Here is a 57,671-nt window from a genome sequence, read left to right on the forward strand (position 1 = left end):
ATTCCTAAGCCAAAGGTTAATAACCACATCAATCCTTTATTATTAGCAATAAATCCGTTAGCAGATTTCTTACCAATAAAAGCAGCCATAGCACTAGATTTGGTATATATTTTTTTATCCCATTCCTTGTTTTTCGTGTGGTTCTCATTAGCATTGTCTAACGCTTTAGAGATTTTAGGAGATAAGGACTGCATCCCATTAAAGTCGCGACCAACGATATTTGATTTTATATCGTTTATAAAAACATCGCTTTCAATTTTTTGCTCTTTAATGATGGTATTAAAATTAGCTTCGTTTAAGTTGAAGGTGCCTAAAACCGGTAAAGCCGTGAAAAAGGCTAGTCCTATTAAGAAGATAACCAATCCTATATTTTTAATTGCTTTCATGTGTTTTTATATATTGTTTTTTTAACTGTCACATGCTGTTCGCAATTGATCATTCTCTTGGGTGATAATGCTTTTAACATGCTCGTTTCATATGCTTGTATAATTCGATAAAATTGAAAATGTTTTAATTAGGTCTTACTAAAAATGCGTTTCCAACTCTTTTTTTGTGATGTAAGATTGGTGTTAAATGTAGTGTTGTATTGTTTTAGAATGTCGCTTTCATAAACTTTATAAAATTCTGGATCAAAATTGGCGTCTTTCAAATAACTTATTACATGATTCATATCTCGTTTTTCAGTGAGCCACTTGTCAAAAATTTCGTGACGCATTCTAATTCCGAAAGTGTTTATTCCTAAAAATTCATTAGTGTCTTTATGGAAAGCAGCCGTAATGCAAATATCTTCTTTATGATGTTTCCAATGAAAATGAGTTTCATAATCTTTCGGTTTTGCAAATACCCAACCATAAGTTTGATATTCTATATCTAAAAATTTAGCGGAGTTAAACCAATGTCCAGGTTTGTATTCTATACGATTACTACAAATAGTTTGAGCTAAAGTCTCTCCCATCATTCGTCCTGTATACCAAACAGCTTCAATAGGTCTGCGGTTTCCAATGGCTTCATGTTGCTCAGCACAATCACCAATAGCAAACACATCTTTAATATTGGTTTCTAAAAAACGATTCACTTTTACACCACGTCCCAATTCTATTTTTGAAGATTTTAAGAAATCTATGTTTGGCGTTACACCTGCTGTTAATCCAACAACATTACAAGCGAGTTCTTCTCCAGTTTCTTCTAGGATAACAGATGTAACACGACCATTCTCATCACTTTTTATTTCTTTTAAATTAGTAGATAAACGTAAATCTATATGGTGATTTTTAATATGATTATTAATCATTTGGCTCTCCCCTTTGGGTAATACACCATTCCAAAAACTATCTTCTCGCACTAAAAAAGTAATAGGAATTTTTCTGGAATTCAGCATTTCTGCTAGTTCAATGCCAATTAAACCACCACCAACAATGACAGCACGATTACAAACTTTGTTATTTGGAGCCAAAACTTCCAGACGATCTAAATCCTGCTTGTGATACATTCCTATGACACCATCTAAATCTTGTCCTGGCCATCCAAATTTATTGGGTTTACTTCCAGTTGCGATGATGAGTTTGTCGTAATTGAGATGTCCACCATCAGCAAATTGTACTACTTTGTTATCTGTGTCAACCTCTTGAACATAGGCTTTGAGAAGTTCAATTCTATTCTTTTTCCAAAACCAATTTTCATAAGGTTGTGTGTGCTCAAATTTCATATGGCCCATATAAACATACATGATTGCTGTTCTTGAAAAGAAATAATCAGTTTCTGCAGATATGATTGTAATTTTCTTGTCGGAAAGTTTTCTAATGTGTCTTGCTAAGGTGACACCAGAAATTCCGTTTCCTATTATGACGATGTGTTCCATTTTGAATGCCCGAGAAGTCGGGTAACTATTGGTTGTTGTGACGGTTCAGTCGAAGGTTTTATTAAAACCTTAATAAACCTGTGGCATTTTGTTTAAATTTATAAATTAAATCTTTGGTATGAGAATAATTTTAGTTTTCTGCGTTTCGTTTTTGCTCAATGGCTGCGCAATGTCGAAAGCGCCTTCAGAAAAAATTAATGGAGTTAGCTTTGTTGCTGCTAGAGAAGCTATTGAAGATAGACATACAAATCCAGTGGTTAATGTTGGTGCTAATTATGCAGCGATTATGCCTTTTGGGTTTTTGAAAAATCTAGATCATCCCGAAATTATTCATAATACAGATAGACAATGGTTTGGTGAAACCAGATCAGGAGGTAAGCAATATATTGAGGAGTTGAGGAAAAAGAATATTAAAATAATGGTTAAACCTCAAATTTGGGTTTGGAATGGTGAGTTTACGGGTCTCATTACGATGACCAATGAGGAGAATTGGAAAGATTTAGAAAACTCTTATACTAGTTTTATTATGGAGTATGCTGAGTTAGCGCAAGAAACCAAAGCCGAAATTTTGTGTATTGGTACAGAATTAGAAAATTTCGTTAAGGCACGTCCAGACTACTGGCATGATTTAATCACTAAAATCAAAACTATTTACAAAGGAAAACTAACCTATGCTGCCAATTGGGATGAGTTTAAACGTACGCCATTTTGGGGAGCATTAGATTTTATTGGAGTTGATGCTTATTTCCCAGTGAGCAATAATCAAACACCAAGTGTTGCAGATTGTAAAGCTGGATGGCAAGCGCATAAAACGGTTATTAAATCGGTTTCTGAAAAATACGATAGGCCTGTTTTATTCACAGAATATGGTTATCGAAGCGTTGATTTTACAGGAAAAGAACCATGGGTAAGCTCTCGTAGTATGACGTCCTTAAATTTTGACGGACAATCAAACGCAACACAGGCTTTATTTGAAGAATTTTGGAATGAGGACTGGTTTGCAGGTGGATTTATATGGAAATGGTTTCATGCTCATGACAAAGTAGGAGGCGACAAAGACAATCAATTTACACCTCAAAATAAACCTGTTGAATTTGTGATTCAATCCTTTTATAAATCTAAATAGTACCCTACATTTGTATATAGAAAAAAGACTATGCGAACATTAGTTATTGGAGATATTCACGGTGGTTTAAGAGCACTCACGCAACTTATAGAAGTTTCTAAGGTGACCAAAGACGATAGACTAATTTTTGTTGGAGATTATGTAGATGGCTGGAGTGAATCTGCTCAAGTAATTCAATATTTAATAGAGTTATCCAAGACTAGTGACTGTGTTTTTATTAAAGGTAATCACGATGTTTGGTGTGCTGATTGGTTGCGAACAGGAGATGGTGATTCAGTTTGGCTAGCACATGGAGGAAAAGAAACTGTCGACAGTTATGATGGGTTTTCTGAAGCAGATAAGAAACAACATTTATATTTTTTTGAAGATATGCAACTCTATCATATTGATAATGATAACCGGTTGTTTCTTCATGCAGGATTTACCTCAGTGTATGGCGTGGAAAAAGAAATACATAAAGAGAATTTCTACTTTGACCGTACGCTTTGGGAAATGGCCTTGACCATGGATAAGCGTATTGACAAACAGTCTAAGTTGTATCCAAACCGACTCAAACATTACCATGAAATTTACATTGGTCATACACCAACAACCAATTTTAAACAAAGCCAGCCTATGAATGCGATTAATGTTTGGAATGTGGATACAGGAGCAGCTTTTAAAGGAAAATTATCTGCTATGGATTTAGAAACTAAGGAAATGTTTCAAAGTGATACCGTTTATACCTTGTATCCAGATGAATTAGGACGTAATAAGCAATAATCAACCAATATACTTGTTATAATAAGTACACAAATCATCTGCACTAGCTCCCAACCATTTCTTCACATAGATCATCCAAAAGTGGTATTGTAGTTTCCAAATGCCAAGTTTACGATAGAGTCTTGCTGAGGTTACTATTTTTTTATTGATGACCACAAATTCCTTTCTAGCATAGAGTTCGTTAATTAATATGTTATCCTCATAAATGGTGAAATTCTCATCAAAACCACCAATCTCATCAAAAAGGGCTCTTGTAATAAACTGACTCTGATCACCACCACGACAAGCTCTCCATGAAAATTGTGTAAGCCAACCCGCTAATCGCAACCACCAATGATTGCTGTCGAATTTTAAACGAAAACATCCAGCGTTGTTGCCTTTTTTTACTTCGGAAATAATTAATTTATCAAAATGTAAAGGCGGAAAAGAATCCGCATGCAAGAAGTAAAGAATGTCTCCAGAAGCTTCTTTTGCACCAAGATTCATTTGCTTCGCTCTACCTTTTGGAGATGAGAGTAGTTTAATCCTTAAACCTAAACGTTTAATAATCTCTTGTGATCCATCAATACTTTGGCCATCAACGACTATGATCTCTGAAATAGTCTCCAACGACGAATGGTCTATAACATGAAAAAGGAGATCTTCAATTGTTTTAGCTTCGTTTAAAATGGGAATAATAATGCTTATCATATTTTTATCTACGCAAAAATACGGTACCTAGTTTTGTTCATTTAAATTCCAGTTATAATCAATATAGTGAATTTTAGTGTCTGCTGAAATTTTAATAGTTGCATATCTATTGATATAATCGATTACAGAACCGTTCTCAGTGAAATCACTCTTATACCATTTAAAGATTTCTGAAATTTTTGGAGCGTTTGTAGTGAGTTTATTTTTATTAGAATTATTAATAAATTCTATGGTTGCTCGTTCCATAAGGTCTTGAACATTGTCTGCTGTATAAGCAGTATTCAATAATTTTGGACAAGAAAAAGATGCACAATTAATAGCAAAATGAATTCTTGGCTCATTCATTTTCCGAAGAATTCCATTTTCAATATCGGCTAAAGAATAATCTTTATCTCCTATCTTTAGTCTGTTTTTTATCCAAGGATTATTAATATCTTTTATCCTTTTTGTAGGATAATTATCTGCGATAAGTTTAATTGTGTTAGCATTGTAAACATTTATGAAATAAGCCAACTGCTCATTTATACTCCAACTTTCAGCAGGTATTTGTGAAGCCAAATAAGTGACATACGTATTTAATTTTTGAATATCGTTTTTAAAACCTTTATAATCAACATCACCATTGTCTGCAACATATTTTTTTAATAAAGCATCCCAAGTTGAATGATCTAAAAGTGGATTAATAGTCACATAATCTGTCTGTACATCATCTTGAATTTCAACGTCTAGTTCCATTTCGCCTTCTATGGATTCCGTGCTGTCTTCAACTTCAGTTTCTATGTCCTCTTCTACTTCAGTTTGTAATATTGTTTTGTCTTTAACTTCTTTTATAGGAAGTCCTTTTGCAGAAAAACAACTACATAAAAAAGCAGAAATCACAATTGCGATAAAATAATTTGAATACTTCATGTTTTAGTTTTAGGTATTATAAACACTTACGGTAAACCTTAGATTTTGGTTTTAAGCGGATATAATTCTTGGTGTAAAAAATCTTTTGGGAAGTGTTCATCACCTTTAAAACCAATCTCTATGTCTCGTCCATCATGAGGTACATAGTCTGTTTTAAAGATATAATCCCAAATACTTAATGTTAGTCCGTAATTCACACCAAAACTAACATGATTAGGGAGTTCTTTTGCATGATGCCATATATGCATCTTCGGATTATTGAAAATATATTTCAATTGTCCATAGTCCCAACCCAAATTTGCGTGGTTGAGATGACCAATGGCGATAGAAAAGAAATACACAATAGCAACATCTTGTGAGCTGTAATTAGCAATAATTGCAAGAGGAATATATCTAATAGAATTATAGACCACAGGTTCCATCCAATGATAGCGTAAATGGGCAGCAAATCCCATTTCTTTTACGCTGTGATGTACTTTATGGAAATTCCAAAGCCAAGGGACGCGGTGTAATAAGCGATGTGTATTCCATTGCACAAAATCATTAATTAGAAAGAAAATGAAAAGACCTAACCATTTCGGTAAATCTGTAGAGTCAAAGAGTTGAAAGCTAGATAATGAAAGCCCTATACCCTCTAATATATCATTTAAAAATTCTGAGACCGTGTTTGATAAAGCGATAAGTATAATTAAATTAAGAATAAAGAAATTGAAGAACATGTAAAAGGTGTCCAACCAAAAGTCTTTTCTGAACATACCTTGGTTTTTTCTCCATGGGAATAATGCTTCCAACAACCAAACAATAAGCGAAATTGCGATTAATCCATAAAAATAGTTATCCCAATTATTTTGAAGTAGAATTTCATTCTTCAAATAATTCCAATAACCAGAATAGGAGTTTTTTATGAGGTCTATATATTTTTCCATCTTTAGCTCCTATGAAAGTAGGAGTCTCGCTTAAATAAAGTGTATTTTTATTTTTAGTTAATGAGATTTATGCCTTTGCAGTAAAGACGATGAACCTAGCAGCATCCACCGCCATCATAATGAAAGGTTGATTCACTAAAATAGATATCATCTCTTCCCAAAGCTTGTAAAGCTCCAGCAGTTTTATCACATATAGCTAGCGGTTGATTTTTTAATAAAATATGTCCAGCCTTGTCATCAAAATAATCTTCATCTCCATAATATATGGCTGCTTTTCCAGTAAAAATGCAAGGACCATCTTCTGGCATTGGATCTTTAATTGCAGCAACTTCAATAGATTCAATATAAATCAATTCGTCTGTCGGATAATTTTTTGGATCTAAGATTCTATAGGGTTTTCTAGCACGAATTTCAATAGTACCAAAACCTGCATCTGTTAATGCTTTGACATATTGGTCAATAGGTAGACTTCCACTAAGACAAAGCGCTCTAAGACGATCATCATTTCGTAACGTATCGTTCATAGGTTGCTCACAAGTAGGATCACTCATTACTAAACGACCATGAGGCTTTAAAATACGATACATTTCATCAATAGCGAGTTTTAAATCTTCGGCTTTAAAGATGTTAAACAAACAATTTTGAGCAGCGACATCAATACTGTTGTCTTCAACAGGTAGGTTTAAAGCGTCTCCCTTTTTAAGTTCAACAAAATCACTTTTAAACCAATCATTTTGAGCTTCGGCTTCAATAAAGTTTTTGCGTGACGCTTCTAACATTTCATCAACAACATCTACGCCAATAACGCCTCCTTTTTCACGGTTGAAATATGAAAATTGTAATAATTCCATTCCTCCACCTACACCTACATAAAGCATTTTAGGGTTATTAGTTAAATCTCTAGCATGAACCGTACTGCCACAGCCGTAGTTCATTTCTTGCATGATCTTCGGGATTTTTAATCCAGGAAATTCCCAAATTGGATTGGTAGTACAACACAAGCCAACATCAGGTGTTAACGCAGCGTCTTTATATAAATCGTTTGTAGCATTTAAATAGCTCATAATTATAACATTTTTATTAATTCTATAAATAAAGTGATCATATCGGGTTCAGCTTTTCCAGCCATAGCAATAATCTCACTAATATCTACAGGTTTGAGATTATCTGGGTCGCATTCATCTGTTAAAACTGACACTGCAACTACTTTTAAATTCAAATGATTTGCAACTATAACTTCTGGAACGGTGCTCATTCCAACAGCATCTGCACCTATAAGTTTTAGCATTTTATACTCTGCTCTGGTTTCTAATTGCGGTCCAACGACACTCGCATAAACGCCTTCATGTAATTTTATATGATGCGCTTTTGCAACTGTTTTAAATTTAGCATTGATTTCAAGATCATAGGGAGCACTCATATCTGCAAAACGCTCACCTAATTCTCCAACACCTTTAAAGGCTAGGGGAGAGCCACCTTGGAGATTAATATGATCATCAATCAGCATTAGTTCACCTTTTTTAAAGTCCAAATTAATAGCTCCAGAGGCATTGGACACTAACAGGGTTGTGATGCCTAAATGTTTCATAACTCGAACTGGGTACGTCACGTCTTGTAAAGAATACCCTTCATAAACATGAAAGCGACCTTGCATCACAATTACCTTTTTACCAGCTAAATTTCCGTAAATTAATTTACCCTTATGAAATTCTACCGTTGCAGTAGGAAAGTTTGGGATCTGGTTATAGCTCACTTCTGCTATAATCTCAATCTCATTAGTTAATTGACCTAAACCTGTACCTAAAATAATACCGACTTCTGGATTATCAAAACCTTTAGATTGCAAATATTCAGTAGTTTCTTGTATAAATTTAATCATGCGTAGTATAAAATTGTTTGAGTTGGTTGTAATGTTTCATATCGTCAAAGGTGTCGATATCATTAAGTGGTTTAAGCAAAGATACGGCCTTGTTTTTTAAATCTGACATCGTATCTTCTCTAACCGTCTCGGTTCCCCAAGCTTTGTTTTTAAAAATAGCTGGATGTAGTTGTTTCATTCCTAATAGATAATAACCTCCATCTTCTGCAGGGCCTAAAACGACATCATTATCATCTAACTTTTGAATAGCCTCTTCAATAATTTGTTCGTCTAAATCTAATAAGTCACTGCCAATGATGATGACTTTTTTATAGTCTAAATTTAATAATTCATCAAATGCATTGTGCATGCGTTCTCCCAAATCATTCCCTTTTTGTAGTTTTTTACTGAAATGTGCCCCACTCCAAATATCATCGTTGTTGATGTTTTCAGAATAAAACACATAACGATCTGCCTTTACCTCTTTTGAAATATTTGCTGTATGCTGAAGTAAATATTTATAAATATCGAGAGCAGATTGATCACCTAAAGTTTTAGCTAAACGAGTTTTACATTTACCTAGTTCTGGATTTCTGGTAAATATGATTAATGCAGTTTTCAATTGTAATTACTTTTTTTAGTCTCGGGATAAACCTTTGTTCCTTTAGTTAACCATTTGCTCCAAGCTTTTGAAAAAGCATGAATGCTGTCGGTTTTTTTATCTTCTGAATTATAAACCTTAAAACCCTTGTTTCTCCATTCAAAAATACCACCATATAAGTTTTTGACGTTCGTATAGCCAGCTTTTTTAAGTCGGTTGGCAATCGTTTCAGATCTAATTCCTAATGAGCAATACACAACAATAGCTTGATTTCTATCTTGAAGGTGTTGTATCGTTTGTTCTAGATTGAAATGATCGTACCCAACAAAAATGGCATCTTTAATATGGCTTACAGCGTACTCAGATTGTTCTCTAGCATCTAAAATAATAGCTTCAGTTTTTGGCATGGCTAATTCTTGAACTGAAATATAAGGTACAGTATTGTGGTTGTATTGCTTTAATAAGTCGTCTAACGAGTCTTGTGCAGACATAGAAAACGACAGTATTCCGAAGAAGATAAATACTATTAATTTCATTGTTTTATAATTGAATTTTGACGCCTTGTAAATCACGCTCTACCTCTGCTAAAATCTCAGTATTATCCCAAATACCAGTCACTAGTGTTCGAGCATATTCTTGAGGTAATACTCCGTTATCCATCAAGTTACTTGTCAACTTATAATTATAGTCTAAGGTGTAATGTTTAAAGGTAAAGCTTTCTTGAGTATCGTCCAAAATAGCATACCATACACTTGGGTTTCCGTCATTTGCTGGCATCCCAATCACACCCGGGTTTAACCATAACTTGTTTTCATGTTTATGGTTAAATGGTAAACCACAATGTCCAGCAATAATGACATCACTATTTGTGACATCAAAATCAGGCTGTTTTGATTCCCAGGGACTCGATTTGTAGATAAAAGCAGAGGTATTAAAATAAGAACCATGCACTACAGTTACACGTTTTTCTGCGTAATTAAATGAGATGTGGTCAGGAAGTGTTTTCATAAAGGTTAAAGAACTCTTGGATAATTTACTTTGTGCAAATGGATACCACTGTTGCGAAAATCCATCACAGCGAGATCCTTTTTTAAAATCACAACCGCAGTCTTCAGCACCTTCACCCAACTGTATTTCTACATTACCAACAATGCTTTTTGCCTTCCAAAGTTTAAACAGTTGAACCGTCTCTTCAGGTTGCGCACAATAGCCAACTATATCTCCTGTGCAAATGCAATTTTCTGCGGAAATTTGTTCGCGTTCAGCAACGTGCTTCATAGCTTCTAAAGCTTGTAAATTGCTGTAAACACCACCAAAGAGTAGTATTCTTCCCTTTATGGTTCCTAAATCTTCTATTTTTTTATCCATAGCATTTTCCATACAACAGGAAATCTTATCTTTTAATTACGATAAACTTTGGGATGATATAAATTATAATACAACTTAAAATCCCCCAAACATTGACCCAAAGTAAATCGGCATATTTGCCTTCAGTAAACATTAAGGATTCAGGAAAAACCCCAAATACTAATACAACCCCAAAAACCAATCCACAAATAACACTCAAGTAAAAACTAATTCGTGGTACTTTCATATTCCAGAATACAAATACTGGAGTTAAACCAATGACCATAGTTCCCGAAATGGTTGTAGCCGATAAAATTTCAACATCTAAAAATACAGGAAGCGTTCCCAAAATAGCAATTATTGCCATTGATATACGACCAAAGGTTAAATCTTTCCCCATTTTTAAATCAACAGCCAATAACTTAGAAAACGATGAGAATGTCGAATCTAGCGTAGATGCAGCAGACGTTATCATAATAAAATTAATGACTAATAAAATGATCACACCAAAGGCTTTCCCTACTTCAACTGCCGCTTGACCTTTCATGCCTTGTGTTTGTGCATAAACGCCAATGACACTAAATAATATGATGCAAATTGCACCTAAAATACTAGCTAGTAAAAAGCTTCTTCGTGTTACTTTTGGAGAGGTTATAAATGCGCGATCTGTCAATACAGGATCATGAAACGGATAACTAAATGACTGTATAATCGCTGCAAAAAATAAGTTAAGCCCTAGTTCAAAACTCCATGTTCCAGAGGTTACAATGTCTGTTGTCGAGAAATCTTCCGTAGAAAAAATAGTGCCCAAAATTATCATCAACAATACCGAAAACAAGACCATTTGTATTACATCTGTAAATATAGAACTGCTCAATCCACCTTTTACGGCATAGGCTAAAGTCAATACCGTAAAAACTATTATAGCTAAATAATAAGGCTGACTTCCAGATTCTCCAAAATAACTACCAATAACCATCGTATTACTCCACACCTCGTTAAATAAACGAATAGCAATTAAAATAGAGAAAATAGCCATAGCACCTTTCCCAAATTTTGTGGTTAGGAATTCGTGAATACTTTTAAATCTACCTTTAGTTCGCATTTGGTAAATCAATATACCAGCAACCGCGAATGACAAATAATAACCAGCATAAGCAACACCGCCAACAATCCCATAATCAAGACCTAGATTTGCAGCATTTGTGATGCTTTTGGCAAAAATCCATGAGATAATTAAGCTCCCAGTCAATACCAAAGTATTTGGTGCTTTGCGGTTACTCACAGCTTTAAAAAACTGATCTCTAGTTTTTGCTAATGGGGACAAGAAAAACAGTATCAAACTTGATACGAGTATTAATGTCCATTGCCAGTGTATTGTTTCCATGTTCCTATCTAAATACCATCCTAACCTTCCCAAAGTGAAGGGACTCTTGCTCGATCGTGTTTCTTCGTGAGGTTTCGTTTCTCATTATTTATTATTCATCCAGTCTCTCACACGTTTCCCTTTCCTTTGCAAAGGGCTAGGGATAGGATTACTCATTCCACCAAACCTTCACATTAATACTATTATCATCGGTTGCTGCTGCTACAATTGTGTAATTCTCATTATTTAAAGCGTCTTCTTCTGCGGGATAAGGCATGCGAACAGGGATTAAATCATTATTAAAACTTGCCGAAATTGTCCCTAATTCAGGGAGTCCTGTTCTGCGATACTCTATCCAACCTTCATAGCCATTAATCACATTGGCAATCCATTTTTGAGTCACGATTTGTTGTACAGGTGTTGTTCCGGGTGCATTGAAAGCGGCGTTTCCTATTAAGTAATCTAGAGGTAACTCGGTATTCCAGTACTCGAAAGCCAGTGCAACGCCAGTGTCATATAAATTTTGAGCATCTGCTACAATCAGATTTCTTGCTGCCGCCTCTGCTAAGGCAAATTGAACTTCCCAAGCGGTTATGAAATTTGCATCAAGGCTTGAAGTGTCTTCTCTAAAAGAAGGTCCTGCTAACGAATAATCTGATAAGGTTACAGACGTTTCTGATGGATCAATACCGTTAATTAATCCATTAAATTCTCCAGTTGATGAATTTGAAAATGGTCTAAAGAAGGTTTCAATTCTTGTATCATTCAAGTCTGTTAGGATGTCATCCATTGTTTCAGACAATACAAAATTGTTGAAATCACCAACACGTAATTGTGCTAAACGAAAACTATTAGGATCTGTATTTGTAAAATTGAATATCGCGTTTTGAACATTTGATGTGATATAATTACCACCATCAAAAACAGTTTGTAATTCTGCGGAAACATCAACTTGTCCAGAAATGCGTAGCAAATGTTTAATTTTTAGGGAATTTGCAAAACGTACCCAAGCACTTAAATCGCCATTAAATAAAATATCTCCTTCCAATGGAATCACATCACTGTATGCCTCAATAGCGGCAATGCCCTTGTTTAGATTATCTAGAATTCCATTCTCATTTAAGTAAATATCTTCTTGTAAATCATAAGTAGGTGTGACAGTTCCGTTGACACCATTAAAGGCTTCAAAATAGGGAACGTCGCCAAATAAGTCTGTCAAACCAGCAGTCATATAAGCTTTTAGAATTAACGCTGGACCTTCATAAACTGAAAAGGTTTTAACGGTTCTCGACTGATTTAAAATAATCTCATTATCGCGAAGATTTGTGTAAAACACTGGCCAAGGATTTCCTCCTAATTGTGGTGATTTAAGTGCATGACGATCAAAGAGATTAAAATCTAAGGCGGTTCTATGTTGTGACAATAAATCACCAGCTACAAATCCTTCGTAACTCATGTTTTCTCCAAAATCATAAATCACTTGACGTAATAGTAAGCTTGGTTGTACAGCGCTTGGTGAATTTGGGTTAGTATTAATGTCTTCAAAGTCTTTAGTGCAACTCACTAGTGCTAGAAGACCTAAAAATATAAATAGGTGTTTTATGTTTTTCATCTTAATTAGTTTAGAAATTAAATCCGGCTTTAAATCCGATACTTCGTGTAGAAGCATAACTCATATCTTCAACACCACTTACAAAGCCATTGCCTTGCACTGCGAGTTGTTCTGGATCAAAATGCGGATTTTTAGTAATCACAAATAAGTTGTTTCCAATGAGTGATAAGCTTAAATCTGCACCTTCTTTTAATCCTAAAAAGCCACCTTTTAGTTTAAAATCGTAGCCAATAGAAAATTGTCGTAGCTTCAAAAAAGAGGCATCATACACATTGTTTTCTTCATGGTTCCTATCGTAAAATTGTCTGTAATAACTTTCTGCAGAGACAGAAACTGTATTTGGTTCACCTGTCGTTTGGTTGATGCCTTGAGCTGTGATGCCATCATCTGGTCTAAAAGTAGTTTCTGCTAATTGACCTCCAACATTCCCTAAAGCGCGAGTTCGGGATACGATTTCTCCACCTTGCCTCCAGTCAAATAAGAAACTCATAGTCCAATTTTTATAACTGAAGTTGTTATTCCATCCTAATGTAAAATCTGGATTATAATTCCCTATTTTTTGAAGGTTGTTGTCTGCTATAAATCGCCCGTTGTCGTCAATTATAAAATCACCATTATCATTTCTCAAATAGCCAGTTCCGTAAATGTCACCAATGCGTCCACCTTCTTCCACTTGAAACCAAACCGTTTGGTTCGCACTGTCATAAATCCTGCTGTATGCGAGAGTTAGTCTGCCATCTTCTTGCGGTAAATCTTTAATGGTTGCACGACTTGTTGCAAAATTAAAGAGCGTATTCCATCTAAAATTTTGATTTTTAATAGGTGTAGCGCCTAAAATGATTTCAATACCTTGCGAGTTTACTTCTCCACCATTGACGACTTGTTGATTGTATCCAGAAGACACAGCAATTGGTAAGGAGATGATTTGATCTCTGGTGGTTGCGTTATAATACGTCAAATCAAAAGTTAAACGGTCTTTGAAGAAACGTAAATCGGTACCAATCTCAAACGATGTGGTTTGTTCTGGTTTTAAGTTTGAATTCGGGATAAAGTTTTGATCACTAAATGTTGGCTGACCATTAAAAGGGGTTTGAGATACAAACGCTCCAGAAGTTTGATACGCTCCAGTATCATTTCCTACTTGAGCAACACTTGCTCTTAATTTGGCAAAAGAAAATACGTCTGGTAATTCAGTAACATTGGATACAATAAAACTTGTAGAAACCGAAGGATAAAAGAACGACGTACCATCAACAGAGAAGGGTGTTGCTAGAGCACTAGACCAATCATTACGTCCTGTTATATCTAAGAATAAATAGTCTTTATAACCAAATTTAGCAATTCCGTAAAGTGAGTTGATGCGTTTCCTACTTTCAAACTGAAATGCTTCAATTGGCGATGCGGCATTATTAAGATTGAAAATCCCAGGTTGTGCTAAGTTAACTGTTTGTAATTGTTTAGTTGATGCGTTTTGGGCGAGACGATTTCCGCCGAAAGAGACATCAAAAGAGAGATCACCAAACGGATTGTTATAGTTGACTAAAAAATCGGTATTGACTTCTCTAAAGGTGACATCATGTTCTGCATAACCACCATTTTGAAAACGATTGCTACTAAAGCTACGTCTTAATTGTCTGGTTTCACTACTGTAATCCATTCCAGATCTCAGCGAAATACTTAGATTATCTGTAATCTTATGGTGAACTCTAATATTTCCGAAGATACGATCACGCTCAAATGAGTTTCTGTTTTCATTTAAAATAAAAAACGGATTATCAAAAAAAGTATAGTTAAATGAATATTGTTGGACACCTTCCAAACCCGGTTGCCAATAATTCCTCAAACTATTAATATCTAGAGATCGTGGTCCCCAAGCGACGAGTGAATAATTCCCGTTTTCACTACCATAACCATTAGAAGGTCTATTGTCACTACTAGAATTTATATAGTTTATTGAAGTATTGATTTCTGTTTTATCACTTGGATTAAAATTTAATTTTGCAGCAACCGTTTGTCTGTCGAGATTAACTCCTGGAATAATGGCTTCGCTTCTTAGATCTGTGAACGATAAACGGTAATTTCCAGTTTCAAATCCGTTTGAGATTGACAAATTATTAATTGTGGTCACTCCCGTTTCGTAGAAATCTTTAAGATTATCTGGATTAGAATTGAAGGCTGTTGCAGTAATTGGAATCCCAGAGTATAAAGAGGTGTCACCACCACGAACAAAAATACCGTTTCCTAAATCTACAGGACTATCAAATTGCGGAATCAATAGTCCGGCATCCAATCGTGGTCCCCAAGAATAGGTGATGTTATCGCTAATTCCACCACCAAGACCATCAACATATTCAAATTGACCAGATTGACCTTGACCATATTGATTTTGAAAATCTGGTAAACGAAACGCAGAGTCGACAGTAAGTGATGTGTTAAAACTAACGCCTAAACCTTTTTTGTTACGACCATCTTTAGTTTTTATTACGATAACACCGTTTGAAGCGCGCGTTCCATAAAGTGCAGCAGCATTAGCTCCTTTTAAAACGGTTACCGATTCTATGTCATCTGGATTGACTTCCATGGCGCCATTACCAAAGTCAATTTCTTGAAAACCTGCAGCAGCTTCATTAGTAAAATTGAAAACCGTTTCATTATTTATTGGTGTACCATCCACAATAAATAAGGGATTATTATTAGAAAATGAGGATTCACCGCGAATTGTGATTTTCGATGAAGACCCTACACCTGTGGCACCTTGAGAGACGGTTACACCTGCTAATTTTCCTGCAATATTATCAAGGAAGTTCACTGTTTTGACTTCTGTAAGGGCTTTTTCATCTAAAGCTTGAACAGCGTAACCCAATTCTTTGGATTCACGTTCAAGGCCTAAAGCTGTAATGACTACTTCATCTAAAGAGGAGCTATCTTCTATCATTTTGATATCAATAATTGTGTTATCACCAACAATAGCTATTTGTAAGTCATAACCTAAATACGAGTATCTAATTTGATCTTCAGAGGAAGATACTTCGATTGCGTATTTTCCATTTTCATCAGAAATAGTTCCACTTCCAGAGGAAGAACTAATATTGACATAGGCTAATGGTTGACTGTCAATTTCACTTGTAATTGTTCCTGTAACTGTGATTTGTGCATAGCTAAAACTTGTTAGTAATAGCAGGATGCAAGCATAGATTTGCTTCATAAACTGCCCACAGAAGCGGGTATCTTTTTAATTGAATTTTAGATAATTCTATTAGGAGCTGGAGTCAATAGACTTAGTCACCAAAAGAATTTTGATTTTTTTTGTTAAAGATGATGCAACGCAGGAGAACCTTTATTAAAAAGAAGTGCTTGTATTGAAGTTTCAATAGAAGAGAAAAGAGAGTTTGTAATCTTTTTTTCTACTGAAATATAGGGTAGTAAAAGTTGTTTTATATGCCTTGGAATACCTCTGAAACTGTCAATTATAGTTTCTGTATCCGTAATCGTATCAATATCTGAAAGTATTTCAAGATATGACAATTTAATATGTTTAGAAATTACTAATCGTGAAATACTTCTACATAGTTTCGAAGTTTGCCAAGGTAATTTCAAGAAGGTTTCGCTATTAAAATAAGATTGTTTTAATCCCATTAAATAGAAACCACCATCCTTAGATGGTCCTAATACAATATCGTTTTGCTGTAAATAATGTACAGCTTTTAAAAGATGATTTGTTTTTAGGTGAGGTGTATCATTTCCAATGGTAATAACAGTTTCAAAGCCTTTATTGTAAACAGACTGAATGGCATTTGTGAAACGTTCACCAAAGGAATTTCCTGTTTGGTTTTTTTCTGAAGATAAAAAATAAGATAAGCCTGTTTTTTTTACGATGTTTAATGTATGCGAATTAAGGGCATCAAATAAAACCTGTGAAGATTGAAACGGTTTTTGTATCGCTTCAAATTCAGCAGAGTTTGCAAAAATTAATATGGCTGTATTGTTATTCATATAAATTCTCTGCGTAGGCAGAGATTTCATTTTTTATGTTATTACGTAAGTCTATTGTGCTGAATTTATTTCAGTATCAAATCTTGTGGGGACTATTCCAGTTTCTATTTATTTTTTGCCACAAATGAATTTATTATGCCACGACACCTTGACAGCTGCTTCCTGCGCCAGCAGTACAACCATAACAATGTTGTGAAATAACGATATTACGTCCTTCTAATTGTTCTTCGTTGAATTCTGAAATATGCTTAGATTTACTATTTACAGGTAGTTCTAACATTTGATTAAAATCACAATCAAATAAATAGCCATCCCAACTAATTGAGAGCGTATTTGTACACATTACGTTAGCAACAGCAGCTGGATTGTATGCTTCAACAAGTGAGTACATATAATCTTCATAATTTTCTGAAGCAATTAAATAATCCAGAAAACGTGCTATTGGTAAATTAGTAATAGCAAAAAGATTGTGAAATTCAATTCCAAAATCTTCCATTAACGCTTTTTTGAAATCTTTTTCCATTGCAGATTGATCTCCTGGTAAAAATGCTCCCGATGGGTTATAAACCAAGTCTAACCGCAAGTCGCTATCTGGCATTCCGTAACCAACAGCATTGAGTTCTTGTAGTGCTTTTATTGATTTATCGAAAACACCATCTCCACGTTGTTTGTCTGTTTTTCCTTTTGTCCAGTGTGGCATTGAGCTTACGACATGAACGTTATGTTTTTTGAAAAACTCTGGCAAATCATAATATTTTTTGTTGGCTCTAATAATCGTTAGGTTAGAACGTACAATAAAATCTTTGACTCCAACTTTGGATGCTTCTTCAACGAACCATCTAAAATCTGGATTCATTTCTGGCGCTCCCCCAGTTAAGTCTAAAGTATGTGCTCCAGAAGTTTTTATAACTTCCAAGCACTGTCTCATTGTATCACGTGTCATGATTTCTTTCCGGTCTGGACCAGCATCAACATGGCAATGATCACAAACTTGATTGCACATGTAACCAACATTGATTTGAAGAATTTCTAACTTTTTAGCTGTAAGTGGAAATTGACTCGTCTCAGAAATTTTAGTTTTGAATGTTGGTAATTCTCCGTTTTGAAAAATACCATTAGATAAAATGTCGAGCTGTTTGTTACTCTGAGCTAAATCGCTTCCTTTTTTTTGTAGGGATTGGGTCTTTAATTTCGTCATTTACTATTAACCGTCTAGTTTATTTACTTTATTCATCATTTGGACACCATGCACTAACGTTGCACCACTTTTTATAGCAGCACCAACATGAATGGCTTCCATCATTTCTTCTTTTGTCACACCGCGTTGTAAACCATCTTTTGTGTAAGCATCTATACAATAAGGACACTGCTCAGTATGTGCAACAGCTAAAGCAATTAAAGATTTTTCACGAGCTGTAAGTGCACCTTCCTCAAAAACTTTTCCGTAGTATTCAAAGAATTTGTTACCTAATTCTTCTCCCCATTCGGTGATTTCACTAAACTTTCTAAGGTCTGCAGGATCGTAATATGTTTTTGACATGTTGATTTTTCTAAGGGTTATTTTATTTACGTAATAATTGTGTATCGGGTTTTTAAGTCGCTATTATTTATCAAACTTAACAGAAAATTCAGCAGAATACTAATTTTTTTTTATCACAAAAATGAAATATGGTTTGCACTAAAAAAGGCTTACTTTTAAATTCTCTTTTAATCAAGAATGAAGAATTGGATTGAATTATTATCTGAATTTAAAGAAAAGCAACAAGCTGTGGCACTTGTGACTGTGACAAAATGTTATGGGTCAACACCTTGTGTTCTTGGTTCTCGAATGATAATTACCGAAAACAATGAGCTCTTTGGAACTATTGGAGGCGGTAAATTAGAATATTTGGCTATTGAACAAGCCTTGAAGGCTTTGCATGACAATAAAATAATTGAATCTGGATATACTTTAGGACCAGAGTTTGAGCAATGCTGTGGAGGAAAAGTAGAATTTATAATAGAACCTATGAACCAATCACCAGAATTATTTTTATTTGGAGCTGGACATATTGGGCAAGAAATCGTGAAATTGCTCATTGGGACACCATTTAAAGTGACCCTTATTGATTCTCGAAAGAATTGGTTTGAAGAAAAACAATTAGACGATAGTATCAATCAATGTGAGGTTAGTGAAATAGATTTTAAAACGTTTAGAGATGCTGTACGTTGGGGACGAGGTTGTTATGTTTTAGTATTGACTCATAACCATGCCATCGATTTTGATATTATATCAATGGCATTAAAAGAAGACACTAAATTTTTGGGTCTAATAGGCAGTAAGACAAAAAAAGTACGCTTTAATAATATGCTTATTAATGACATGGGGATTGAAGAAGGAATGAGTAATGTTGTGTGTCCAATTGGTTTGCCAATAGGTGGAGACACACCAAAAGAAATTGCGATAAGCGTTGTTGCACAATTACTGCAAGTGCATTATAAAAATGAAGAATAACAAATCCATCATAGATAAATTAACTGCACTTTGGGCTTTAAACGAGTCTGGTCTCGGGGGGTTTTTACATGTTTTTAATACACCGTTTACGGGGTTAATTGTTGGTGGAATTGCCATTTTACTTATTAGCTTAATTGCGTATTATGCTGAAAATAAATGGCAAACTATTTTAAAAGCGTTACTCATTGTTTTGATTATAAAAATGGCTGTAAGTCCGTATTCGCCGTTTGGAGCTTATGTTGCTGTTAGTTTTCAGGGGCTTTTTGGAGCATTTTTGTTTACTCAGTTTTCATGGAAAGGAGTCACTTTGATGATTTTAGGAATGGTGACGTTTTTAGAGTCTGCAGTGCAGAAAATATTCATCCTTACGATCGTATATGGAGGCGGACTTTGGGAAGCTATTGATCTCTATGGTGCTTGGGTTCAGGAGAAAATGGAATTTGTTTCAGAGACGTCTACAACCTCTGTTTTAATAACTATCTATCTTTTGGTCTATGGCATTTGCGGGCTTCTAGCAGGACTGTTTATCAAGAGTATTATGAATATTATCGCGAATAAAAAAGAAGCTGATTTTTATATAAAGACGGATAATTTAGATTCAGATAAGACCACATCAAAAGTGTCTTTTAAAACTAAAGCAATTTGGATTTGGTTAATTACGGTCGCAGTAATTGTTTTAGCATTTTCATTCTTTGGAGGTGATTTGTTTGGATGGAAAAAAGGTATTTATATAGTGCTTCGTAGCTTCTTAATTTTAATGCTTTGGTATTTGATTATTGGTCCTTTACTATTGAAATTAATTCGAAAACACCTCAATAAAAAAGAATTACAATACAAAGAAGATATTACGAATGCGATGGATTTGTTTCCCTATTTTAGACAGATTATTTCATACACTTGGAAAGAGACTAAAGAGTTAAAAGGTTACACGCGATTTAAATATTTTATGGCAAATAGTATATCTAACTGTATTCATTTTAAAATGCCATCACAATGATTTATATATTAACAGGAGATATACGAACAGGGAAAACCACAGCCCTGTTAAATTGGACAGATCAAAGAGATGACGTTGATGGATGGTTATGTCCAGATAATGAAGACGGGAAACGTTATTTCTTGAATGTAAAATCCAAGGTGGAATTTGAACTTGAAATTGAATCTGAAGTTGATAGCACAAAAATGGTATCAATAGGGGCATTTAATTTTTTGAGATCTGCATTTAAAAAAGCAAATGATTACCTAATTTCTCTTACTTCGGAAAATAAAAATCAATATATAATTGTAGATGAGTTGGGGAGGTTAGAACTTAATAAAGAAGGTTTACATACTGCCGCTGAAGCTCTAATCCCTAAATTTTTGAAGGATGATAAGCATCATTTAATTCTTGTGGTTCGCAGTTATTTATTGGATGATATTATTGAATTTTATAATATTTCTGAATATCAAACTTTAAAGAAAGAGGATTTAAGTGATTTGTTATTCTACACTTGATAGGGAATGCCTTTTGCAGATTTAAAGAGATTCCTGCCTTCGCAGGAATTTGTCAACTAAATAAAGTCTCACTCATCGCGTAATAAATCGCCATTAAAGCGGAAAAAATAGCACTTCCCATAAATCGCCATTTTAGTTTAAATCGGTTTTGAATGATATAATTCGCCACAAATGAAATAGGAATATTCACTATAAATGACCATAAAGCAACTTCTATAAGATTAACACCAATAGCTTCAAATTGTCCAGAGAATAATTTGATAAACAGCAAATGTCTTGCAATCCATAACGGGTTAAAATATAAAACAGCTAAAACAGTTTTGGTCAACGTTGCTTCTAAACCATTGAAATATTCTGTTTTTTTGACGATCCAATCAAAATAATTTGGTATTTCAAAAGCGTAAAAAGTGGCGCCAACGAACATCATTCCAAATAAACGATACCAAGAGAATTCATCTAATAAAAGTGCAGCAATAGTGTCACCAGCGCTATAAATTATAGCGCCTTTGAGAATGTTTGATTTTTTATAATGCAGTGCGATATCGTTGTTTTATCCTGCAAGGTTTTTAAAACTTTGTAGGTATTCGTTCATATTATCTTATTTGACAAAAGATTAAATAAGGTTTTGTCAATATTTGTACTTAACGTTCGTTTTTGTAAAACGCTAACCTAGGCTAGCTGTTTTGTCTAAAAAGTATACCTACAAGCTCAAAAAGAGACTTCGCAAGATACTTGTACTCTTATGTTTAATTTGCCACTGTTGGTGTTTTTACCAACAGTCGTTCTGTATAATCAATGTTTTTTGGTGAAAAACATTAACAAGGGCAATTTTATTTTTCATACAAACTCATCAATACTTTTTCAGGAGTCATAGGTGCATGAAATTTCAATTGATGTTTAGTATTAAAGGCTTTAATCGCATTTTGAAGCGCGAAATAGGCGCCAATTCCATACATTAAAGGTGGTTCTCCAACAGCTTTTGATTTTAAAATAGCCATATCATTACCATCTGTTTCTACAGGAATCACTTCTACATATTTAGGTACAGAAAATATGTCTGGTATCTTATACGTTGATAGTGCGTTTGATAGCAAGCGTCCTTCATCATTATAGGCAATTTCCTCCATTGTCATCCAGCCAATACCTTGTGCTAACGCTCCTTCCACTTGACCTAAGTCAATGCCTTCACTCATGCTTTTTCCGTAGTCATGAACAATCTTAACACTATCAAATTCATAAGTGCCACGAGTACAATCTACAGTGGTTGTAATAATCGCTGTACCGTAAACATGATAGGCAAATGGGTGTCCTTTTTCTTTAGTTTTATCAAAGTGAATCTCTGGTGTCGCATAATGAGCATTTTCAGTTAGAGCCACTCGTTTTAACATGGTCTTACTAACGAGATCTGTCCATGATAATTCTGATTTTTTTTCATTGATATACACGAATTCAGCTTTTAATTTGATGTCTTCTACGGAAACATTTAAATCTTCTGAAGCGACTTTTACCAATCGTTCTAACAGTGTATTGCAAGCCATTAAGGTTGCTTTTCCATTTAAATCTGCAGTAGAACTCGCAGCCGAAGGTGACGTATTCGCAACTCTAGTAGTATTGGTGGTTTCAATTTTTATTTTTTCAATGGGAACCGAAAACACATCAGATGCAATTTGCATCATTTTCGTATTGACACCTTGTCCCATTTCGACAGCAGCTGTGCTAATTCCAATACTTCCGTCGAGATAAACATGAACCAAGGCACGCGCATGATTCATAGGCGTATTCGTAAATGAAATCCCAAAAGTAATTGGCATTAAAGCCAATCCTTTTTTGAAAGTTGAGTTCGCCTCATTGAATTCTTTTACATTGCGTTCTAAAGTTTCAAGATTAAATATAGATTTTGCAGAATTCCAAGTGTTTTTAGCTTCCACCTTTTTAGCAATTTGACCATAAGAGAACGTGTCGTTTTCATCTAATAAATTCACTTCCTGAATTTGTCTAGACGACACTCCAATTTCACTTGCGGCTCTAGCAATAGCAGATTCAATGACAAACATGCCTTGCGGTCCACCAAACCCTCGAAATGCAGTGTTAGGTGGTAAGTTAGTTTTACAACTAATAACTGTTGTTTTTACATTTGGTACATAATAACTATTGGTAGCATGAAACAAGGTTCGTTCAGCAATTGCAGGTGATAAATCTGCTGCAGCTCCAGAGTTTTGAAGAAATTCTGCTTCGTAAGCCAGTATTTTTAAATCTTTTGAGAGTCCAATTTTATAAGAACTTTCATAGGGATGGCGTTTGCCTGTCATTCGTAAATCGTCGTGGCGATTCAATATTAATTTCACTGACTGATTTAAATGATAGCTTGCCAAAGCAGCCATTACAGCCCAAGGTGTTGCTTGATCTTCTTTACCTCCAAATCCACCACCAAGACGTGTGACATCCACTTCAATTTTGTGCATTGCAACACCTAAAACTTGTGCTATCGTTTTTTGAACTGCAGTTGGACCTTGAGTTGATGAGGTGATTTTTATGTTTCCGTTTTCTTGAGGTTCTGCATAGGCACCTTGAGTTTCGATGTAAAGATGTTCTTGTCCGTTTGAGAATGTTTCTCCTTTAAAGACATACGCGCAAGCTGCAAATGCTTTTTTAGAATCGCCTAAACTAAAAGAGCGCGGTGCATTGATAAAACTACCTTTAGCTTTAGCTTCTTTTGCAGTTGTGATCACTGGTAATTCTTCTATGTCTATTTCAATTAATGCTCTGGCTTTTCTTGCAATAAATTCAGATTTCGCAACAATTAAAGCAATTGGCATTCCCCAAAAATGAACTTCGTCTTCTGCAAACAAAGGTTCGTCTGGTATGATGCCTCCAATTTGGTTTGCTCCTGGAATATCTTTGTAGGTGAAAATACGTTCAACTCCTTCTAAAGCTTCTGCTTTAGAATAATCGATGTGTTTGATTTTTCCATGTGCTTTTGGTGAATCAAAAACAACGCCATGAAACGTGCCTTGTTTAATATTAATATCATCAACATATACCGACTCACCGCGAACATGAGTGAAAGAGTCCATGTTTTTGATACTTTGTTTTATAGACATGGAAACCGCCTCTAATTTAGAATCTAAGGTATTATTTGATTTTTGTTTATGCATGCTGAACAAAGTCGTTTAATGTGAATTGCTTCGGAAATAACTCCATGAAATGCGCAAAGAATAATTGTCGAGCCAATAGGCGTTTGTAATCACTCGTGCCACGAACATCACTTATTGGCGAAATTTCACTTTGTAATAGATCATTGGCTTCTAATATCGTTTCCGAAGAGAGCCTTTTTCCTGTTAAAAATTTTGAAGTCTCATGTAAATACTTAGGAATAGCAGCAACACCACCAATCGATATATGTGCTTTTGAAATTATATTGTTTTCTATGGAAATATAAATCGCAGAGTTGACGCTTGCAATATCCAAATGGGTTCGCTTACAGACTTTCTCAAAATTGAAAAATGATTGCATAGTCGGTAATTTGAAGCTAATAGCTTTTAATAATTCACCGTCTTTTAAATCATAAGTTTTGTAGCCTTGATAAAAGTGTTTGAGTGCTTTTTTCCTTTCTTTTCCTTCGGGATCTAAAATAACGACATCACTATTAAGTGCTAAAAAGAAAATCGTCATATCTCCAATAGGAGAGGCGTTAACCAAATTACCACCAAAAGAAGCCATATTTCTAATTTGCTCTGAAGACACTAATTTTAAATGTTCTTTTAACTTTAGAAAACAGGTGTTTAGTTCACTGTGATTCCATAAATCTGAAACCGTAGAATTGGTCCCTATTGTGCACACATCGTTTTCAATACTGATACCTTTTAAATAATTTTTATCTGCAATAAGATGTACCGAATTATCTACTAAATGGTCGGCTTGTTGTACATATAGATCTGTCCCGCCAGAGACATATTTTCCTTGAGGTTGATTGATATCTTTAGCTTCTAAATCTTTTAATCGTTCAGGAATTGTTGCGAAATATTTAGGTATAAATTCGTTTTCAATCAACCAATTGAATGAGTAATCTTCCGTTTTGTCTTTTAAATTAGAAACTACTTGATGTGCCGCTTTTTCGATGGCTTTGTACCCTGTGCATCTGCAAATATTACCACCAATAGCATCCAACGCATTGCTGTAATTTTTTTCAGAATTTGAAAGCGCAAAACCCGTTAGTGAGACTACAAAACCAGGTGTGCAAAATCCGCATTGGGTTGCATAATTAGCTTTCATAGCTTCTTGCTGAGCAGTGAGCTTGTTTTGAAGATTTGTACCTTCAACGCTAACAATGTGTTTGCCATGCGCATTTCCGAGGGGAGAAATACAAGAGGTGATACTTTGGTATTGGATCACATCATTTTCTAAGGTGCCAACAAGAATTGTACAGGCGCCACAATCGCCTTCGCGACAACCAATTTTGGTTCCTGTAAGACGTTGTTCATAGCGTATAAAATCCAATAAGGTCATCCCAGAATGTTCTGACGTTTTTATGGTTTTATTATTTAGGATGAAGGTTATCATCTGCTAATACTCAGTTTTATCCATTTTTTTAGTCCATTCTTGGAAAGGTTCTAATGCGATTTCACGAGCTAATTGCTCAAATGGGATGCTTCTTTCTGCATAAGGCAACGGGATTTCTTTATAAATGAATTCATCATCAAAGCCAATATTTGCTGCATCTACTTGGTTACTTCCGTAATACACTTTATCTGGTCGAGCCCAATAAATAGCACCTAAACACATAGGGCAAGGTTCACAAGACGTATAAATTTCGCAACCATCTAACTGAAAAGAATCTAAGTTTTTACAAGCATCTCTAATAGCTGTAACTTCGGCATGTGCTGTTGGGTCATTGGTTGACGTAACTTTGTTATTACCTCTACCAACAATTTTACCATCTTTTACGACGACACAACCAAAAGGGCCACCTTCGTTATTATTCATTCCTTTGAGAGCAGCATTTACCGCTTCTTTCATGAATTGTTCTTTATTTGTCATATATAATTATTTGAGTTGGGTTTGTATATTGAATGTAAGATATTAAATTCAAAACTAATAGGATAGATTGATTTAAACTAAGAAAGCTTGAAATTTATAACACTTAAAATGAATAGCCAATTGCAAAATTAAGTACAGGCTTATCAAACTGAAAATCAAATCGCTGGCCTTCTTCTAAGGATGGATCGTGAAAAGGTGCTGCTAAGTCAAAACGTATTACAAAACCCTGTACGTCAACTCGTAAGCCAAGCCCTGTTCCCATCCCTAATTCATTGATAAAATTTGAAGTGAATGTATCATTACCGTTGAAAGCAGGATTGGCTTTTGAATTCCATACATTTCCTGCGTCGACAAAAAGTGCACCCTTAAAAAAGGAGTAGATAGGAAACCGATATTCTACGTTAGCCTCTAATCTAATGTTCCCAGTTTGGTCAAAAAACGTTCCGTCGCTATTGGCATCAGTTCCTTCATCGTATGTTCCAGGACCTAAAGAACGAATTCTAAAAGCTCTTACACTATAAGGTCCTCCAGAGAAGTATTGTTTTACAAAAGGAATAACCTCAGAGTTTCCATAGGCTAATCCATAACCTGCAAATAATCTTGTGGCAATAGTTTGTTGTTTATCTTTTCCGAAGTTGAAATGAAATCGTGCGTCTACATCTGCTTTGGCATATTGAGCGTATTCAAGTCCTAAAAATGTTTTTGGTGCGCCTGTAGTGTTTTCTTTTCCTAAAAGACTAATAGAGTTTCCAGCAACATCAAAGGTCGTATTTATAAAAAATTGATTTGGATCGTTACCATCTACCATTTCATTATAGGTAAATGAAAAGGTAAGACCTGAAATGAATTGTTGTTCAAAACTGCGTCTTAAAAATGGGTTGTCATTTAAAATAGTCTCAAACTCGTCGCTTGTTCTATTTAAACTTGTGTAGTTAACCGAAATTGGATTAATGTCATAAGTGATAAATCGATTAGCATTCCAAGCATATCCAAAAAGAGCGCTTCCGGTTAGTAACGTATACAATTTGCTGCGCTGTAGATAGCTAACCCCCAAACTAGTTTTTGTCTTTGGGATAGAATACTTAAAAAAGGCATCATTGATATTAAACGGAGAAATCACTCTCGGAAAAATCACTTGACCTTTTAAACCATATTCTAAACTGCTCAATCCTGCGTTTTCTCCGCTTGCAAATTGCGTTTCATAACCAATATTTGTACTCAGATTAAGGGTTTCTCCACCTTTAAAAAGATTTCTGTTGCTGTAGGTGAATGCTAGGTTTGGACCTGCAAAGTTATTAGATTTTGTAACGGCTTGTAACTCTGCTCTAAAAGCACGTTTTGTTAAAGGTGATAAGAAAATATTGGCTTCGAGTGCACCTAAACTATCGGTTAGAAGAGAATCAATTTCTTTGTATTGAATGTTCACATATTTATATGCACCTATAGCTGATAAGCGTCTGGATGTGTTTTTTGAAATTTGCGGACTGTAATAATCACCTTCCTCAATAGTGATGAATTTGTCTAAATGTTTTGATTTAAAAAATAACGAATCTTGATGATAACTTTTTGAATTGAAGCGCTCTTCTTTAACCGTTATTGAATCTTGTACATCATAATTTGGATACACATTAACACGCTGAATTTGATACGGAACGGTTGCTTTCTTCGGAACTTGTGCTTTGAGTTTTAAGAATAAATCAAAACGCTTGTTTCTGTATTGATTGGTGTCTGCTTCAAAAATAAAGAAATCTGAATTCATGTTATAGTATCCTTTCTTTTTTAATTCTGAATCTATTCGTTGACGCTCTAATTTGAGAATTGATAAGTCAAATCGTGTCTCTTTTGTCAATGGAGAATTAGCTTTAAATACGTTGACGTCCTCATAAAGTGGAGATGCCATGGAGTCCAATTTGAAATTTGCCATTTTATAAGCCGGAGTTACTTTCAAAGTGTAAGTGGCAAAAGCTTCCAATTCTTTTTCTTCAAATGATGAGCTTACCGTACTATAGAAAAATCCATTATTTTCTAACCTGTTGCGCAAGATATCTGTAATTTCAAATGTTTTAACATCAGATTCGTACACTGGTTTTTGTCCAATCTGTTTATAAAGCCAGCGATTGATAAAGCCAGGATTTTCCTTTTGAGTTTTATAGTAATAATATAAACCTAGATGCATTCCTAAAAATTTAGAATTGGGTTCAGGTCTTAAGACGGTTTCTAATGTGGTTTTTAATTGGTTAATATTTTGAATAGAACTGTCTGCTTTAATTTCAATTTTTGCACCTGTGTATAAACGTTCGCCTTCTGGAATGTGCTTTCTAATGCTACACGAATGCAAAAGGGTTCCGAAGAAAAAAAGATAGATTATATGTTTTATTATTTTATTCAAGACTTAATTCTTTTTCTGTGATATACTTTGGTCTGTGTCTTCTTCCTTCGCTTTTAACTTTTCTTCAGCTGTTTTTTGTTCTGCTTCTAGTTTGGCTTTCTTTTCGTTTTGTGATTTAAAAATAGCATCCCAAAGTTCGTCAAACTGATTGAATTCTTGTGTGAAAATTAGTGCAATTCCACTCACTATTGTTTGTCCGTCAATCACATTCTCAAACTCACTTTTTCTAAAGCCTTTAAGTCTATATCGACCGTCTTTTGAAACGATATATTCTAAACTCACGTTACCAATAAGAGGTGTAGACTCTCCGTTAGCACTATTGCCTTGGATATCTACTTCGCTGCCAACACGCACAATTAAACGGTCATCAAATAGTTTCTTTTGTGCAGTGACATCTAGTTGTGTTCTCTCTGTGGTGCTTTCACCTTGATAATCTGTGTAGCTATTTAGGCCAAAATCTAGTGCAATTCCGGAAGTACCTAATAATTCATCTGAAAAGGCATTGAGTTGTCCGGAAACTGCATCATTAAGATTGTCTCTCGCCATGGTTGCAAAACCTCCAGAACTTCCATCGCTTCCAGCATCTGGATAAAAACGATTGAGGACTAATAATGAAAACACTTGCCTGTTGAGTTCTCCTTCTTGAGCGTTTACTTGTTGCACACGACCGTAGACTTGTCCGCCAATGGCACCTTGTTCTTCCTCTGGCATATCGAGTTCAAACGATATTTTTGGAGATAACAATTCACCATCTATATTAAGATAAATATTAAATGGTAGTACTTGCTTATATTTATTCTTTACTGAAGGGTCTGCACCAGAAATCTGTGGAGCCATTAACGCAGAAGCAGAAGTTTCTAAATTATAAATGGCCTGAACATCTAGTTTGGCATCAAATGGGTCACCTGACCAAGTAACGCGACTTCCAGGTGCAATCAAGAATTTTCTATTCACTAAATTATAAAGGTTGAGCTCATAATGTCCATCTGAAATCTCGTAAGATCCAGTGAGTGTAATTCTCCCGTTTGGTACCATGGTGAAAATAAGTTCGCCTTCTCCAGATGCTCTAAAATGATCTCCTGTTTGCTCATCAATAACAACGGTTACTGCTGCGTCTTTTCCAATTTTCATGAGTGTTTCAATATCAAAGCCCTTAATGGTTACCGTTTGTTCTTCTGTTTGGGTCAGGATGGCATCAGGATTTTCGCGATTGACAAAGGCGACTACACCGTCACGTTCTTCGATATTGGCATAACTGGATGGCATCACATAAGTGATATCTGTATCTGATCCTAAGGTGAGCTCAGCGCTTAACTTCGGAATTTGTAAATCTCCTGTGAGTTTTGCGTTGGCGTTAAATGTTGCTTTTCCGTAGAAAATGTTATTATCTTCTTTCGTAGCCTTAAGTCCTTGAAAATTTTTAGCTTTTAAATTTATATTGAATGTTGGATTTAGAAAGTTCTTTGTCCCAATTTCTCCAGAAAGGACCAGGGCATTATTCTTTTCATCTAAAATGGTGAAGTCTGTCATTGAGAATCCGTCATTATCCACATTAAGTGTTTCATTCTGCATTGTAAACTTCGTGTTAAGTTTACTCACAATGACGCTGGCATCATTAAAGTTTAGGAATCCCTTGTATAGCGGATTTTTAGTTGTTCCAGTTACTTTAAATTCACCATTAAAACTACCGTTGGCACTCTTTATCTCACCCATAGAAAGCGTGTTGAGTGCTCTCATTTTAAATTCATTGATATCAAAATCAAGATCAATGTTTGCTTTATTATTCTCGACCGTGTAATCACCAACAAGGTCAAAATCTATATCTCCACCTTTTAGAGCTGCGATAAAGGCATAATTAGTAGCACCTAATGAATTACCATTAACACTCAAAGTGCCTAAATCTGTTTTTAAAACATTAAGTTTTTTGATGCTTAAATCGGCTAAAAGACCAGTATTTATAAAAAGGTCTTCCAAAATAAAATTACCATTAAGTTCGCCTGTTACGAGTTTAACTTCAGGGTTTAAATAGCTAAAGAATTCACTAATTTTAAAGTTATTAAAGTCTAGAGCCACATGAGGCTTTGTGATATTAGCTAATTGATTTGTAATCTCAATAGATTGATTGTCTTTAGATATTTTGAAATCATTAAATTCTAAATCCTTATCGACTAATATAATGGCATTTGTAGCAGGAATTGACCAAGTGCTATTATTCAATATCAAGCTATCTGAATTTACAGTAAATTTTAAACGCTCGCGATCACCAGTGATTTTTGTGTTGACATTCATGAGTTTTTCACCTTTGTGATACCCTAAGAAGTTGAGCGATAATTCGTTGTTGGTTTGACTTCCTGTGATGACTGTTTTGGGAATATTTAATGGTCCTGCTGTGATATTTTTAAAACCTAAATTAAAATTAAAATTCTCTTTAGTTGTGTTCATTGAAAACGCTAAACTATCCAATTCATTACCGCTATAATTAATATGAGGAGCAGTGATGTTAGCCTTGAGTTGATGCTCGTTTTCATTAAAATTTATTGCAAAACTAATGGTGTCTAAGTCCTTGACGTTTACTAAAAAGACATCGTTAAGTAAAGGAGATTGTGCTATTTTACCTTCTAGTTTCAAGTTTACAGAAGTGTTACTAGTATCGGGAATGATTTCATCTCTATAAAAATAACTTAGTACATGTTCTTTTAGAGCTTTGCTAAAAGTTTGAGGGTCTGAATTTGATTTTAAGTTGAGATCAATTATTTTATTTTTAATAGAAATTGACGTCGTGTCTTTTTCTACGTGTACTAAAGTATTAAAATCTCCTAGTAAGTAAGCTCTATTGTCGTACACAATAACGCCTTCATCGATAATTGCAGAAATATCATAATTTTTAGAGTTACCTTTAAAGTCTGCAAAGATTTTCATTCCAGTTTTAATATTGCGCTCCATTAAACCAAGTGCTTGCAAATTAGCACCAATTAAATCCAGCTCTACAGTTGCTTCTGGCGCAATAGAATCTAAGACGACAAAAGCATCGAGATTGATATTAAGATTTTCGTCTTTGTATTTTGATAGGACTTTTCCTGTTCCATTCTTTATATTTCCTTTTATTTTAAGGTCTTTTATATGATAATTATTAAGCTTAAATTTGGAAACTGTGGCCTCTAGTGTGGCATCTAATGTGTTAATGGTTTTGCCATTTCCTTTTGATTTTATATTTAAACTTAATACTCCAAACTGAGGGTTGTTAAGTAACTCACTCACTTTGTAATCGTCAATAGTAATTGATGCATCGTACGCGATAGTAATGCTGTTTTTGATACTTCCATCAAATGTTGCGATGCCTTGTGTGGTCGTTAACTTCGCTTTCGCGGAAATATCTTGTGGATTACCACTAAAGCTTCCCGAAAGTTTCACATCATTGGGTAGGTTAATTCCTAAATCTTTTTCATCAATAAATTGTACAATATCTGAACGCTTTGTTTTGACGTAAAACTGCAGGATATCAAACTCCATAATATTAGGGCTAGTTATATTTTGAAGCGTTCCATTTGCTGAAATTTGTGTTTTAGTTCCCCAGTTTATCTGCGTTTCACTAAGGTTTATTAAAGCTAAAGTTCCAGATGCATTAAGATTTCCTGTGAGTTGTTTTTTGCTTAATGTATTGAGGTTTTCATTATTTTTTAATTCTGGTTTAAATTTAAAAAGCTCTGATAACGACAAGCTAAATGCTTGTAAATTCACATCAACTTTAGATATTTCTGGAGTGTTTATTAATTGAGAAAGCGAGTTGTAATCTAAACGAGCAGCACCTGAAAGGGCATTATTATTCAATCTAAATAGGAGGCCGTCTAAACGCATTTCTTGGTCTGTAGCTTTAAAATTGACAACAAGCTGCTTGAGGTCTAGACCAGAGATTTCATTGAATTTCAATTGATCTATTTTCAATCCACTCTGTTCGTCTTTTAAAATTATATGTTGTGCTTTTAGTGTGAGATTTTTAAGAGCAATTGCATTCGGGTTAAGAAACCCCTTTTTTGGTTTCGCTTTGCCAATATGGTAACTAATTTGATTGTTTTCTAAATCAATCTCTGCAATATTGATTTTTAGTTGAGGCCATTCAAAAGTTTGATTGTCTGGATTGGCGATGTCTTTCGTTTGTTCAACTGTCTGGGCAATGCTATTATTTTTAGTTTCGGTTTGAATTAAAACTTTTGAATCTTTTAACCTGATGATATTTATGTTGATGTCCTTATCTGCTAGATTGATTTGTGGAATTTCAGTATAAAATTCTGTGATATTTAAGTCTGCAATAATCTGGTTCGATTGCGATTCATAATTAATATCAACATTTTGGAGTGTAACACTTTCCGAAGAAAATTTAGGTAAAGGAACAGCTGATGCGTCGTTATCACTAGCTATTTGTTTTTGAATAAACTTAATTTTAGAGTCACTAATTTTAATATGAGATGCGCCAAAAATCATGTTTTCAATATCTATAGTTTCCATATTGGCTTCGAGTTTGCCTATTTGAAACCTACTATCAATTCCCGTAACTGCATCATTAAACACAATGTCAATAGCACTAAAATTGAGCTTGCCAATTAATAACGGGAGAGGTGTAGAACTTGTGTCTACAGCAACTGATGTCGTTTTAGCCGGAACAAAAGCATCAATCAGAAATTGGAAATTATATCCAGAAATACTGTCTTTTCTTATGACATTCACGCGCAAACCGTCCCAATCTAAAGCGTCAACACCAACAGCTTCGCCATTGATGATTTTCCATAATGGAATGTTGGCCTCCAGCGATTTTGAATAGACTAATGTATCGCCTTTTTTATCTTCTAGATAGAGATGATCGAGTCGTAAATCGCCATCAAAAGTGATGAATAGTTTGTCTATAGCGACTTTTGTATGGGTTCTGTTGGAGACGTAGTTTACTGCCTCATTAACAATAATATGTTGTCCCCAAGAGCTTCTCACAAATAGAATAATTAAAAACAGAAAAAGTAGAATACCTAAGAGCACGCGCAAGGTTCTGCGTAACCAACGGTACTTTTGTTTTTTTTGAGAGTTGCTCTTTATGTTTTCAAGGTTTTCCAATCATCAAAGATAAAGACGTAAATGTATTATTATTGTCACGAATACGAATAATATTAACGCTGCTAAGACAGAAATTTAACGCAGCTCGATGCTTTTTCAATTTAATAGAGGTTGATTTTTAATGTTTTCGGTTCTTCCAAGTCTGGTGATTAGGTAGGTGAACTGTCAAAATTAAAACTGGTTACTAGTTGAGGTTTTGCTATTAGTGGGTGTTTTTAGAATGATTATGGTTCAACCCAGGAGTAAACTTCTAATAATAATTAATTAAGCGAAGTTATTAAATTGCTTGTAGTAGTCGTTTAGGTCAATTAAGAATATTAATTTTTTGGTCAAATTGACCTTTAAAATATTTGAAAATCGTTAGTTTAGAACTTTAGTTTTTAAAATCTATTTATGCTGTATTATATTATTTTTAGTGCGCTTTTGGTCTTTATTATTTATGTATTTTTTAAAATGTATTCAAAAAAGACCAAACAATTTCCTTCACACTGGCACATTATCCTAGCTAAGGAAGTAGCGTTTTATGAGACTTTAGATTCTAATGAGCAAAAACGTTTTCAAAACAGAATGATGCAGTTTTTAGGTGAAGTTTATATTGATAGTGTTGGTTTTGAAATTGAAGAATTAGATAAAATTTTAATCGCTTCGAGTGCTGTTATACCTGTGTTTGGATTTAAAGATTGGCATTATCCAACGGTCACAGGCATTATCATTTATCCAGATAATTTCAATGAAGATTTTCAGTTTTCAGATAAGGATGGATCAAAACAAATTGCAGGAGTTGTGGGAACAGGTCGCCTAGAGAAAAAAATGATTTTATCTCGAAAGGCTTTGCATCACGGATTCAAGAATTCAAATGATAAGCGCAATACGGCTATTCATGAATTTGTACATCTCATTGATAAAATGGATGATAATGTCGATGGGGTTCCCGAAGTCTTGATGCAAAACACATATGCGATTCCATGGTTGAAACTAGTACATGATGAGATGGAAGCCATCAATAATGATAGATCAGATATTAGAGCTTATGGAGGCACACAACAAGCTGAATTTTTTGCGGTGGCATCAGAGTACTTTTTTGAAAGTCCAAAACTAATGAAACGCAAGCATCCACAATTATATAAGATGATGTCTGATTGTTTTAGGGTTACTTTTTAAATTAGGCATTAGGCACTTCAAATTTTATTTTCTTCAGAAATTTTAAACCTTCAAACCAGTCTTATGTTTAATTAAATATTTCACGAAGGGTTGCTTGGTCATTATTTGTCCAGTTGCTGCTTTTATGGCGTTAGCCAAAGCGCCTCCAGCTGGTGGTAATCCTGGTTCGCCTAATCCTGTTGGTGAGAGATCATTTTCTACAAAGTAGGTGTTCACTACAGGTGTTTCTTTCATCCTAATCAAACGATAAGTATTAAAGTTAACATCTTGAGGTTTGCCGTTTTTAAACGTGAAATCACCATACATCGCATGACCAATGCCGTCAATAACACCACCTTCAATTTGGTTTTTTGCACCAGTTGGGTTGACGACGATTCCGCAATCTACCGCAACAGTTACTTTTTCAACGACTGGTAATCCGTTTTGGAGTGTAATATCAACGACTTCTGCGACATGTGTATTGTGACTATAGTACGCCGAGAATCCTTGATGAATTCCCTCTTTAGTATTTCCCCAATTACTTTTTTCGACAGCTAATTTAATGGCGTCTGTCATTCGCTTCGCAGAATATTGAATATTAGGATCTTCGCCATCTTTGACGTTTTTAAGCAAGTCTAAACGCAGTTGTACTGGATTTGTTTCAAGAAGATCTGCAAGTTCATCAAAAAAACTTTGCTCAGCAAATGCTAGAAAGTTGGTGTAAGGCGCTCGCCAAGCACCTGTTGTAATATTACTTTGGTAATTTCCAGATTCTACTTTATAATTTTTAATGGCTCCAGCAGGAAAGAAATGTGGTATTAGTCCATACATATTGGAGTTAATAGCAGCTTCTTTTAAATGATAACCTGTCACTTTCTTGTCTTTTATTGAAGCAGCAATTCTATAGGAAATAGCAGGTCGATAAACACCTAATGACATGTCGTCTTCTCTGGTGGAAATCAACTTAACAGGTTTTTTGATCTTATTTGAAATTTCTGCTACTTCATAAACAAAATCGCCATAGAGACGCCTTCCAAAACCACCACCCATACGGGTCATATTCACATGAATATCTTCAAGATTGCGATTTAATAATGAAGCCACAACCTTCGCTGCTGCTTCTGGAGTTTGTATAGGTCCAACTAAATGTACTCTTTCATTTGTAACATCAGCGAAAAAATTCATAGGTTCCATGCAGTTGTGAGGAAGGAAAGGTGATTCGTAAGTACGTTCTAAAACTTTGTCAGCTTCAGCAAATGCCTTCTTGATATTACCGTCTTCACGCCTTGTATCTAGATTTTTACCATCTAAAATTTTAACGAGTTCGTCGTTATGCATTTCAGTACTCTCAATTAAAGAATCATCTTTCCATATGGCTTTTAAGGCTTTTTTACCCTTTATAACATCCCAAGTGGTTTTTCCAATTACTACGACTTTATCTGTTTTGCTTAATTGTACACTCCAATGCGCAGATGGATCAAAACTATCTTGATTTAAATAGTTTCTTGCTTGTTCTCCAATAGTAATTACATCGACAACGCCAGGTAAGGCTTTGGCTTCAGAACTATCATATGATTCTAAAATTTGCCCAAAAGCAGGAGGTCGCAGTACAGAAGCATACAGCATTCCATCAACTTTATAATCTAAACCAAATAAGGATTCACCTGTGATTATTTTTTCAACATCTACGTTAAGAGCATCTTTTCCTATGATTTTATAGTCTTTGCTTTCTTTTAAAGTTACATTTTCAGGGACTTCAAGATGAGCAGCTTCATTGACCACATTGCCATAACCAAGTTCGTCACCATTAGCGTTTTTTATAATGCCTTGTGATGCTGAGCACGAAGCTGGTTCAACATTCCATTTTATAGCTGCTGCATTAATGAGCATTTGTTTTGCTGTCGCTCCTGTTTGACGAAGAGCATCCCAGCCAAATCTAATTGACTGACTTCCACCAGCCACTTGTCTTGTGAAGTTATTAGTATCTAAAACACCTTGTTCAACAGAAACATGTTTCCATGGCACGTCAAGCTCTTCAGCAATGATCATTGGCATTGACGTTTTTACACCTTGTCCAATTTCAGGATTAGGAGAGAATATGGTGACGTATCCATTTTCAGCAATTTTTATAAATGCATTAAAATCTTTAAAGTTTAATTTTGAGATGTCCACTGGTGGAGTTGCAGTTTCGGAACAAGATGTCAAAAAATTGAATCCAATTAAAAGTCCGCCAGAGGCTAGGGCAGAAGTGCGAAGAAAATTACGTCTGCTAAAAGTTAATTTGTTTTGATTTCCCATGATTATTTAGCTTAAGACATTTTTTTCGCAGCTAGAGCTACTGCTTTTTCTATTCGGTTATAACTTGCACATCTACATAAATTACCATTCATGGCATTTCTTATCTCTTTGTTATTTGGGTTTGGGTTTTGCTTCAAAAATGATGTAGCTGTCATAATTTGACCAACTTGACAATAACCACATTGCGGCACGTCTAGCTCTTTCCAAGCCTCTTGTACTGGATGTAACTTGTCCTTAGCGAGCCCTTCTATGGTTGTAATATTGGCACCATCCAAACTAGCTATAGGAATGGAGCAGCTTCTTACAGCAGTGTCATCAAGATGCACAGTGCAAGCGCCACATTGAGCTATGCCACATCCAAATTTAGTGCCTACCAAATTAAGTTCATCTCGAAGTACCCAAAGTAAAGGTGTGTCTTCATCAACAGTTACGCTAACTGCTTTTCCGTTTATCTTTAGATTATAACTTGCCATAGCCAAAATATATTTATATAAAGTTAAAGAATATTTGCTTTAAATGAACTGTGAGTTAACTTTTTATAGTGAATTCAGGAAATTTTGATACTCTTCTTGAGTGTCTATATCAATTAATTTTTCACTAGTAATAGAAATGACTTGGGTTTTGTATGCGTTTAGAAAATATTTTGCGCCTTTATCGCCTCTTAATTGCTGAAGTTGTTTAAAAAATAGCTTCGGAAAAATAGCTGGTACACCCGTATTATTTAAATATTTTGATGCAGAAATTTTAGTTGGATTTTTTTCGTAAGAAGTTACTAACATATTGAGATAATTGTAATCTACTTTAGGTTGGTCACCCAGCATAATTAAAACCGCATCAAAATGTTTGTCCTCAATAAAATTGATACCTTCAACAATACTAGAGCTTAACCCTTCTTCATGTTTATCGTTAGGTATTGTTTCAATATCATATTGTGATATGGATTTATAAATTTTTTTAGCATGAGCACCTAGAACACAAAAGACTTTATTTGAATTAGATTGTAGGGCGCTTTCAATGCTTACACCTAAAAGGGTGGTATCGCCAACGGGTAATAGCTGTTTTGCAGTTCCCATTCTAGTTGAGCTTCCTGCACTGAGAATGACTAGGGCTATATTCATTTTTTAAGAGGCGTAGTTCCCTAAGTATTTAGTTTTTATAATTTGATCAACAGGTGTGTTATTTATTTTACTCTCCAACCAAGAAATAACATCCAAATATAAAAAGGCACGTCTTTCAAAAGGATGGTCTTCATACTGTTTGAGAGTTGCATGTAATTCTTTAAAAGCTTTTTTAAGTTCGTGTGGGTAGATATCTTGTAATCCTTTAATGAATTTAATCATCTCTTTTTGAACTTCATGAAGATCATTCATCTTAATCAGAAACTTATAAGTGCTTCTAAGTAAGGTTTCTAAGTGGTAGTCCAGCCCTGCTTCGTAATGCGCTACAAGATTTAAAACTCTTGAGAAACACAATAAATCTTCACGCATTGACAGTGATTTATTTGAAATAATCTTATCTAAGTATTTTATACATTCTTTATTGTTTCCTGCTCCAAAATGGATACTGGCAAATTTGTAGTAAAACACCATTTTATGGTGATCGTCAATTTTATTTTGAAAGCGGATTAAGTCTTTTTCTATCTTCGGAATCAAATCTAAACCATCCTTGAAACTTCCATCGATAAAGTGCTTGTTGATTTCGTGAAAATTTAAATACAAGAAGATTAGTGTTTGTGTATTTTCATCCTTCGGAAAAGATTTGTCTTCAACTTTCAATTTTAGATTTGAAAGAAGCGCTACGAATTTTGGTTTATTTCTAATAAAAAAGATGGCCTCTAATAAATAATTATTCCCTTTCAAGAAAAATACAGGATTTAATTGAATCATATTAGGGTATTCTTCAAATAAATCAACCCATTTGGAAGCATACTTATAGCAATTTTTGAAATCTTGAAGGAGGAAGCTATACCATAAATGCGCATTATACAACCATAGTTTTTCCCTAAAACCTAGATTTTGAATCTTATATTTAGGCAATCTTGCTTTAAAGTAAGCTGTTACCTCTTGGCTCTCTTCTTCGCTTTTTACATATCCTGTTTTTAAAATAATACTGTACAACTGTAGCGATAAGTTAGATAGCTTGCTCGCTGTAACATTAAGACTGCTCAACTCTTTTGCTTGAATCGTTAGTTCATCTGCTCGGGTATTTATGCTTCTTGTGATGTATTGTGCTTCAATTATTTTTTCGAGTTCTACAATTTCAAAAGCAAGATTTTTTTCTTCATTGATAATAGCAACATCTTTAGCTTTATCCAAAATTTTTAAACTCTGCTTATATAAGCCTTTATGATATAAAATTGAAGCAAAGTCGAGTTGTTCTCTTATTTGAGAACGTATGTTTTGATGAGAAGGATTTAGTTTTAAACTAACTAGAATTTGTTTGTATAAGTGTGCCTTTACATTAGCTAACTGCAGCTTTTTTACAATTCCACTTTTTAAAATGATAGTTTCATCATATACTTGGGCCTTATCAAGCAGATTGAAAAGATTTAAGAATTTAGAATCAGAATTTACGTCAAGACGTCCAACATACAACTTAAATTGTCGTTTTTCAGATTTAGTTAAGGATTTAACTAATAGAAATAAATTATCTTTTTGACCCTTCGTCATCAACAAGTTTTTTGTTTAACTATTTGTTTTTCAGTAGTTAAGTGAATGTTTTGTATTTTGAACATCGTAAAATTCATTTAATAGGCTTGTGTAATTACAAGTTGAAAATATACATTCGATAGAGAATACGAAAATATATTTTGATAAATGTCAGATAATAACATAAAAATCTTCGATACAACATTACGCGACGGTGAGCAGGTTCCAGGGTGTAAACTTAATACAGAACAAAAAGTGGTCATTGCAGAGCAACTAGATAAGTTAGGTGTAGATGCGATAGAAGCAGGTTTTCCTGTGTCTAGTCCAGGTGATTTTAAATCGGTTCAGGCTATTTCTAAAATTGTAAAAAATGCAACAGTTTGCGGATTGACAAGAGCCGTAAAAAACGATATAAAGGTCGCTGCGGAAGCCTTGAGATATGCTTCCAAACCAAGAATACATACTGGAATAGGAACGTCAGACTCTCATATTATTCACAAATTTAGAACGAACAGAGTCGATATTATACAGCGCGCTTTTGACGCCGTTAAATATGCGAAATCATTTGTTGAAGATGTAGAGTTTTATGCTGAAGATGCTGGAAGAACAGAAAACGAATATTTAGCAAGAGTTTGTGAAGCAGCAATTAAAGCAGGAGCAACAGTGTTGAACATTCCTGATACGACAGGGTACTGTTTGCCGAGTGAATATGGTGCTAAAATAAAGTACCTAAAAGAACATGTAAAAGGCATTGAGAAAGCCATTTTATCATGTCATTGCCATAATGATTTAGGACTAGCGACAGCAAATTCTATTGAAGGTGTTATCAATGGGGCTAGGCAAATAGAATGTACTATTAATGGAATAGGGGAACGTGCAGGAAATACGGCTTTAGAAGAAGTGGTGATGGTATTAAAACAACATCCATATCTTAATTTAGATACTAATATTAAAACTGAAATGCTCTACGGAATGAGCCAATTAGTATCTGATAGTATGGGGATTTATACGCAGCCAAATAAGGCTATTGTTGGTGCTAATGCATTTGCTCACAGCTCTGGAATTCATCAGGACGGAATGATTAAAAATCGTGGAACTTACGAAATAATTAACCCTAAAGATGTCGGTGTTACAGAGTCTGCAATTGTGTTGACAGCCAGAAGCGGTAGAGCGGCATTGGCTTATAGAGCAAAGAATGTTGGTTATGAATTAACCAAACTTCAATTAGATGATGTGTATGCCAACTTCTTAAGTTTTGCAGATAGGAAAAAAGAAATCAATGATGGAGATATCCATCAAATTATAGAAACTAGTAAGGTGTATAGACAAATTATTTCAGCATAAATGGGGAAAACATTATTTGATAAAGTCTGGGATTCACATGTGGTCAGTACAATACAAGACGGCCCACAGATTCTGTATATAGACACCCATTTAATACATGAGGTCACAAGTCCTCAGGCTTTTAATGAATTAGAAGATCGTGGAATTCCAGTGCTAAGACCAGAGCAAATTGTAGCAACTGCAGATCATAATACACCAACACAAAATCAAGACCAACCTATAACCGATGAATTATCAAGAAAACAGTTGGAGCAACTTTCAGAAAATTGCAAAAAAAATAATATTATACTATACGCCTTAGGCCATAAATACAACGGAATAGTCCATGTAATGGCTCCAGAGTTAGGTGTTACACAGCCAGGTAAAACAATGGTTTGTGGAGATAGTCACACCTCAACACATGGCGCGTTCGGAGCCATTGCATTTGGCATAGGAACAAGTCAAGTAGCACAAGTTTTTGCGAGTCAGTGCTTATTACTTACCAAGCCAAAAAGTTTAAGAGTTACGGTTAATGGCAGCTTAAAGAACAGCGTCTTACCAAAAGATATCATTCTTTACATTATTTCAAAACTCGGTACTAATTCTGGTACAGGTTATTTCTGTGAATATGCAGGTAATGTGTTTGAAGACATGAGTATGGAGGGACGTATGACAGTTTGTAATATGAGTATCGAGATGGGAGCAAGAGGCGGAATGATTGCTCCAGATCAAACCACTTTTGATTATGTAGAAGGACGAGAGTTTGCTCCAAAAGGAGAGGTTTTTGAAAATAAAGTAGCCTATTGGAAAACCTTGCCAACAGACAAAGATGCTCAATTTGATAAAGAATATTATTTTGAAGCTGAAGATATTGAGCCTATGCTTACCTACGGAACGAATCCAGGAATGGGAATTAAAATCTCAGAATTTATTCCAGAAGTTAGTGATGCTTCTTTTGAAAAATCACTGAAGTATATGAACTTCAAAAAAGGAGAATCTCTTATCAATAAACGAATTAATTTTGTGTTTATAGGTAGCTGTACGAATTCTAGAATTGAAGACTTTAGAGTGGCAGCTAATTATATAAAAGGGAAGCAAAAAGCTCATAATGTAACTGCTTGGTTAGTTCCAGGAAGTAAGCGGGTAGAAGCGCAAATTATAGAGGAAGGCTTGAAGTCTATTTTTGAAGACGCTGGTTTTGAATTACGTCAACCTGGTTGTAGCGCATGTTTGGCTATGAATGATGATAAAATTCCGCAGGGTGAGTATTGTGTGTCTACTTCTAATAGGAATTTTGAAGGACGTCAAGGTCAAGGAGCTAGAACTATATTGGCGAGTCCGTTAGTTGCAGCAGTAACAGCTGTTGAAGGAAAAATAATTGACATTACTAAACAATTAAATTAATGGAGAAGTTCATAACATTTCAATCTAGAGCCATTCCATTACAAATTGAGAATGTAGATACAGATCAAATCATACCTGCACGTTTTTTAAAAGCGACAGACCGTAAAGGTTTTGGCGATAATGTGTTTAGAGATTGGAGATATCATAAAGATGGCTCAGCAAATTCAGACTTCGTATTTAACAATTCAAAATATACAGGAAGCATATTAGTTGCTGGTGATAATTTTGGATGTGGATCAAGTAGGGAGCATGCAGCCTGGGCTATTACAGATTTTGGTTTTAAAGTCGTTGTTTCTAGTTTTTTTGCAGATATTTTTAAGGGTAATGCTCTAAATAATGGGTTGTTGCCAGTTCAAGTTTCAGACTCATTTTTGAAAGCGTTATTAACTCAAATTCAGAGTCATCCAGAGACAGTTCTTGAGGTTAATCTTGAGAATCAAACTATTTCGGCGAACGATTTGGGTTTATCGGCACATTTCGATATTGATCCTTATAAGAAATCATGTATGATTAACGGTTATGATGATATTGATTATCTCGTAAATAACATAAAATTAATTGAAGCTTTTGAAGCTCAAAAAATAAACTAATAACTAAAGAGATTTCCGTTTTAACGGAAACGAAAAAACACGATGAAATTACAAATTGCAGTATTACCAGGTGATGGTATTGGTCCAGAGGTGACAGGTCAAGCCATAAAGGTTTTAAAAGCTATAGCTTTAGAATTTAATCATACGTTTAGATTTAAAACAGCAGATGTTGGCGCAATTGCAATAGATAATCATAATAATCCTTTGCCAGATGCTACATTGAAATTATGTAAATCTAGCGATGCTATTTTGTTTGGCGCTATTGGTCATCCAAAATACGACAACGATCCATCGGCTAAGGTGCGTCCAGAACAAGGACTACTAAAATTGCGAAAAGAACTTGGTTTGTTTGCTAATATAAGACCAGTTAAAGCATATGATTCGCTTTTGGATAAGTCACCTTTAAAAAGACATATTATTGAAGGCGTTGATATTCGTATTTATCGTGAATTGACTGGAGGTATTTACTTCGGAAAAAAGGAACTCAGTGAAGATGGTAATGTGGCATCAGATTTATGTGAATATTCACGAGAAGAGATAGAACGCATTGCACACTTGGCCTTTGAAGCGGCTCAAAACAGGCGACATAAAGTAACACTTGTTGATAAAGCCAATGTTTTGGAAACTTCAAGACTATGGCGAAAAGTGGTGACTGAGATTGCGAAGCAATATAGTGATGTAGAAATGGATTTCTTATTTGTTGATAATGCTGCAATGCAAATGATTTTAAATCCGAAACAGTTTGATGTTATTTTAACTGAGAACTTGTTTGGAGATATTATTAGTGACGAAGCTAGTGTTATTGGCGGTTCAATAGGTTTGTTGGCATCAGCTTCTGTAGGTAAAAAATATGCGATGTTTGAGCCTGTCCATGGCTCATTTCCGCAGGCAAAAAATAAGGGTATTGCTAATCCAATTGCTTCTATTTTGTCTGCAGCACTTTTATTGGAGCATTTTGAATTGTTCAATGAAGCACAAATGATAAGAATAGCTGTTGATAAATCTTTAAAACTTCACATTTCAACACCAGATATAAATGCCAATTATGATACTATATCTAAGAGTAAAGTAGGTGATTTTATTGAAGATTTTATTCATAATCCTGGAGACACTAACATGAATTTTAATAATATTCATTTAGGTCAATCCACAATTATTTAAGTTATGATTTATAGAAACTAGTAAATAAAACATATGTTCTAAAGGTTTTATTTATGTATTCTTAAATAAAAAAGGGATTAATTGCTGAATATGTAATTCGCTTTAGGTTATTATTTGTTATACAAAAACTTCATTACTTTTAGTTTAATTTTTTATAGTAAAACTATGCCTACACAACCAAAGCTTACCCGATTTAATCAAAGCGTTTTGTCAAAATACCAGATTTACAATAGTATTTTTATGACATTGCCTTTCGATACGATTACTAAGACTGGGGCACTATTGCCATTATTTCATGAGACTTGCAAGAAAGGTTTTGAAGTAGGAGATAATCCTACGACAATTGTGGAGTCCTTTTTTAAGAAATATCAAGCAAGACGATCAGATAAAAGTCAGATTAATTTATTGTTCCGTTTTATACAATATATAGAGCGGCAAGTGGTCTTATTTGATGCTATTGAGGATGCAGCTTTTCCAATCGTTAATAATATGGATGGGATTGGGACCTTGCGTAGTTTAAAAGAATCTGCTTCTGCCGAAAATAAATTAGAAACACTTCAAAAATACCTTGAGGAATTCAAAGTACGTATTGTACTAACAGCGCACCCAACCCAATTTTATCCAGGATCGGTTTTGGGTATTATTACAGATTTGACAAAAGCAGTTAAAGAAAACGACTTATTGGTCATCAATGATCTACTGGCTCAACTAGGGAAGACACCATTTTTTAAACATACAAAGCCAACGCCTTATGACGAAGCTGTAAGCTTAATTTGGTATTTAGAAAATGTGTTTTATAAATCCTTCGGAACGATTTACGATTACATTCAACAAAATATTTTCGACGGAAAACATATTGATAACGATATCATTAATATCGGTTTTTGGCCAGGAGGTGATAGAGACGGAAACCCATTCGTTACCCCAGAAATAACTCTAAAAGTTGCCGATAGGTTGCACCGAACAGTCATTAAAAACTATCATAGAGATATCAGGATGCTACGACGTAAATTAACCTTTCAAGGTGTAGAAGATAGAATTGTCGCGATTGAGAGAGAGCTTTATAAAATTTTAACAAATAAAAAATCTAAACTCACTATAGATTTCTTCAAGAATGAATTATCCGAAATCAAAGGGTTGATTATTGCTAAGCATCAATCGCTTTATGTTGACGAGGTTAATAGTCTTTTAAATAAAATTCATTTGTTTGGATTCCATTTTGCAAACCTTGATATTCGTCAAGATAGTAGAAAACATGCTCAGTTTTTTAACGATATGGTTAATGTGTTGATTAAAAGTGGAAGTAAGATATTTCCGAAGAATTACCACGAGTTATCCCAAAAAGAACAAATACAAATTTTGTCAAAAGTTGAAGGCTCAGTTGATCTGTCACTAATAAAAGACGAAGAAACGTTAAAAGCTTTACAAACAATGCGAGCTATTAAAACGATTCAAGATAATAATGGTGAGCCAGCTGCAAATCGATATATAATTAGTAATAATCAAACGACATTGCACGTGATGCAGTTATTTGCGATGCTTAAATTAGTAGCATTTCATGACAAATTAACTGTTGATATTGGACCCTTATTTGAAACGATTACAGATTTGGAGAATGCACCAGCAGTTATGGAGCAGTTATATGCCAATCCTGAGTACGCAACGCATTTAAAATCAAGAGGAAATAAGCAAACCATTATGCTTGGATTTAGTGATGGTACCAAGGATGGTGGTTATTTGATGGCTAATTGGGCAATTTATAAAGCCAAAGAAAATTTAACAACGGTTTCTAGACAACATGGAATTACTGTAATTTTCTTTGATGGCAGAGGAGGGCCTCCAGCGCGTGGAGGAGGGAAAACGCATAATTTCTACGCCTCATTAGGGCCTGCGATAGAAGATGATGAAGTTCAATTAACAATCCAAGGTCAAACTATTAGTTCAAATTTTGGAACTTTAGAATCGTCGCAATATAACTTAGAGCAATTAATTAGTTCTGGGGTTTATAATAGTTTAAGCGATAAGGATTTAAGAATGCATCCAGATAATAGATTGGTCATGGATGACTTGTCTAAATTGAGCTATGAAGCTTATAAAAATTTTAAAGCACATCCTAAATTTATTCCTTATTTGGAGCATATGAGCACTTTAAAATACTATGCTAAAACTAATATTGGGAGTCGTCCTTCAAAAAGAGGAAAGGCAGAAGGCTTAGTTTTTGAAGATTTAAGAGCTATCCCATTTGTAGGGTCTTGGAGTCAATTAAAGCAAAATGTTCCGGGATTTTTTGGAGTTGGCACAGCACTTAAGCATTATGAGGATACCAATCAATTTGATAAGGCGCAACTTCTATTTCAAACATCAGATTTTTTTAAAACACTCATTGAAAATAGTATGATGTCCTTGTCTAAGTCATTTTTTGATTTAACGAAGTATATGAGTGAAGATTCTGAGTATGGAGAATTTTGGAATGTCATTTATAATGAATATCAAACCTCAAAACGTTTGCTTTTAAAGCTTACCGATTATAAAGAGCTTATGGAAGAAGAGCCTGCAGGAAAGGCATCTATCGCAGTTAGGGAGTCTATTGTTTTGCCATTGTTGACGATTCAGCAATATGCTTTAAAAAAGATACAGGAGCTGGAGAAAAACGGTATTACTTCTGGTGAAGAAATAGAGATTTATCAAAAAATGGTAACACGTTCTCTCTTCGGAAATATTAATGCTAGTAGAAATTCTGCTTAAAGGTTCTGAATTATATAGAAAGCGCTTGGTGATTTATAAGTGCTAAACGTTTCTTTTATGGTGCTCTCCTAATTAGACATTATATGACGTCTTTGACTGGTTATTTCAGTTTAGAGCATAACAAACCCTCAAAAATTTCTTCTTGAGGGTTTATTCCCTAACTAATTAAATAAAATAACAATCTTAATGCTCATTCAATCTAAAGTCTGGATAGGCATCCATACCATGTTCATGAGCGTCAAGGCCTTCTAATTCTTCTTTTTCTGAAACTCGTATTCCAACTGTTTTCTTTATAATAAAAATGATTAAAAATGAAGATGTAATGCAGATTGCTGCGTAGGAAGCAACGCCAATCAACTGACTTACAAATTGTGCTCCACTGGCTAAATTACCGAAGATACCAACAGCTAAAGTTCCCCAAATACCACAAACTAAATGTACTGCGATAGCTCCAACAGGGTCATCGAGTTTTAATCTGTCAATTAGAGATACTGCAAAAACAATGATTGCTCCAGCTATTGCACCAATTAAAACAGCATCTGTTGGACTCATCTGATCTGCACCTGCTGTAATGCCTACTAATCCTCCTAAAATCCCATTTAAAAACATAGTTAAATCCATGTTTTTAAATCTTATAAAAGATACTAAGGCAGCCACAATACCTCCAGCGGAGGCGGCCAAACAAGTAGTAACTAATGTTATTGATGTTAATTCTGGATCTGCAGATAAAACAGAACCTCCATTAAATCCAAACCAACCTAGCCATAAGATAAAAACTCCGGCTGTCGCTAGTGGGATGTTGTGTCCTGGTATGGCTTGAGGTTTTCCGTCTTTTAATTTTCCAATTCTAGCACCAAGTAAACAAACAGCTACTAATGCTGCCCATCCACCAACAGAATGCACTAAGGTTGAACCTGCAAAATCATAAAAAGGAGTTTCTAGAGTTTGTAAAAACCCACCTCCCCATTTCCATGAACCTGCAATCGGGTAAATTAAACCTACGTAGATCACGGTAAAGATCATAAAAGGGCCAATTTTCATGCGTTCTGCGACAGCTCCAGAAACTATAGTCGCAGCTGTTGCTGCAAACATACCTTGAAACAAGAAATCTGTCCAGTACGTGTAACCCTCATTATAAGCCATGTCTAAAGTGCCCGCATCATTTAGTGGAGCGTCCAGCCCAAATCCAGCAAAGCCTAAGAATCCATTAAATTCTCCTGGATACATTAAATTGAAACCGACTATGCAGTACAGTAGTAATCCAACGGTAATTATAAATATATTTTTAAATAAAATATTAATTGTATTTTTTTGACGTGTTAGTCCGATTTCTAAAAATGCAAAACCTAAGTGCATAAAGAAAACGAGTGCAGTACAGATCATCATCCATACATTATTTGTAGTAAGTAATTCCATGTTTTTTATTTTAAAGTGTTTCCTCCTTTTTCTCCTGTTCTAATTCTGTAAACTTCATCGACGTTAGAGATAAATATTTTTCCATCTCCAACTTCCCCAGTTGAGCCAGCTTCTAGAATGGCTTTAATGGTCACAGCCTCAAAGTCATCATTAACGACAATTGATAAATAGCGACGTTGTATATCACTTGTGCTATAGGATACGCCTCTATAAACATGTCCTTCTTTTTCATTACCTAATCCAGTGACGTCCCAATAGGAGAAGAAATTAACACCCACTTCATGCAGTGCTTTTTTTACTGCGGAAAATTTAGATTTCCTAATGATTGCTTCTACTTTTTTCATAATTTCTACTTAGTTATTTTAATTAAAATGTGTAAATGGCACCAACTACAAAAGAGGCTAGGCTTTTTGTATTCATTAAATCTGTATCGATAAAAATGTCTTCCGACCCACTATCTAATCTTAATTCGGGCTTGATCGTTAAATCATCTAAAGTGTAGCTTCCTGTTAACGTTAATCCAATTACACTAAGGTCATCTTCTATAAATTCGCTCATGGTTTGGAAATATTCACCTCTTAAACCCAAGGAGAAAGACTGGTTTATGCTATATTGTGGATAAAGATCCACACCATAAAAGCCTTCGCCATCATTGTCTGCATAAGCAGCATTTATACCTATGAAGAATTCGTCTGAAGCATCAAATCCACCAGTATAGTCGATTTCAAAGCCTAAGCCTGCATCATCATATAGTAGATTTAAATAGTGACCGCTATACCCTAATTGAGCTCCGATTGCATAGCTTCCATCAGGATTAAACTCGGTAACATCTGTTTGATTGAATACACCTAACATTAAGCTTAGGTCTTCAGATAATGTGAAATCTGCTTTTATACCTGTATGAGAAAATGGACCATTTGAGAACAAATATGATGTCGAGTAGTTAAAGTTTCCTGCAGGCGCAATAACTTCATATCCTAAGTAGGTATTAAACTTTCCAAACGTAAGTTTTGTGTTTTCGCTTATATTGTAGAACACAAATAATTGATTTAGTACGGTCGCACTAGCAGCTTCACCACGTGGACCAAATACTAAATCTGCCACTCCTCCAACTTTGCCTTTTTCGTAAGAGGCAATAATATTTGCCATACCTAGTGAAAATCCTGCTGTGTCAGCAAACGATGTTCCCGGTGCAATTTGGTCTTGATCATTTGGTGCTTTTAAATTTGTTCTGTGGTAGATATCAACACTTCCCTCAAAAGAGAATTTTTTATCTGAAGTGTTTTCTGCTTTTTCTTGGGCTGTTAATAGTATTGATATAAATACTAAAATTAAAGTAAATAAATGCTTCATAAAAATTGTTAGTTATAGATTATTTGAATCAAATCTATATAAAAAGACGTATTGCTATATAAAAAATAGGGGTCATTTACATATTTTTATCAATTTGTAATTTTTAACCCATAAAAATTAGGGGTTAAATTATTTTAATATTTTTTTTTGTTAAATTGATAATTGGCTTTCGTAAAAAAGCAGAGGATAAACACTAAATATTTGAATAATGTTTAAAGATGAGAGTCCTACGCAAACCTTTTCGTAAAAAAAAGTGATTTATACTGATTTATTTTCATTATTGATTTAACAGTGAGGTAACATGTTCATTATATATAGTGTAATTAAATAGAGTCATTTTGTGAATTCTTGAAAAGTGTTTCCGACTTTTCTTAAATCAAACTATAGCATCTATATTACAGATATAGTGAGGTCTGAAAAACCTTTAAATTTTCTGAATTATGCTGAAGAAACAAGGGTTGTATTTACCAGAATTTGAACACGATAATTGTGGTGCTGGATTTATATGTAGTTTAACGGGTAAACGCTCCAATGATATCATTCATAAAGCGCTCGAAATATTAGTAAAATTAGAGCATCGTGGGGCTGTAAGTTCAGATGGTGTAACTGGTGATGGTGCAGGTATTTTAATTGATATTCCGCACAAGTTCTTTAAGATATTTTGTGAGTTCGATTTGCCTGAAGCTGGAAAATATGCAGTTAGTAATGTGTTTCTTCCTAAAAAGGAGAATCAACGTCAATATTGTATTGATATTTTTGAAGCTGAAATTAAAAAACAAAATCTTAAATTAATTGGCTGGAGAGATGTACCTGTTAATAGTGAGATTTTAGGAGATATTGCTAAAGTGACAGAGCCTTTTGTGAAACAAATTTTTATTGGAAAGACTGACGATAAACAAACAGACAGAGATTTTAACTTAAAATTATTTGCAGCCCGTAAAATTGCAGAACATGCTATATATGATTCCAAGTTATCTGAAGCACATTTCTTTTATCTACCCAGTTTATCCACTAAAATTATAATCTTTAAAGGTTTACTAAAGCCAGAGCATATTAATGAGTATTATCTTGATTTGTTTAATTCGGCTTTAGATACAAGATTAGCTTTAGTGCACCAACGTTTTTCTACGAATACTTTTCCAACTTGGGATTTAGCACAACCGTTTAGATATATATGTCATAACGGAGAGATTAATACGCTAAGAGGAAATGTGTCACGTATGTTTTCACGTGAAGAAATCATGGAAAGCCCGTTGTTTGGAGATGATATTAAAAAGATAATCCCAACGATTTTAAAAGGAAAATCAGATTCTGCGACCTTAGATATGGTGGTTGAATTATTATTAATGACAGGTCGTTCGCTACCTGAAGCAATGATGATGCTCGTCCCAGAGGCTTGGGAAAAAAACCCAAACATGTCTGATGCTAAAAAAGCATTTTATGAATACAATTCTTGCCTAATGGAGCCTTGGGATGGACCAGCTTCTATTCCGTTTACAGATGGTGATTTTATTGGTGCAGTTTTGGATAGAAACGGATTGCGCCCTTCGCGTTACACAGTGACAAAATTAGGGAATGTTATTATGTCTTCGGAAACAGGAGTTGTCGACATCAAACCAGAAAACGTTGAATATCACGGTCGTTTAGAGCCAGGGAAAATGTTTTTAGTGGATATGAATGAGGGTAGAATTGTAAATGATGAAGAAATAAAAGAAGAGATTGCATCAAGACATCCTTATAGAAAGTGGTTAGATGAAAACCTGGTGCATTTACGTGATCTTAAAGCCAAAAAAGGACCAATTAAATATAACGAAATTGAATTAAAAAAGCGTGAAATAGTTTTTGGATATACGCAAGAAGATTTAAATACTATTATTCGTCCGATGGCTCAATTGGGTAAAGAGCCTATTGGTTCTATGGGAAGCGATACACCAATTGCTATTTTATCTGAGCGTCCACAACTCATTTACAATTATTTCAAACAATTGTTTGCTCAAGTTACTAATCCGCCTTTGGATGGTATTCGTGAGGAATTAATTACAGATATCAGTTTAACTTTAGGCAGCGATGTTAATCTATTTGATGTTAACGCAGACCATTGTAAAAAGTTAAAAATCCAGAACCCTGTCATTTCAAAACATGATTTGGATAAGATTAGAGATTATGATACCAATCCTGATTTTAAAATCGCATCTATTTCTATGTTATATGAAGTAAATCGAGGTTTAAATGAATTGGAAGTCGCTCTTGAAAATTTAGTTACCAAAGCTTCAAAAGCTATTGATGATGGTGCAAATATTATAATCCTTTCAGATAGATATGTTGATGAAAACCATGCTCCAATTCCAGCATTACTCGCTTGCTCATATGTAAATCATGCTTTACACAACCTAGAAAAACGTTCGAGAGTTAGTTTAATTATAGAATCTGCAGAGCCTCGTGAAGTGCATCATTTTGCTTTATTATTTGGTTTTGGAGCGAGTGCCGTAAACCCGTATATCGTAAATGAAATTGTTCAGGAACAGATAAATAATTCAGATGTCACAGATTTAGAATACCTCGATGCCATTAAAAATTACAATAAAGCAGTAGGTAAAGGCATCTTGAAAGTGATGAATAAAATTGGGATTTCAACGTTAAACTCTTATCGTGGTTCACAGCTTTTTGAGTGCATTGGAATCAATACAAAGACAGTTGAAAAATACTTTCCAAATACACCAACCCGTATTCAGGGTATTGGTCTTAGAGAAATTGAGCAAGAAATTGTAAAGCGTCATAAAAGAGCATTTCAGCCCAATGATACAGATGCAGACATAGAAATAGGGGGTGAATACAGGTGGAGACGTGGTCAAGAAAAACACATGTTTAATCCGTTAACGGTTGCCAAACTTCAAGAATCTGTAAGAACCAACAAGGCCTCTACTTTTAAGGAGTATTCTGATTTGGTAAATAATCAATCTGAGCACTTAATGACGATTAGAGGTTTATTTGAATTCGATCAATTCGATCCTATTCCTTTAGATGATGTAGAGCCTTGGACAGAGATCGTAAAACGCTTTAAAACTGGAGCTATGTCTTATGGTTCAATTAGTAAAGAAGCGCACGAAAATTTGGCAATTGCCATGAATAGAATTGGAGGTAAATCTAATTCTGGCGAAGGCGGAGAAGATCAAGAACGTTTTTATAAGAGTTCGCAAGGTGATTGGAAAAACTCGGCAATTAAGCAAGTGGCTTCGGGTCGTTTTGGAGTTACATCCAATTACTTAACAAGTGCGAGCGAAATTCAGATAAAAATTGCTCAAGGTGCGAAGCCTGGTGAAGGCGGACAATTACCTGGGCCAAAAGTGAATAAAGAAATTGCAAAAACACGAAATTCGACACCTTATGTTGGGTTAATTTCACCACCACCACACCATGATATTTATTCAATTGAAGATTTGTCGCAATTAATTTACGATGTAAAATCGGCAAATAGATCAGCACGAATCAATGTGAAATTAGTTTCAGAAATTGGCGTAGGAACGGTCGCTGCAGGAGTTGCCAAAGCAAAAGCAGATGTTATTTTAATTGCTGGTTTCGACGGTGGAACTGGAGCAACACCTTTAACTTCTCAAAAACATTGTGGTTTACCTTGGGAGTTAGGGATTGCTGAAGCGCAACAAACATTGGTGATGAACGATTTGAGAAATCGAATCGTTTTAGAATGTGACGGACAGTTAAAAACGGGTCGAGATGTTGCGATTGCATGCTTGTTAGGTGCTGAAGAGTTTGGTTTTGCAACAGCGCCTCTAGTCGCTTCAGGTTGCATTATGATGCGTGTGTGTCATTTAAATACGTGTCCAGTTGGTATTGCCACCCAGAATCCTGAGTTGCGTAAGAAGTTTAAAGGCAAGCCAGAGCACGTCGTTAACTACATGTATTTTGTAGCTCAAGAAGTACGTGAGATTATGGCTAAACTTGGGTTTAGAACAATCAATGATATGGTAGGGCAATCTCAAAAATTAAATAGAAATAAAGCGATTGATCATTATAAGTCGTCTGGTATCGACTTAACGCCAATTTTACATAAAGTAAAAGTTGCTGACGATGTTAAATTATATAATACCTATTGTCAAGACCACAACTTGAGTGTGCATTTAGATTTCAAAATTATTAAACAAGCGCATCAAGCATTATTTAGAAGACAAAAAACACATTTGGAAATGCCTATCACCAATATAGATAGAGCAGTTGGTGCCATTATAAGTAACGAAATCTCTAAAATTTATGGAGCTGATGGTTTGCCCGATGACACTATTAATATTGATTTTAATGGTTCTGCAGGACAAAGTTTTGGAGCATTTGCAACCAAAGGATTAACATTTACAGTGCATGGAAACACTAATGATTACCTCGGAAAAGGGTTGTCTGGAGCAAAATTAATCATCAAAGTACCAGAAAAATGCACCATTATTCCAGAAGATAATATCATCACAGGAAACGTCACCCTATATGGAGCAACGTCAGGAGAGGTTTACATAAACGGAAAAGCCGGAGAACGATTTTGTGTTAGAAATTCTGGAGCAAAAGCAGTAGTTGAGGGTATTGGAGATCATGGTTGCGAATACATGACTGGCGGAATTGCAGTTATTCTTGGTGCCGTAGGACGAAATTTTGGAGCAGGAATGAGTGGCGGAATTGCCTATGTGCTAGATGAAAAAGACCAGTTCAAACAAAATTGTAATTCAGACGATCTAAATATCGATCCAATTATATTCAAAGACGATATAGAGCAACTAAGACAATTAATCAGTAACCATGTTGTGGCAACATCGAGTCCGTTAGCAAATCGTATTTTAGAAGATTGGGAAAACTACCTTCCGAAGTTTAAAAAAGTGCTACCAGAGGAATACAGACAAGCCTTAGTGAGATTAAAACAAGAACAATTAGAATTAGCTTAGATTATGGGAAAGACAACAGGGTTTTTAGAGTATAAGCGTCAAGACGAAAGTTATATAGTTCCTGAAAAACGTATCGATAATTACAAGGAATTTACGATTCCGTTGGAAGAAGAAAAATTAAAAGATCAAGGTGCACGTTGCATGGATTGTGGAATTCCGTTTTGCCATAGTGGTTGTCCGCTTGGGAATTTTATTCCAGATTTTAATGATAAAGTCTATAAAGGTAAATGGAAGGAAGCTGCTGAAATTTTACATAAAACTAATAATTTCCCAGAATTTACTGGTCGTTTATGCCCAGCACCTTGCGAAGAAGCTTGCGTATTGGGAATTAATGAAGATCCTGTAACGATTGAAAATATTGAAAAAAATATTGTTGAAACCGCTTTTAATGAAGGATGGATCGTTGCGAATCCACCAAAAGTAAGAACTAAAAAAACGGTTGCAGTCATTGGGTCTGGACCTGCTGGATTAGCTGCTGCACAACAATTAAATCGTGCAGGACATACCGTTGCTGTTTTTGAACGCGATAAAAAAGTTGGTGGTTTATTACGTTACGGAATTCCAGATTTTAAAATGGAAAAAACTGTTATCGATAGACGGATAACAGTTTTAGAAGAAGAAGGTATTGTTTTTAAGACCAATGCTCATGTTGGAGAGAATATAGATGCTAATCATTTAAAAGATGAGTTTGATGCTATTGTTTTGTGTGGAGGAGCTACCGTTAGACGAAGCATTCCAATTCCTGGAGCAAATTTAAAGGGTGTAACTCAAGCGATGGATTTCTTAAAACTAAATAATCAATATGTTGATGGTTTAGTTGATTTTGGAGCAGTGATTTCCGCAGAAAACAAAAACGTTATTGTTATTGGAGGAGGAGATACAGGTAGTGATTGTATTGGGACTTCCAATCGTCACGGTGCAAAATCAGTGACTAATTTTGAGATCTTAAGTAAGCCGTCTGAAGGTCGTCCAGCTCACCAACCTTGGCCATATTGGCCTATGAAACTGAAAATAACATCGTCTCATAAAGAAGGGGTAGAGCGTTTCTTCAGTGTATCAACTAAAGAATTTATTGGAGATAAAAAAGGAAACTTGAGAGGGTTAAAGACTGTTGAAGTGGAATGGGTTTTTAAACAAGGCGAACGACCTCAATTAATAGAAGTTGAAGGGACAGAAAAAGAATGGGAATGTGATTTAGCTTTATTAGCTCTGGGATTTACAGGAGCAGAAAAAACACTTGCTGATCAATTTGGTTTAGAGATGGATTTTAGAACCAATATTGAAGCATCAACAAAAGATTACACAACTAATGTTTCTGGAATATTTGCTGCTGGAGATATGCGTCGTGGACAGTCGTTGATTGTTTGGGCAATTTCCGAGGGTCGTCAGGCTGCATATCACGTAGATAGGTATTTAATGGGAGAATCCCATTTGCCTTTAAAAGATGACAGTGATTTACCTAGAGCTTAATGCGTGCGAAATCGAAGATTCAAGATTAGATAATTGTAAAATAAGAATCGATGGGTAATGCAGAAATCTTTTAAACGAGAAATATTAGCATTAGATTATTAAACCCAAAAAAGAAATTGGTAGTATGAGTGCGGTTAAAAAGCGTGTATTATTAAGACCTTTCGATAAGCTTCAACATTTTGTTTCGTTGAAGACAAAGAGCTTGAAGTGTCATTGGGCAGTAATCCTTTTGCGATTGATAAACCTAAATTGCCCACTCCTATTGCGGCTATTTTCATTCAAAATATGTTTCCTTAAATAACGAGATCCAATTTGATTAGATCTCGTTTTAAAATTAGTCTTAGATGATGTAATCTGTACTCATAAAATTTGACGCTCTAGAGTTTAATAAATCCTTTAAAATGGCATTATTATAAGCATTGTCTTTTGAAGCAACAAAGGTTCTAATTGAAAATGCACGTAATGCATCGTGTACACTCAAAGTCGCAACAGCAGAATCTTTTCGGCCTGTAAACGGATAGACATCTGGTCCACGTTGGCAAGAGCTGTTTAAGTTTACTCGGCAAACTAAATTTACTAGAGTATCGATTAAAGGAGCTAATGTTTTTACATCTTTACCAAACAAACTTACTTGTTGTCCGTAATTTGATTCCGCCATATCGTCTAATGGCTCCTCTATATCTGAAAATGGGATCACAGGAATTACAGGTCCAAATTGTTCTTCCTCATACACTCGCATATCTTTTGTTACAGGATACAAAACGGCTGGGAAAATATAATTATCAGTCGTTTCTCCTCCTTTTTTATTGATTATTTTTGCGCCTTTTCTAGTAGCATCATCAATTAACTCTTGGATATATGCTGGTTTATCTGGTTCTGGTAAAGGTGTTAGTTTTGCGCCGTCATCCCAAGGGTTTCCAAATTTTAAAGCATCTACCTGTTCTGAAAAACGGATATTAAACTCATTAACAATATCTTTGTGCACGTATAGTACTTTTAAAGCAGTACAGCGCTGGCCATTAAAAGACGTTGCCCCGGCAATACATTCACTTATGGCTAAATCTAAATCGGCATCTTTTAATACAATTGCTGGATTTTTCGCTTCTAGGCCTAAAACCATGCGAAGACGGTTACTTTTTGGATGTTCGTTTTGTAAGGCATTAGCAGATTTACTGTGACCAATTAAAGCTAGGACGTCAACTCTACCATCTTTCATAATTGGAGTAGCCACTGTTCTCCCTCTGCCATAGATGATATTCACAACACCTTTTGGAAAACTGTTTTGAAAGGCTTCTAATAAAGGGGATAATAATAAAACACCCAGCTTTGCAGGTTTAAAGACGGAAGTATTTCCCATAATTAGTGCTGGAATTAAAAGCGCAAAAGTTTCGTTTAGTGGATAATTATAAGGTCCTAAACATAACACGACACCAAGTGGTCCTCTTCTAATATGAGCGTTAACGCCCGCATTTTTTTCAAATTTAGCACTATCACGATCCATTTGTTTGTAGTCTTCAATAGTATCGTAAATATAGTCTACTGTTCTATCGAACTCTTTTTCTGAATCTGGTAAATTTTTCCCAATTTCCCACATTAACAATTTAACAACTTCTTCGCGTTT

43 protein-coding genes (2 of these 43 running past the window's edge) are annotated in these 57,671 nt (G+C 34.8%); 13 read left to right on the plus strand and 30 right to left on the minus strand.

All coding sequences use genetic code 11. The features are described from left to right. Positions 1-386, minus strand: partial view of a 4Fe-4S binding protein gene (locus tag H593_RS0105095; RefSeq protein ID WP_028871445.1) — the 5' portion only. 1,195 nt of this gene lie to the left of the window's left edge; only the first 386 of its 1,581 coding nucleotides appear in the window; it begins with the start codon at positions 384-386; its stop codon lies beyond the left edge, outside the window. A gap of 128 nt (positions 387-514) precedes the next feature. Next, a complete protein-coding gene (locus tag H593_RS0105100) occupies positions 515-1,858 on the minus strand; it encodes an NAD(P)/FAD-dependent oxidoreductase (protein WP_028871446.1) in 1,344 nt (447 codons plus the stop codon). 118 nt (positions 1,859-1,976) lie between these two features. Between H593_RS0105100 and H593_RS0105105 the strand changes: the two genes are divergently transcribed. Together H593_RS0105105 and H593_RS0105110 are read left to right on the plus strand one after the other, a co-directional pair. Continuing rightward, positions 1,977-2,984: a glycoside hydrolase family 113 gene (locus tag H593_RS0105105; protein ID WP_028871447.1), complete on the plus strand. Its 1,008-nt coding sequence runs from the start codon at positions 1,977-1,979 to the stop codon at positions 2,982-2,984. Positions 2,985-3,014: 30 nt separating this feature from the next. Continuing rightward, positions 3,015-3,746, plus strand: coding sequence for a metallophosphoesterase family protein (locus tag H593_RS0105110; RefSeq protein ID WP_028871448.1), 732 nt, complete (start codon positions 3,015-3,017; stop codon positions 3,744-3,746). On the opposite strand, the gene H593_RS0105115 is transcribed toward H593_RS0105110, so the two are convergent. The 14 genes from H593_RS0105115 to H593_RS0105180 all read right to left on the minus strand — a co-directional run bounded on the left by H593_RS0105115 (position 3,747) and on the right by H593_RS0105180 (position 18,588). After that, positions 3,747-4,436 carry a TIGR04283 family arsenosugar biosynthesis glycosyltransferase gene (locus H593_RS0105115; protein ID WP_028871449.1) on the minus strand — a complete coding sequence of 230 codons (690 nt, stop codon included), beginning with the start codon at positions 4,434-4,436 and terminating at the stop codon, positions 3,747-3,749. It abuts the gene before it with no gap. 27 nt (positions 4,437-4,463) lie between these two features. Further along, a complete protein-coding gene (locus tag H593_RS0105120) occupies positions 4,464-5,345 on the minus strand; it encodes a DUF547 domain-containing protein (protein WP_028871450.1) in 882 nt (293 codons plus the stop codon). A 38-nt stretch (positions 5,346-5,383) separates the two neighbouring features. Next, positions 5,384-6,271: a sterol desaturase family protein gene (locus H593_RS0105125; RefSeq protein ID WP_028871451.1), complete on the minus strand. Its 888-nt coding sequence runs from the start codon at positions 6,269-6,271 to the stop codon at positions 5,384-5,386. A 95-nt stretch (positions 6,272-6,366) separates the two neighbouring features. Next, positions 6,367-7,335, minus strand: a complete 969-nt coding sequence (gene arsM, locus H593_RS0105130) for an arsenosugar biosynthesis arsenite methyltransferase ArsM (protein ID WP_028871452.1) — start codon at positions 7,333-7,335, stop codon at positions 6,367-6,369. Between the two features lie 2 nt (positions 7,336-7,337). Further along, positions 7,338-8,150: a purine-nucleoside phosphorylase gene (locus H593_RS0105135; protein WP_028871453.1), complete on the minus strand. Its 813-nt coding sequence runs from the start codon at positions 8,148-8,150 to the stop codon at positions 7,338-7,340. Beyond that, positions 8,143-8,751, minus strand: coding sequence for a TIGR04282 family arsenosugar biosynthesis glycosyltransferase (locus H593_RS18535; protein ID WP_037051536.1), 609 nt, complete (start codon positions 8,749-8,751; stop codon positions 8,143-8,145). The genes H593_RS0105135 and H593_RS18535 overlap by 8 nt, the downstream gene beginning before the upstream one ends. Further along, positions 8,748-9,266: a rhodanese-like domain-containing protein gene (locus H593_RS0105145; protein ID WP_028871454.1), complete on the minus strand. Its 519-nt coding sequence runs from the start codon at positions 9,264-9,266 to the stop codon at positions 8,748-8,750. Before H593_RS0105145 ends, H593_RS18535 begins: the two co-directional genes overlap by 4 nt. A gap of 4 nt (positions 9,267-9,270) precedes the next feature. Continuing rightward, positions 9,271-10,098 carry a metallophosphoesterase family protein gene (locus H593_RS0105150; RefSeq protein WP_028871455.1) on the minus strand — a complete coding sequence of 276 codons (828 nt, stop codon included), beginning with the start codon at positions 10,096-10,098 and terminating at the stop codon, positions 9,271-9,273. Between the two features lie 25 nt (positions 10,099-10,123). Beyond that, the gene (locus tag H593_RS0105155; protein WP_028871456.1) at positions 10,124-11,464 is read right to left on the minus strand and encodes a sodium:solute symporter family transporter; all 1,341 of its coding nucleotides are present in this window, start codon (positions 11,462-11,464) and stop codon (positions 10,124-10,126) included. A gap of 148 nt (positions 11,465-11,612) precedes the next feature. Then, positions 11,613-13,055: a SusD/RagB family nutrient-binding outer membrane lipoprotein gene (locus H593_RS0105160; RefSeq protein WP_028871457.1), complete on the minus strand. Its 1,443-nt coding sequence runs from the start codon at positions 13,053-13,055 to the stop codon at positions 11,613-11,615. Positions 13,056-13,065: 10 nt separating this feature from the next. Beyond that, on the minus strand, positions 13,066-16,260 hold the full coding sequence (locus tag H593_RS0105165; protein WP_028871458.1) for a SusC/RagA family TonB-linked outer membrane protein: 3,195 nt from the start codon (positions 16,258-16,260) through the stop codon (positions 13,066-13,068). Between the two features lie 104 nt (positions 16,261-16,364). Continuing rightward, complete coding sequence (locus H593_RS0105170) at positions 16,365-17,048, minus strand: DUF2064 domain-containing protein (protein WP_028871459.1); 684 nt, start codon at positions 17,046-17,048, stop codon at positions 16,365-16,367. A 133-nt stretch (positions 17,049-17,181) separates the two neighbouring features. Continuing rightward, entirely contained in the window at positions 17,182-18,246 is a 1,065-nt protein-coding gene (gene arsS / locus H593_RS0105175; RefSeq protein ID WP_028871460.1) for an arsenosugar biosynthesis radical SAM (seleno)protein ArsS, read from the minus strand. Positions 18,247-18,252: 6 nt separating this feature from the next. Beyond that, positions 18,253-18,588 carry an arsenosugar biosynthesis-associated peroxidase-like protein gene (locus H593_RS0105180; protein WP_028871461.1) on the minus strand — a complete coding sequence of 112 codons (336 nt, stop codon included), beginning with the start codon at positions 18,586-18,588 and terminating at the stop codon, positions 18,253-18,255. Between the two features lie 177 nt (positions 18,589-18,765). Between H593_RS0105180 and xdhC the strand changes: the two genes are divergently transcribed. The 3 genes from xdhC to H593_RS0105195 are packed head-to-tail and all read left to right on the plus strand — an operon-like array spanning position 18,766 to position 21,036. Further along, complete coding sequence (xdhC, locus tag H593_RS0105185) at positions 18,766-19,542, plus strand: xanthine dehydrogenase accessory protein XdhC (protein ID WP_028871462.1); 777 nt, start codon at positions 18,766-18,768, stop codon at positions 19,540-19,542. Further along, positions 19,532-20,539: a hypothetical protein gene (locus tag H593_RS0105190; protein WP_028871463.1), complete on the plus strand. Its 1,008-nt coding sequence runs from the start codon at positions 19,532-19,534 to the stop codon at positions 20,537-20,539. Before xdhC ends, H593_RS0105190 begins: the two co-directional genes overlap by 11 nt. Beyond that, positions 20,536-21,036, plus strand: coding sequence for a nucleoside-triphosphatase (locus H593_RS0105195; protein ID WP_028871464.1), 501 nt, complete (start codon positions 20,536-20,538; stop codon positions 21,034-21,036). The genes H593_RS0105190 and H593_RS0105195 overlap by 4 nt, the downstream gene beginning before the upstream one ends. A 52-nt stretch (positions 21,037-21,088) precedes the next feature. Here H593_RS0105195 and H593_RS0105200 read toward each other — a convergent pair whose 3' ends face one another. The 6 genes from H593_RS0105200 to H593_RS0105225 form a co-directional block, all read right to left on the minus strand. Then, on the minus strand, positions 21,089-21,463 hold the full coding sequence (locus H593_RS0105200; protein WP_211224951.1) for a hypothetical protein: 375 nt from the start codon (positions 21,461-21,463) through the stop codon (positions 21,089-21,091). Between the two features lie 403 nt (positions 21,464-21,866). Then, complete coding sequence (locus H593_RS0105205) at positions 21,867-24,191, minus strand: xanthine dehydrogenase molybdopterin binding subunit (RefSeq protein ID WP_084142270.1); 2,325 nt, start codon at positions 24,189-24,191, stop codon at positions 21,867-21,869. Further along, a complete protein-coding gene (locus tag H593_RS0105210) occupies positions 24,184-25,596 on the minus strand; it encodes an FAD binding domain-containing protein (protein ID WP_037051541.1) in 1,413 nt (470 codons plus the stop codon). Before H593_RS0105210 ends, H593_RS0105205 begins: the two co-directional genes overlap by 8 nt. A 3-nt stretch (positions 25,597-25,599) precedes the next feature. Continuing rightward, on the minus strand, positions 25,600-26,073 hold the full coding sequence (locus H593_RS0105215) for a nucleoside deaminase (protein WP_028871468.1): 474 nt from the start codon (positions 26,071-26,073) through the stop codon (positions 25,600-25,602). Positions 26,074-26,176: 103 nt separating this feature from the next. After that, the gene (gene tamL / locus H593_RS0105220) at positions 26,177-28,462 is read right to left on the minus strand and encodes a translocation and assembly module lipoprotein TamL (protein ID WP_051229625.1); all 2,286 of its coding nucleotides are present in this window, start codon (positions 28,460-28,462) and stop codon (positions 26,177-26,179) included. Between the two features lie 3 nt (positions 28,463-28,465). Continuing rightward, positions 28,466-33,562 carry a translocation/assembly module TamB domain-containing protein gene (locus tag H593_RS0105225; RefSeq protein WP_084142271.1) on the minus strand — a complete coding sequence of 1,699 codons (5,097 nt, stop codon included), beginning with the start codon at positions 33,560-33,562 and terminating at the stop codon, positions 28,466-28,468. Positions 33,563-33,955: 393 nt separating this feature from the next. Here H593_RS0105225 and H593_RS0105230 point away from each other — a divergent pair, with 393 nt between their 5' ends. Next, positions 33,956-34,723, plus strand: a complete 768-nt coding sequence (locus tag H593_RS0105230) for a M90 family metallopeptidase (RefSeq protein WP_028871471.1) — start codon at positions 33,956-33,958, stop codon at positions 34,721-34,723. Between the two features lie 42 nt (positions 34,724-34,765). On the opposite strand, the gene H593_RS0105235 is transcribed toward H593_RS0105230, so the two are convergent. From H593_RS0105235 to H593_RS0105250, 4 genes are all read right to left on the minus strand, one after another. Further along, entirely contained in the window at positions 34,766-37,000 is a 2,235-nt protein-coding gene (locus H593_RS0105235; protein ID WP_028871472.1) for a xanthine dehydrogenase family protein molybdopterin-binding subunit, read from the minus strand. A gap of 11 nt (positions 37,001-37,011) precedes the next feature. Next, entirely contained in the window at positions 37,012-37,473 is a 462-nt protein-coding gene (locus tag H593_RS0105240; protein ID WP_028871473.1) for a (2Fe-2S)-binding protein, read from the minus strand. A 63-nt stretch (positions 37,474-37,536) separates the two neighbouring features. Then, positions 37,537-38,118, minus strand: a complete 582-nt coding sequence (locus H593_RS18540; protein WP_037051544.1) for a nucleotidyltransferase family protein — start codon at positions 38,116-38,118, stop codon at positions 37,537-37,539. Between the two features lie 3 nt (positions 38,119-38,121). Continuing rightward, positions 38,122-39,669, minus strand: coding sequence for a hypothetical protein (locus H593_RS0105250; RefSeq protein ID WP_028871474.1), 1,548 nt, complete (start codon positions 39,667-39,669; stop codon positions 38,122-38,124). Positions 39,670-39,816: 147 nt separating this feature from the next. On the opposite strand from H593_RS0105250, the gene H593_RS18545 reads away from it, so the two are divergent. The 5 genes from H593_RS18545 to H593_RS0105275 all read left to right on the plus strand — a co-directional run bounded on the left by H593_RS18545 (position 39,817) and on the right by H593_RS0105275 (position 46,871). After that, the gene (locus H593_RS18545; protein WP_051229626.1) at positions 39,817-40,992 is read left to right on the plus strand and encodes a 2-isopropylmalate synthase; all 1,176 of its coding nucleotides are present in this window, start codon (positions 39,817-39,819) and stop codon (positions 40,990-40,992) included. Then, entirely contained in the window at positions 40,993-42,375 is a 1,383-nt protein-coding gene (gene leuC / locus H593_RS0105260; protein WP_028871475.1) for a 3-isopropylmalate dehydratase large subunit, read from the plus strand. Beyond that, positions 42,375-42,965, plus strand: coding sequence for a 3-isopropylmalate dehydratase small subunit (leuD, locus tag H593_RS0105265; protein ID WP_028871476.1), 591 nt, complete (start codon positions 42,375-42,377; stop codon positions 42,963-42,965). The genes leuC and leuD overlap by 1 nt, the downstream gene beginning before the upstream one ends. Positions 42,966-43,007: 42 nt before the next feature. Beyond that, on the plus strand, positions 43,008-44,126 hold the full coding sequence (gene leuB, locus H593_RS0105270; RefSeq protein ID WP_028871477.1) for a 3-isopropylmalate dehydrogenase: 1,119 nt from the start codon (positions 43,008-43,010) through the stop codon (positions 44,124-44,126). 165 nt (positions 44,127-44,291) lie between these two features. Then, on the plus strand, positions 44,292-46,871 hold the full coding sequence (locus tag H593_RS0105275) for a phosphoenolpyruvate carboxylase (RefSeq protein ID WP_028871478.1): 2,580 nt from the start codon (positions 44,292-44,294) through the stop codon (positions 46,869-46,871). A gap of 183 nt (positions 46,872-47,054) precedes the next feature. Here the strand turns inward: H593_RS0105275 and H593_RS0105280 are convergent, their stop codons facing one another. The 3 genes from H593_RS0105280 to H593_RS0105290 are packed head-to-tail and all read right to left on the minus strand — an operon-like array spanning position 47,055 to position 49,640. Then, a complete protein-coding gene (locus H593_RS0105280) occupies positions 47,055-48,287 on the minus strand; it encodes an ammonium transporter (RefSeq protein WP_028871479.1) in 1,233 nt (410 codons plus the stop codon). 5 nt (positions 48,288-48,292) lie between these two features. Next, positions 48,293-48,631, minus strand: a complete 339-nt coding sequence (locus tag H593_RS0105285) for a P-II family nitrogen regulator (protein ID WP_028871480.1) — start codon at positions 48,629-48,631, stop codon at positions 48,293-48,295. A gap of 22 nt (positions 48,632-48,653) precedes the next feature. Then, entirely contained in the window at positions 48,654-49,640 is a 987-nt protein-coding gene (locus H593_RS0105290) for an outer membrane beta-barrel protein (protein WP_028871481.1), read from the minus strand. 440 nt (positions 49,641-50,080) lie between these two features. Between H593_RS0105290 and gltB the strand changes: the two genes are divergently transcribed. After that, a complete protein-coding gene (gltB, locus tag H593_RS0105295) occupies positions 50,081-54,580 on the plus strand; it encodes a glutamate synthase large subunit (protein WP_037051548.1) in 4,500 nt (1,499 codons plus the stop codon). A 3-nt stretch (positions 54,581-54,583) separates the two neighbouring features. Further along, a complete protein-coding gene (locus H593_RS0105300; RefSeq protein WP_028871483.1) occupies positions 54,584-56,050 on the plus strand; it encodes a glutamate synthase subunit beta in 1,467 nt (488 codons plus the stop codon). A 340-nt stretch (positions 56,051-56,390) separates the two neighbouring features. Here the strand turns inward: H593_RS0105300 and H593_RS0105305 are convergent, their stop codons facing one another. Continuing rightward, a protein-coding gene (locus H593_RS0105305; protein WP_028871484.1) for an NADP-dependent glyceraldehyde-3-phosphate dehydrogenase crosses the window boundary here: on the minus strand, positions 56,391-57,671 show its 3' portion. Its footprint extends 297 nt past the window's final position; the window shows 1,281 of its 1,578 coding nt (coding positions 298-1,578); the start codon falls outside the window, past its right edge — the gene reads right to left on this strand; the stop codon is at positions 56,391-56,393.

It is taken from the genome of Psychroserpens burtonensis DSM 12212, assembly GCF_000425305.1.
GTDB lineage: Bacteria > Bacteroidota > Bacteroidia > Flavobacteriales > Flavobacteriaceae > Psychroserpens > Psychroserpens burtonensis.

Excerpts from the sequence above, each read along its gene's own strand:
- H593_RS0105100 (WP_028871446.1), bottom strand. The coding sequence starts at position 1,858 with ATGGAACACATCGTCATAATAGGAAACGGAATTTCTGGTGTCACCTTA.
- H593_RS0105105 (WP_028871447.1), top strand. The coding sequence starts at position 1,977 with ATGAGAATAATTTTAGTTTTCTGCGTTTCGTTTTTGCTCAATGGCTGC.
- H593_RS0105110 (WP_028871448.1), top strand. The coding sequence starts at position 3,015 with ATGCGAACATTAGTTATTGGAGATATTCACGGTGGTTTAAGAGCACTC.
- H593_RS0105115 (WP_028871449.1), bottom strand. The coding sequence starts at position 4,436 with ATGATAAGCATTATTATTCCCATTTTAAACGAAGCTAAAACAATTGAA.
- H593_RS0105120 (WP_028871450.1), bottom strand. The coding sequence starts at position 5,345 with ATGAAGTATTCAAATTATTTTATCGCAATTGTGATTTCTGCTTTTTTA.
- H593_RS0105125 (WP_028871451.1), bottom strand. The coding sequence starts at position 6,271 with ATGGAAAAATATATAGACCTCATAAAAAACTCCTATTCTGGTTATTGG.
- arsM (WP_028871452.1), bottom strand. The coding sequence starts at position 7,335 with ATGAGCTATTTAAATGCTACAAACGATTTATATAAAGACGCTGCGTTA.
- H593_RS0105135 (WP_028871453.1), bottom strand. The coding sequence starts at position 8,150 with ATGATTAAATTTATACAAGAAACTACTGAATATTTGCAATCTAAAGGT.
- H593_RS0105145 (WP_028871454.1), bottom strand. The coding sequence starts at position 9,266 with ATGAAATTAATAGTATTTATCTTCTTCGGAATACTGTCGTTTTCTATG.
- H593_RS0105150 (WP_028871455.1), bottom strand. The coding sequence starts at position 10,098 with ATGGATAAAAAAATAGAAGATTTAGGAACCATAAAGGGAAGAATACTA.
- H593_RS0105155 (WP_028871456.1), bottom strand. The coding sequence starts at position 11,464 with ATGGAAACAATACACTGGCAATGGACATTAATACTCGTATCAAGTTTG.
- H593_RS0105160 (WP_028871457.1), bottom strand. The coding sequence starts at position 13,055 with ATGAAAAACATAAAACACCTATTTATATTTTTAGGTCTTCTAGCACTA.
- H593_RS0105165 (WP_028871458.1), bottom strand. The coding sequence starts at position 16,260 with ATGAAGCAAATCTATGCTTGCATCCTGCTATTACTAACAAGTTTTAGC.
- H593_RS0105170 (WP_028871459.1), bottom strand. The coding sequence starts at position 17,048 with ATGAATAACAATACAGCCATATTAATTTTTGCAAACTCTGCTGAATTT.
- arsS (WP_028871460.1), bottom strand. The coding sequence starts at position 18,246 with ATGACGAAATTAAAGACCCAATCCCTACAAAAAAAAGGAAGCGATTTA.
- H593_RS0105180 (WP_028871461.1), bottom strand. The coding sequence starts at position 18,588 with ATGTCAAAAACATATTACGATCCTGCAGACCTTAGAAAGTTTAGTGAA.
- xdhC (WP_028871462.1), top strand. The coding sequence starts at position 18,766 with ATGAAGAATTGGATTGAATTATTATCTGAATTTAAAGAAAAGCAACAA.
- H593_RS0105190 (WP_028871463.1), top strand. The coding sequence starts at position 19,532 with ATGAAGAATAACAAATCCATCATAGATAAATTAACTGCACTTTGGGCT.
- H593_RS0105195 (WP_028871464.1), top strand. The coding sequence starts at position 20,536 with ATGATTTATATATTAACAGGAGATATACGAACAGGGAAAACCACAGCC.
- H593_RS0105200 (WP_211224951.1), bottom strand. The coding sequence starts at position 21,463 with ATGATGTTCGTTGGCGCCACTTTTTACGCTTTTGAAATACCAAATTAT.
- H593_RS0105205 (WP_084142270.1), bottom strand. The coding sequence starts at position 24,191 with ATGCATAAACAAAAATCAAATAATACCTTAGATTCTAAATTAGAGGCG.
- H593_RS0105210 (WP_037051541.1), bottom strand. The coding sequence starts at position 25,596 with ATGATAACCTTCATCCTAAATAATAAAACCATAAAAACGTCAGAACAT.
- H593_RS0105215 (WP_028871468.1), bottom strand. The coding sequence starts at position 26,073 with ATGACAAATAAAGAACAATTCATGAAAGAAGCGGTAAATGCTGCTCTC.
- H593_RS0105230 (WP_028871471.1), top strand. The coding sequence starts at position 33,956 with ATGCTGTATTATATTATTTTTAGTGCGCTTTTGGTCTTTATTATTTAT.
- H593_RS0105235 (WP_028871472.1), bottom strand. The coding sequence starts at position 37,000 with ATGGGAAATCAAAACAAATTAACTTTTAGCAGACGTAATTTTCTTCGC.
- H593_RS0105240 (WP_028871473.1), bottom strand. The coding sequence starts at position 37,473 with ATGGCAAGTTATAATCTAAAGATAAACGGAAAAGCAGTTAGCGTAACT.
- H593_RS18540 (WP_037051544.1), bottom strand. The coding sequence starts at position 38,118 with ATGAATATAGCCCTAGTCATTCTCAGTGCAGGAAGCTCAACTAGAATG.
- H593_RS0105250 (WP_028871474.1), bottom strand. The coding sequence starts at position 39,669 with ATGACGAAGGGTCAAAAAGATAATTTATTTCTATTAGTTAAATCCTTA.
- H593_RS18545 (WP_051229626.1), top strand. The coding sequence starts at position 39,817 with ATGTCAGATAATAACATAAAAATCTTCGATACAACATTACGCGACGGT.
- leuC (WP_028871475.1), top strand. The coding sequence starts at position 40,993 with ATGGGGAAAACATTATTTGATAAAGTCTGGGATTCACATGTGGTCAGT.
- leuD (WP_028871476.1), top strand. The coding sequence starts at position 42,375 with ATGGAGAAGTTCATAACATTTCAATCTAGAGCCATTCCATTACAAATT.
- leuB (WP_028871477.1), top strand. The coding sequence starts at position 43,008 with ATGAAATTACAAATTGCAGTATTACCAGGTGATGGTATTGGTCCAGAG.
- H593_RS0105275 (WP_028871478.1), top strand. The coding sequence starts at position 44,292 with ATGCCTACACAACCAAAGCTTACCCGATTTAATCAAAGCGTTTTGTCA.
- H593_RS0105280 (WP_028871479.1), bottom strand. The coding sequence starts at position 48,287 with ATGGAATTACTTACTACAAATAATGTATGGATGATGATCTGTACTGCA.
- H593_RS0105285 (WP_028871480.1), bottom strand. The coding sequence starts at position 48,631 with ATGAAAAAAGTAGAAGCAATCATTAGGAAATCTAAATTTTCCGCAGTA.
- H593_RS0105290 (WP_028871481.1), bottom strand. The coding sequence starts at position 49,640 with ATGAAGCATTTATTTACTTTAATTTTAGTATTTATATCAATACTATTA.
- gltB (WP_037051548.1), top strand. The coding sequence starts at position 50,081 with ATGCTGAAGAAACAAGGGTTGTATTTACCAGAATTTGAACACGATAAT.
- H593_RS0105300 (WP_028871483.1), top strand. The coding sequence starts at position 54,584 with ATGGGAAAGACAACAGGGTTTTTAGAGTATAAGCGTCAAGACGAAAGT.